Origin of the sequence: Wolbachia endosymbiont (group B) of Chorthippus parallelus, assembly GCF_947251815.1 — a bacterium.
In the GTDB taxonomy this organism is placed as follows: Bacteria; Pseudomonadota; Alphaproteobacteria; order Rickettsiales; family Anaplasmataceae; genus Wolbachia.
In genome coordinates this window covers 1,672,474-1,730,144 of record NZ_OX366390.1, presented here as the reverse complement: position 1 = coordinate 1,730,144, position 57,671 = coordinate 1,672,474, and the positions used below count along the sequence as shown (strand labels likewise).

General features: G+C 34.3%; 55 protein-coding genes, 3 tRNA genes, 1 other RNA gene and 2 pseudogenes (1 of these 61 running past the window's edge). 27 read left to right on the top strand and 34 right to left on the bottom strand.

Annotated features, from left to right (window positions below):
• The first annotated feature begins 68 nt into the window (after positions 1–68).
• On the top strand, positions 69–1,091 hold the full coding sequence (locus OPS21_RS07850; protein ID WP_010403780.1) for a UDP-N-acetylglucosamine--N-acetylmuramyl-(pentapeptide) pyrophosphoryl-undecaprenol N-acetylglucosamine transferase: 1,023 nt from the start codon (positions 69–71) through the stop codon (positions 1,089–1,091).
• Here OPS21_RS07850 and gshB read toward each other — a convergent pair.
• Positions 1,076–2,002, bottom strand: a complete 927-nt coding sequence (gshB, locus tag OPS21_RS07845) for a glutathione synthase (RefSeq protein WP_006013315.1) — start codon at positions 2,000–2,002, stop codon at positions 1,076–1,078. The genes OPS21_RS07850 and gshB overlap by 16 nt on opposite strands.
• A 63-nt stretch (positions 2,003–2,065) precedes the next feature.
• Between gshB and bcp the strand changes: the two genes are divergently transcribed.
• Both bcp and recF read left to right on the top strand, forming a co-directional pair.
• Positions 2,066–2,533: a thioredoxin-dependent thiol peroxidase gene (bcp, locus tag OPS21_RS07840; RefSeq protein WP_264336462.1), complete on the top strand. Its 468-nt coding sequence runs from the start codon at positions 2,066–2,068 to the stop codon at positions 2,531–2,533.
• A gap of 8 nt (positions 2,534–2,541) precedes the next feature.
• Positions 2,542–3,621, top strand: coding sequence for a DNA replication/repair protein RecF (recF, locus tag OPS21_RS07835; protein ID WP_264336463.1), 1,080 nt, complete (start codon positions 2,542–2,544; stop codon positions 3,619–3,621).
• A gap of 15 nt (positions 3,622–3,636) precedes the next feature.
• On the opposite strand, the gene OPS21_RS07830 is transcribed toward recF, so the two are convergent.
• The 3 genes from OPS21_RS07830 to OPS21_RS07820 form a co-directional block, all read right to left on the bottom strand.
• Positions 3,637–4,797, bottom strand: a complete 1,161-nt coding sequence (locus tag OPS21_RS07830; protein ID WP_264336464.1) for an aspartate kinase — start codon at positions 4,795–4,797, stop codon at positions 3,637–3,639.
• 92 nt (positions 4,798–4,889) lie between these two features.
• Complete coding sequence (locus tag OPS21_RS07825) at positions 4,890–6,608, bottom strand: monovalent cation:proton antiporter-2 (CPA2) family protein (protein WP_264336465.1); 1,719 nt, start codon at positions 6,606–6,608, stop codon at positions 4,890–4,892.
• Between the two features lie 5 nt (positions 6,609–6,613).
• Positions 6,614–7,186, bottom strand: coding sequence for a thioredoxin family protein (locus OPS21_RS07820; RefSeq protein WP_064085908.1), 573 nt, complete (start codon positions 7,184–7,186; stop codon positions 6,614–6,616).
• 102 nt (positions 7,187–7,288) lie between these two features.
• Between OPS21_RS07820 and tmk the strand changes: the two genes are divergently transcribed.
• Positions 7,289–7,882: a dTMP kinase gene (tmk, locus tag OPS21_RS07815; protein WP_010403811.1), complete on the top strand. Its 594-nt coding sequence runs from the start codon at positions 7,289–7,291 to the stop codon at positions 7,880–7,882.
• Between the two features lie 25 nt (positions 7,883–7,907).
• Here tmk and OPS21_RS07810 read toward each other — a convergent pair whose 3' ends face one another.
• The 4 genes from OPS21_RS07810 to mnmE all read right to left on the bottom strand — a co-directional run bounded on the left by OPS21_RS07810 (position 7,908) and on the right by mnmE (position 11,635).
• A complete protein-coding gene (locus tag OPS21_RS07810) occupies positions 7,908–8,588 on the bottom strand; it encodes a hypothetical protein (protein ID WP_264336467.1) in 681 nt (226 codons plus the stop codon).
• Positions 8,589–9,006: 418 nt separating this feature from the next.
• On the bottom strand, positions 9,007–10,011 hold the full coding sequence (locus tag OPS21_RS07805; RefSeq protein ID WP_264336468.1) for an NAD(P)/FAD-dependent oxidoreductase: 1,005 nt from the start codon (positions 10,009–10,011) through the stop codon (positions 9,007–9,009).
• 160 nt (positions 10,012–10,171) lie between these two features.
• Positions 10,172–10,259 (bottom strand) — tRNA-Ser (locus OPS21_RS07800).
• 47 nt (positions 10,260–10,306) lie between these two features.
• Positions 10,307–11,635 carry a tRNA uridine-5-carboxymethylaminomethyl(34) synthesis GTPase MnmE gene (mnmE, locus tag OPS21_RS07795; RefSeq protein ID WP_264336789.1) on the bottom strand — a complete coding sequence of 443 codons (1,329 nt, stop codon included), beginning with the start codon at positions 11,633–11,635 and terminating at the stop codon, positions 10,307–10,309.
• A 197-nt stretch (positions 11,636–11,832) separates the two neighbouring features.
• On the opposite strand from mnmE, the gene nuoI reads away from it, so the two are divergent.
• The 3 genes from nuoI (at position 11,833) to infC (ending at position 14,932) form a co-directional block, all read left to right on the top strand.
• Positions 11,833–12,315, top strand: a complete 483-nt coding sequence (gene nuoI, locus OPS21_RS07790; protein WP_264336469.1) for an NADH-quinone oxidoreductase subunit NuoI — start codon at positions 11,833–11,835, stop codon at positions 12,313–12,315.
• Between the two features lie 185 nt (positions 12,316–12,500).
• Positions 12,501–14,402 (top strand): threonine--tRNA ligase, encoded by a 1,902-nt coding sequence (gene thrS / locus OPS21_RS07785; protein WP_264336470.1) that lies wholly within the window; start codon positions 12,501–12,503, stop codon positions 14,400–14,402.
• Between the two features lie 11 nt (positions 14,403–14,413).
• The gene (infC, locus tag OPS21_RS07780) at positions 14,414–14,932 is read left to right on the top strand and encodes a translation initiation factor IF-3 (RefSeq protein WP_264336471.1); all 519 of its coding nucleotides are present in this window, start codon (positions 14,414–14,416) and stop codon (positions 14,930–14,932) included.
• A gap of 22 nt (positions 14,933–14,954) precedes the next feature.
• Here infC and nuoF read toward each other — a convergent pair whose 3' ends face one another.
• Together nuoF and OPS21_RS07770 are read right to left on the bottom strand one after the other, a co-directional pair.
• A complete protein-coding gene (nuoF, locus tag OPS21_RS07775; RefSeq protein ID WP_265027641.1) occupies positions 14,955–16,208 on the bottom strand; it encodes an NADH-quinone oxidoreductase subunit NuoF in 1,254 nt (417 codons plus the stop codon).
• Between the two features lie 17 nt (positions 16,209–16,225).
• Positions 16,226–16,298, bottom strand: a tRNA-Lys gene (locus OPS21_RS07770).
• A 295-nt stretch (positions 16,299–16,593) separates the two neighbouring features.
• Between OPS21_RS07770 and OPS21_RS07765 the strand changes: the two genes are divergently transcribed.
• The 4 genes from OPS21_RS07765 to OPS21_RS07750 all read left to right on the top strand — a co-directional run bounded on the left by OPS21_RS07765 (position 16,594) and on the right by OPS21_RS07750 (position 19,431).
• Positions 16,594–16,669 (top strand) — tRNA-Ala (locus tag OPS21_RS07765).
• Positions 16,670–16,886: 217 nt separating this feature from the next.
• The gene (locus OPS21_RS07760; protein WP_264336473.1) at positions 16,887–18,395 is read left to right on the top strand and encodes a magnesium transporter MgtE N-terminal domain-containing protein; all 1,509 of its coding nucleotides are present in this window, start codon (positions 16,887–16,889) and stop codon (positions 18,393–18,395) included.
• A 116-nt stretch (positions 18,396–18,511) separates the two neighbouring features.
• Positions 18,512–18,874 (top strand): hypothetical protein, encoded by a 363-nt coding sequence (locus tag OPS21_RS07755; protein ID WP_264336474.1) that lies wholly within the window; start codon positions 18,512–18,514, stop codon positions 18,872–18,874.
• A 92-nt stretch (positions 18,875–18,966) separates the two neighbouring features.
• Positions 18,967–19,431, top strand: coding sequence for a hypothetical protein (locus tag OPS21_RS07750; RefSeq protein ID WP_264336475.1), 465 nt, complete (start codon positions 18,967–18,969; stop codon positions 19,429–19,431).
• A gap of 77 nt (positions 19,432–19,508) precedes the next feature.
• On the opposite strand, the gene ccmE is transcribed toward OPS21_RS07750, so the two are convergent.
• Genes ccmE through OPS21_RS07715 form a run of 8 tightly spaced genes read right to left on the bottom strand, consistent with a single transcriptional unit; the run spans position 19,509 to position 26,312 of the window.
• Positions 19,509–19,901, bottom strand: a complete 393-nt coding sequence (ccmE, locus tag OPS21_RS07745) for a cytochrome c maturation protein CcmE (RefSeq protein WP_264336476.1) — start codon at positions 19,899–19,901, stop codon at positions 19,509–19,511.
• Positions 19,885–20,022, bottom strand: a complete 138-nt coding sequence (locus tag OPS21_RS08170) for a CcmD-like small membrane protein (RefSeq protein WP_456201129.1) — start codon at positions 20,020–20,022, stop codon at positions 19,885–19,887. The genes ccmE and OPS21_RS08170 overlap by 17 nt, the downstream gene beginning before the upstream one ends.
• Positions 20,019–20,741: a biotin--[acetyl-CoA-carboxylase] ligase gene (locus tag OPS21_RS07740; RefSeq protein WP_264336477.1), complete on the bottom strand. Its 723-nt coding sequence runs from the start codon at positions 20,739–20,741 to the stop codon at positions 20,019–20,021. The genes OPS21_RS08170 and OPS21_RS07740 overlap by 4 nt, the downstream gene beginning before the upstream one ends.
• A 4-nt stretch (positions 20,742–20,745) precedes the next feature.
• A complete protein-coding gene (locus tag OPS21_RS07735) occupies positions 20,746–22,131 on the bottom strand; it encodes an NADH-quinone oxidoreductase subunit N (protein WP_264336478.1) in 1,386 nt (461 codons plus the stop codon).
• The gene (locus OPS21_RS07730) at positions 22,128–23,570 is read right to left on the bottom strand and encodes a complex I subunit 4 family protein (RefSeq protein ID WP_264336479.1); all 1,443 of its coding nucleotides are present in this window, start codon (positions 23,568–23,570) and stop codon (positions 22,128–22,130) included. The genes OPS21_RS07735 and OPS21_RS07730 overlap by 4 nt, the downstream gene beginning before the upstream one ends.
• 3 nt (positions 23,571–23,573) lie before the next feature.
• A complete protein-coding gene (gene nuoL / locus OPS21_RS07725; protein WP_264336480.1) occupies positions 23,574–25,421 on the bottom strand; it encodes an NADH-quinone oxidoreductase subunit L in 1,848 nt (615 codons plus the stop codon).
• A gap of 4 nt (positions 25,422–25,425) precedes the next feature.
• Positions 25,426–25,734 carry an NADH-quinone oxidoreductase subunit NuoK gene (gene nuoK / locus OPS21_RS07720; protein WP_019236815.1) on the bottom strand — a complete coding sequence of 103 codons (309 nt, stop codon included), beginning with the start codon at positions 25,732–25,734 and terminating at the stop codon, positions 25,426–25,428.
• A complete protein-coding gene (locus tag OPS21_RS07715; RefSeq protein ID WP_264330614.1) occupies positions 25,725–26,312 on the bottom strand; it encodes an NADH-quinone oxidoreductase subunit J in 588 nt (195 codons plus the stop codon). The genes nuoK and OPS21_RS07715 overlap by 10 nt, the downstream gene beginning before the upstream one ends.
• 206 nt (positions 26,313–26,518) lie before the next feature.
• On the opposite strand from OPS21_RS07715, the gene OPS21_RS07710 reads away from it, so the two are divergent.
• Together OPS21_RS07710 and OPS21_RS07705 are read left to right on the top strand one after the other, a co-directional pair.
• Positions 26,519–26,929, top strand: a complete 411-nt coding sequence (locus OPS21_RS07710; RefSeq protein WP_264336481.1) for a WD_0964 family protein — start codon at positions 26,519–26,521, stop codon at positions 26,927–26,929.
• 121 nt (positions 26,930–27,050) lie between these two features.
• The gene (locus tag OPS21_RS07705; RefSeq protein ID WP_264336482.1) at positions 27,051–28,964 is read left to right on the top strand and encodes an ATP-dependent helicase; all 1,914 of its coding nucleotides are present in this window, start codon (positions 27,051–27,053) and stop codon (positions 28,962–28,964) included.
• Positions 28,965–29,006: 42 nt separating this feature from the next.
• Here OPS21_RS07705 and OPS21_RS07700 read toward each other — a convergent pair whose 3' ends face one another.
• From OPS21_RS07700 to OPS21_RS07690, 3 genes are all read right to left on the bottom strand, one after another.
• Positions 29,007–29,762: an alpha/beta hydrolase gene (locus tag OPS21_RS07700; protein ID WP_264336483.1), complete on the bottom strand. Its 756-nt coding sequence runs from the start codon at positions 29,760–29,762 to the stop codon at positions 29,007–29,009.
• A gap of 1 nt (position 29,763) precedes the next feature.
• Entirely contained in the window at positions 29,764–30,288 is a 525-nt protein-coding gene (locus OPS21_RS07695) for a c-type cytochrome (RefSeq protein ID WP_264336484.1), read from the bottom strand.
• 95 nt (positions 30,289–30,383) lie between these two features.
• Entirely contained in the window at positions 30,384–30,518 is a 135-nt protein-coding gene (locus OPS21_RS07690) for a hypothetical protein (RefSeq protein ID WP_264336485.1), read from the bottom strand.
• 69 nt (positions 30,519–30,587) lie between these two features.
• Between OPS21_RS07690 and ruvA the strand changes: the two genes are divergently transcribed.
• The 6 genes from ruvA to OPS21_RS07660 all read left to right on the top strand — a co-directional run bounded on the left by ruvA (position 30,588) and on the right by OPS21_RS07660 (position 38,027).
• Positions 30,588–31,160, top strand: a complete 573-nt coding sequence (gene ruvA, locus OPS21_RS07685; protein ID WP_264336486.1) for a Holliday junction branch migration protein RuvA — start codon at positions 30,588–30,590, stop codon at positions 31,158–31,160.
• A complete protein-coding gene (gene ruvB / locus OPS21_RS07680) occupies positions 31,157–32,146 on the top strand; it encodes a Holliday junction branch migration DNA helicase RuvB (protein ID WP_143689279.1) in 990 nt (329 codons plus the stop codon). The genes ruvA and ruvB overlap by 4 nt, the downstream gene beginning before the upstream one ends.
• 493 nt (positions 32,147–32,639) lie before the next feature.
• Entirely contained in the window at positions 32,640–34,694 is a 2,055-nt protein-coding gene (locus tag OPS21_RS07675) for a recombinase family protein (protein ID WP_264336378.1), read from the top strand.
• Between the two features lie 163 nt (positions 34,695–34,857).
• Complete coding sequence (locus OPS21_RS07670; RefSeq protein ID WP_265027640.1) at positions 34,858–36,072, top strand: hypothetical protein; 1,215 nt, start codon at positions 34,858–34,860, stop codon at positions 36,070–36,072.
• Positions 36,073–36,323: 251 nt separating this feature from the next.
• On the top strand, positions 36,324–36,503 hold the full coding sequence (locus OPS21_RS07665) for a hypothetical protein (RefSeq protein WP_264336488.1): 180 nt from the start codon (positions 36,324–36,326) through the stop codon (positions 36,501–36,503).
• 30 nt (positions 36,504–36,533) lie between these two features.
• The gene (locus OPS21_RS07660) at positions 36,534–38,027 is read left to right on the top strand and encodes a hypothetical protein (RefSeq protein ID WP_264336489.1); all 1,494 of its coding nucleotides are present in this window, start codon (positions 36,534–36,536) and stop codon (positions 38,025–38,027) included.
• 270 nt (positions 38,028–38,297) lie between these two features.
• Here OPS21_RS07660 and OPS21_RS07655 read toward each other — a convergent pair whose 3' ends face one another.
• Positions 38,298–38,600, bottom strand: a complete 303-nt coding sequence (locus OPS21_RS07655) for a TrbC/VirB2 family protein (RefSeq protein WP_264336490.1) — start codon at positions 38,598–38,600, stop codon at positions 38,298–38,300.
• A gap of 129 nt (positions 38,601–38,729) precedes the next feature.
• Between OPS21_RS07655 and OPS21_RS07650 the strand changes: the two genes are divergently transcribed.
• From OPS21_RS07650 to carB, 3 genes are all read left to right on the top strand, one after another.
• Complete coding sequence (locus OPS21_RS07650) at positions 38,730–39,545, top strand: YihY/virulence factor BrkB family protein (RefSeq protein WP_264336491.1); 816 nt, start codon at positions 38,730–38,732, stop codon at positions 39,543–39,545.
• Positions 39,532–40,296: an SDR family NAD(P)-dependent oxidoreductase gene (locus tag OPS21_RS07645; RefSeq protein WP_264336492.1), complete on the top strand. Its 765-nt coding sequence runs from the start codon at positions 39,532–39,534 to the stop codon at positions 40,294–40,296. Before OPS21_RS07650 ends, OPS21_RS07645 begins: the two co-directional genes overlap by 14 nt.
• Positions 40,297–40,412: 116 nt before the next feature.
• Positions 40,413–43,640 (top strand): carbamoyl-phosphate synthase large subunit, encoded by a 3,228-nt coding sequence (carB, locus tag OPS21_RS07640; RefSeq protein WP_264336493.1) that lies wholly within the window; start codon positions 40,413–40,415, stop codon positions 43,638–43,640.
• A gap of 92 nt (positions 43,641–43,732) precedes the next feature.
• Here the strand turns inward: carB and OPS21_RS07635 are convergent.
• Positions 43,733–44,694 (bottom strand): annotated as a pseudogene (locus OPS21_RS07635) (IS256 family transposase).
• 170 nt (positions 44,695–44,864) lie between these two features.
• Between OPS21_RS07635 and OPS21_RS07630 the strand changes: the two are divergent.
• Positions 44,865–46,184: an IS4-like element ISWosp7 family transposase gene (locus OPS21_RS07630; RefSeq protein ID WP_264336202.1), complete on the top strand. Its 1,320-nt coding sequence runs from the start codon at positions 44,865–44,867 to the stop codon at positions 46,182–46,184.
• Between the two features lie 226 nt (positions 46,185–46,410).
• Here the strand turns inward: OPS21_RS07630 and recA are convergent, their stop codons facing one another.
• Entirely contained in the window at positions 46,411–47,478 is a 1,068-nt protein-coding gene (recA, locus tag OPS21_RS07625; protein WP_010407051.1) for a recombinase RecA, read from the bottom strand.
• A gap of 114 nt (positions 47,479–47,592) precedes the next feature.
• On the opposite strand from recA, the gene truA reads away from it, so the two are divergent.
• Entirely contained in the window at positions 47,593–48,330 is a 738-nt protein-coding gene (gene truA, locus OPS21_RS07620; RefSeq protein ID WP_264336495.1) for a tRNA pseudouridine(38-40) synthase TruA, read from the top strand.
• Between the two features lies 1 nt (position 48,331).
• Here the strand turns inward: truA and dnaN are convergent, their stop codons facing one another.
• The 7 genes from dnaN to ffs form a co-directional block, all read right to left on the bottom strand.
• Complete coding sequence (gene dnaN / locus OPS21_RS07615; RefSeq protein WP_264336496.1) at positions 48,332–49,483, bottom strand: DNA polymerase III subunit beta; 1,152 nt, start codon at positions 49,481–49,483, stop codon at positions 48,332–48,334.
• 111 nt (positions 49,484–49,594) lie between these two features.
• A complete protein-coding gene (locus OPS21_RS07610; RefSeq protein ID WP_010407056.1) occupies positions 49,595–50,092 on the bottom strand; it encodes an invasion associated locus B family protein in 498 nt (165 codons plus the stop codon).
• The gene (locus tag OPS21_RS07605; RefSeq protein WP_264336497.1) at positions 50,085–50,978 is read right to left on the bottom strand and encodes an RNA polymerase factor sigma-32; all 894 of its coding nucleotides are present in this window, start codon (positions 50,976–50,978) and stop codon (positions 50,085–50,087) included. Before OPS21_RS07605 ends, OPS21_RS07610 begins: the two co-directional genes overlap by 8 nt.
• A gap of 303 nt (positions 50,979–51,281) precedes the next feature.
• A complete protein-coding gene (locus tag OPS21_RS07600; protein WP_265027639.1) occupies positions 51,282–51,959 on the bottom strand; it encodes a P44/Msp2 family outer membrane protein in 678 nt (225 codons plus the stop codon).
• Positions 51,960–52,295: 336 nt separating this feature from the next.
• Positions 52,296–52,610, bottom strand: coding sequence for a YbaB/EbfC family nucleoid-associated protein (locus tag OPS21_RS07595; RefSeq protein ID WP_006013488.1), 315 nt, complete (start codon positions 52,608–52,610; stop codon positions 52,296–52,298).
• 21 nt (positions 52,611–52,631) lie between these two features.
• The gene (gene dnaX / locus OPS21_RS07590; RefSeq protein ID WP_264336499.1) at positions 52,632–54,215 is read right to left on the bottom strand and encodes a DNA polymerase III subunit gamma/tau; all 1,584 of its coding nucleotides are present in this window, start codon (positions 54,213–54,215) and stop codon (positions 52,632–52,634) included.
• 16 nt (positions 54,216–54,231) lie between these two features.
• Positions 54,232–54,330: signal recognition particle sRNA small type (gene ffs / locus OPS21_RS07585), an RNA gene on the bottom strand.
• Between the two features lie 109 nt (positions 54,331–54,439).
• Here ffs and OPS21_RS08125 point away from each other — a divergent pair.
• Together OPS21_RS08125 and OPS21_RS07575 are read left to right on the top strand one after the other, a co-directional pair.
• Positions 54,440–54,562 (top strand): annotated as a pseudogene (locus OPS21_RS08125) (WPE palindromic element domain-containing protein); the annotation flags it as partial.
• Positions 54,563–54,765: 203 nt separating this feature from the next.
• The gene (locus OPS21_RS07575; RefSeq protein WP_006013494.1) at positions 54,766–55,419 is read left to right on the top strand and encodes a glutathione S-transferase family protein; all 654 of its coding nucleotides are present in this window, start codon (positions 54,766–54,768) and stop codon (positions 55,417–55,419) included.
• Here OPS21_RS07575 and OPS21_RS07570 read toward each other — a convergent pair.
• The gene (locus tag OPS21_RS07570; protein ID WP_264336500.1) at positions 55,391–56,068 is read right to left on the bottom strand and encodes an O-methyltransferase; all 678 of its coding nucleotides are present in this window, start codon (positions 56,066–56,068) and stop codon (positions 55,391–55,393) included. The genes OPS21_RS07575 and OPS21_RS07570 overlap by 29 nt on opposite strands.
• A gap of 252 nt (positions 56,069–56,320) precedes the next feature.
• Here OPS21_RS07570 and OPS21_RS07565 point away from each other — a divergent pair, with 252 nt between their 5' ends.
• On the top strand, positions 56,321–56,599 hold the full coding sequence (locus OPS21_RS07565) for a DUF2671 domain-containing protein (protein WP_007302334.1): 279 nt from the start codon (positions 56,321–56,323) through the stop codon (positions 56,597–56,599).
• Positions 56,600–56,627: 28 nt separating this feature from the next.
• Here the strand turns inward: OPS21_RS07565 and OPS21_RS07560 are convergent, their stop codons facing one another.
• Positions 56,628–57,320, bottom strand: coding sequence for a thioredoxin domain-containing protein (locus tag OPS21_RS07560; protein WP_010403910.1), 693 nt, complete (start codon positions 57,318–57,320; stop codon positions 56,628–56,630).
• A 53-nt stretch (positions 57,321–57,373) separates the two neighbouring features.
• Positions 57,374–57,671, bottom strand: the 3' portion of a protein-coding gene (locus OPS21_RS07555; RefSeq protein WP_006013504.1) for a type II toxin-antitoxin system RatA family toxin. Its footprint extends 164 nt past the window's final position; the window shows 298 of its 462 coding nt (coding positions 165–462); its start codon lies beyond the right edge, outside the window; it ends in the stop codon at positions 57,374–57,376.

Genomic DNA, 57,671 nt, shown 5'->3' with positions numbered 1-57,671 from the left:
TTAATAAAATTTTACATGCAAATTATTAAAAAATAATTAACAATCTATTATCAAATTACTACTTACAGATGACTATTATTCTAGCAACAGGCGGTACAGGTGGGCATGTTTTTCCAGCTATAACATTAGCAAAAGCACTAAAGGTACAAGGGCACAATTGTATATTATTCAATGATCAAAAAACCATCAATATAGAAAGTTATATTTTACCATTGTGCAAGCCAAGTGGCAACAAATTGAAGTTTCTCTTTTTGTTAATGTATAGTTGTGTATTAGCACTGTATCAAACGAGAAAATTAAAACCAAAGCTAATCATTGGTTTTGGTAGCTACGCTTCTTTTCCAACTCTTCTTGCAGCAAAGATTCTTTCTATACCTATAGTTTTACATGAACAAAACACAGTTTTAGGGAGGGTAAATAGATTCTTTTTCAAGAGTGCAAAATTAATTGCAACTAGCTTTCCAGAGACTAAGTATGCAGAAGGTAGTAAATGCGTTTTTACAGGAAATTTTGTCGATATAGAAGCACAAGGCTATTCTAGAGCTGAAACAGTTTTAAACGTGTTAATAATAGCAGGCAGTCAGGGTGCAAATTTTTTTGATGATGTAGTGAGCAGTGTAATTTGTGATCTACCTGTTGAAGTAAAAGAGAGGATTAGAGTAACGCAGCAATGTACAAAGAAAAATATAAACAAGGTCAAGAGTCTATACAAAAGTGAAGGAATTGATTGTGAGTTAAGTGAGTTTTTCGATGATATGGAAAATAAACTGGCCAATGCTCATTTGGTAATTAGCAGAGCGGGGGCAACTTCAATAGCAGAGATTACTCTTGCTGAGCGTCCTGCTGTATATATTCCTTATCCTCACTCAAAAGATAACCATCAATTTTATAATGCAAAACATATTGAAGATTCGGGAGCAGCTGTAATGGTTGAGCAAAATAGTAACGCGAAAAAGAATCTAGGAGAGTTGCTAGTTGATTTATTGCAAAATTGTCAAAAATTGCGTGATATGGCTAATAATACTAAGAAAACAAGAATAAGGAATGGAGTTACTGAATTTATTAAGGCAATAGCTCAAGAACTTAGTTGACGAATTGCTTTTTCTTCAAATGCATTCCATAGTTCTTTTTCTAGTGATTTACTATACAACTTATTGATATAAACTACTCCCGTAGGTGAGGTAGTATTAATTTCGAGCAGGAAGTCATCTATAATATCAATACCAACAAATATTAGCCCTCTTTTCTTTAGCTCAGGACCAATTTTATTACATATTTCAGTGTCTCTATCATTCATTTCAATAGATTCAAAACTTGCTCCAAGCCTCATATTTGTTCTGATTTCTCCGCTAGACTTTGGAACTCGCTTCATTACTCCTATTGGCTTTCCATCCAGTAGCAGTATTCTTTTATCTGTATTTATCTTTTTACAAAATGCTTGTGCAATTACAGGACATTCATATTTTGCAATCATGAGATCGACTACCACTTGAATGCTATTTTGGTCTTGTATTCTTATTACGTCATTTCCTCCATAGCTATATAGTGGTTTCAAGATGATATCCTGATAGTCGTGACAAAAATTTCTAATCATCGATATATTTTCAGTGATCAAAGTTGGAGGAATTAGCTCTGGAAATAGTGAAGTAATTAATTTTTCAGGACAGTTTCTTATTTCTGTTGGATTATTTATTACTAACGCAGTAGTCTTTTCTAAGATATAGGTTGTTGTAATGTACCGCATATCAAATGGTGGATTCTGTCTGATAAATATGATATCCATTTCATTTAGGTTGATTACTACATCCTCTTTTGAAATGAAGCTACAATCATCAACGCTGACTTTCTGAGCAAGGGCAATTGGCTGATTTAACTTGAGTGCTAAATTATTAGGTACATAAACAAAAATTTCGTACCTTCTTCTTTGCGCTTCTTTTATTAATGAAAATGTAGTATCAGCTTCAAAATTTATACTTTCATCCATCTGAAAAGCTACTTTCATTTATCCTCCCTTCCTATTACAATATAATATAGTACCATAAAAGTGTTAATAATGGAGCAAAGTATGGAATTAACAATAGGAAATAATGCACCTGATTTTAGTTTGCCAACAGATTCTGGCGAAATTTTATCGCTGAGTGAATTTTTTGATAAAAAAAATGTAGTCCTTTATTTTTATCCTAAAGACGATACTCCGGGCTGTACAATGGAGGCAAAAGGCTTTAGAGACAAAATAGAAAATTTCTCTTCTCTTGACACAGTGATAATTGGTGTATCAAAAGATAGCGTTAAGTGCCACGCTAACTTCAAAGCAAAATATTCTTTGCCATTTTCTTTAGTTTCTGATGAAAATGCTGAAATGTTGGAAAAATATGGTGTTTGGGTAGAAAAAAGCATGTTTGGCAAAAAGTATATGGGAATAGAGCGCACTACTTTTTTAATAGATAAAAAAGGTAAAGTAGTGAAGATCTGGAAAAACGTAAAAGTTAGTGGACATGTTGATGAGGTTCTAGAAGAAGTAAGGAGAATATAAATTAAAGAATGACTACCCATTGCTATATAAAAAAACTGAAATTATATAACTTTCGTAGTCATTCAAACTTTGAACTGGATTTAGATGATAGACCAGTTGTAGTAACTGGCAAAAATGGTATTGGAAAAACTAATATACTTGAAGCAATCTCATTGCTTGCTAAAAGCAACGGAATGAAAAAAGCAAAAATCAATGAGATGCAAAATAGGCGCAGTAATGAAAGTTGGGTAGTGTATTATGATTTTTTCAATGGAGCAGAGCTTAACTCAATTGGTATAGGAAAGAATCTTAATAAGAAATTAATACAAATTGATGGGAAAACGCAGTCAAGCTACTCATCTTTGTATAGAATATCTAATGTAATATGGCTAATTCCACAAATGGACTATATTCTTCTTAATTCTCCAAGTGACAGGTTAAAATTTTTAGACCGTATAGTTTCACTATTTGAAGAAAATTACACCTATTGCTACATGAAATATAGAAAAGCTAAGCATGAGCGAAGTAAATTGCTTAGAGAGAATATTTTGGACGAAAGTTGGCTCTCTAGTCTTGAAAACGTCATGGCTACCAATGCAATTGATATTTTACGTATGCGATCATCTGTTTTAAAGATATTACAAGACACAATTGATAACCATTCCTGTAAGCTTTTTCCGAAGGCAAGTTTGAAATTCAGCAGCCAGCTAACTTTGGACGATACTGCAGAATATTTTCAGAATCGTCTAAAGGAAAACAGAGAAAAAGACTCATTAACTGGTAGAGTAACCTTTTCTGTACATAATGATAATTTTTGGGTTTTTTGCCAAAAAGGGGACATGCCAATAAATCTTTGTTCTACTGGAGAGCAAAAGCTATTACTGCTTTCTATCATCTTATCTAGTGTAAAAGCAAGGTGTATTCATTACAATAAAGCACCTCTTCTTCTGCTTGACGATATAATGTCGCATCTGGATAAAGATTACAGAAAGGTGTTAATGGAAGAGGTGTTAAGCATTCAATGTCAAACTTGGATAACCGATGTAAATCAAGATAATTTCAATAACTATCTTTGCTCTTTCAAGTTTTTTGAATTATCAAGTAAATAAATTTCAAGCGTGCTGTCATACATCAAGCTCATATTCGGTATGTAAATCTCTAATTAAAGCCTCAGCGTGTTTTTTTTGAACAACTATACTGATCTTGATTTCGGACATTGTGACAGCAAGTATTTCTATCTTTTTTTCGCTTAAAACCTTGAGTGTGCGGTACATCACTTCAGTGTTAGACATAACACCAATACCAATTATTGAAATTTTAGCTATATTATTGTTTACGACATAATTTTCATTTTTGTTCAATAACTTTGTCATTAAATCAACATCAAATTTAGAAATCAAAAAGCTTGACCCATGTATCATGTCAATTTTAACGTTTGCTCCTGCTATATCTCTTAAAGTATCCAGAGTATTTGCAAAGTTAGTAAAAGTTACAAGAGCTTCGTGAGTGCTATAAGTTATTCCAGTAATTAAGTATCTTTCCAGTACATCTTTTTCGTGTAGTACTGTAGTGCCTTCTACTTCCTCAAAAGTGGATAACACCTGCACCTTAATATTATGCTTCATTGCAAGTTGTACTGAACGATTATGCAATATTTTAGCACCAGATGACGACATCTCCAATATTTCATTGTAAGAGATAGATTTAAGCTTGCGTGCCCTTGGAACAATTTTTGGGTCTGCTGTATATATTCCGTCAATATCAGTAAAAATTTCACAAGTCCTAATACCAAAGACTACAGCAAAGGCAATTGCTGAGATATCAGATCCTCCTCTACCAAAAGTAGTGATTCTATCATCGTGTATACCCTGAAAACCAGCAATGATTGCAGCAGTATAACCCTCAGCAAAAGATCTTTTTACATGGTCAATTTTTATCTTTTTTATTTTAGACTCAGAATAAAAATTATCCGTTACAATTGGTAACTGCCAGGCGAGCCATGATTTAGCATTAACTCCGATAGATTGAAGAGTGATAGCTAATAATGCGCAAGAGATCTGTTCTCCTGCTGAAAGGAGAACATCATACTCTGATAACTCTTGTCTACAATTTAAATTTGAAATTTGCCTAGCTTGAAAAGCCATTTGGTCAGTGAATCCTGCAGCAGCAGATACAACAGCGATTACATTACAACCTTTCTCAATATCATTTTTTATCAGGTTTGCAACTCGATTTAAGTCAGTTAGTGAAGTCCCACCAAATTTTTTTATGATTATTTTGTTCATAGTTACAATAAGGTCAATTTTTCACCTTTCTAGAGAGTACAGTTGTTTAATTAAATGTGTTTTTTCTGGTCACTAATTAAAGTGATATAGGGCTATTCATCTTTATCATTACCAAGTTCTTTTAACATACTGTAGTTGCCTTTTCTAAATTTACCTTTTAAAGATGTAACTCCACTTTCGCTAATTCCACTTAAACTTAATGCTGCTCCACCTAGCTGCAATCCAATTTCAGATGTTTCGGGAATAATTTTACTAGCCCCTAGATCTTTATAAACCTCCACATTATTCAAATCTGGCAAACGTATTATAATATTTACATGCGGAAAATTTGCTGCAACTAGAGAAACTATTTTCTTTATAGTAACTTCGTTCTTTATCGAAACCACAAGAGCTTGAGCTCTTTCTATTCCTACTGATTTTAAAATTTCATATCTTGTAGCATCTCCAAGATATATAGGAAAACTGTCATTTTTTCCTTCTTTTACTATTTTTGATTGAATATCTACAATAACATAACTTAAATGCTCTGCAGTAAGCATTTTTGTTACCATATATCCCACTCTACCAAACCCAGCAACTATTACGTGATTATAAAGGTCTTGTGTGTCTGTTTCGATTGCTTCATCGTCTAGTATTATTTTTTCAGTGCTAAATGAATTTGCTATCCAGTCTCCAATTCCCGATAAAAGAGGAGTAAAAGCCATAGTTACTGTAGTTACCATCATAAGCACTTGAGCGATTTCACTTGATAGTACATCTAATTCATCTGCTAAACGGAATAAAATAAATGCAAATTCACCGCCTTGTGCAAGCAGTAATCCAGCTTGTATTGCAGGTGCACTTCTAAATCCAAAAAATCTACACAATGTATATATAATGGACGTCTTTAAAACGATAAGGATAATTGATAATAAAGTAACGAGTGGTAACTTATTGAGTAAAAGGTCAATATCAATAGACATGCCAACAGTCATAAAGAATAAACCAAGAAATAAGTCTTTAAATGGCAATACTGCATGTTCTACCGAATTCCTGTGTTCTGTTTCTGCAACTAGTAACCCAGCAACAAATGCGCCTAATGCCATTGATAAATGAAATTGTTCAGTAATAAATGCTGATCCTAATATTATCAGAAGTGTTGTTGATATAAAGATTTCATTACTCTCCATTTTGGCAATAACCGAAAACAATGGCCTCAGTAATAACCTACCAGTTACAAATATCAACACCAATGCAATAGCTGCTTGCACTAATGAGCCTGCCAACGAGCTTATTAAGCTGTGTTCAGAATTGCCAGTAAGCAGGGGCACTAGTACTATTAGAGGTACCACTGCAAAGTCCTGCATTAGTAGCACTGCTATTGACAATCTACCAACTTGGCTTGCTTGAGAACCCTTTTCTTGCAGAACCTGCAACACTATTGCTGTTGAGGATAGTGCAAGTCCACCACCAATAACTGCTGCCATGTTTGTATTTACTCCAAAGGCAAGAGCAATGCACCATATTGCTATCATGGTAACTATAACTTGAAGGGAACCAAACCCAAACACATGCCTACGCATAGCGATAAGGCGTTCAAATGTCAATTCAAGACCTATAATGAACAATAGGAAAACTACGCCAAACTCTGCAAAGTTATCCATTACTTCAACTGAATGTATCAGATTAAATCCATGAGAACCAATCAATGCACCTGCAACAAAGTAACCAAGTACTGGGCTAATATTCATTTTCCAAAACGCTATGACTATAAACACAGCAGCAGAGAGTAAAATTATAATATCAAACAAATGCTGAGAGCCGCTGTGCATAATATTTAACCTGTAGAATTAGACCATTTTATTGAACAACCAATGCTTGATTTTTGGTCAACTGGAGGATTGCTAGTTTCTGCAATAAATTTCATGGCTTGAAATAAATCACTACTTCCTACTTCGTAATTTTGAACTTTCTCTTTTTTTGTGTTGTTAAAACGCCCGCGATAGCAGAGGGCTAGTTTGGAATTAAAGCCAAAAAAATCAGGGGTACAAACAGCACCATACTCTTTAGCTACTTCTTGGTTATTGTCAATCAAATATGGAAATGTAAACTGATTTTCCTTGGCAAAATTAATCATGTTTTCAAAGGAGTCTTCTGGGTACTCATTTACATCATTTGGCATGATTGCAACGGTGTTTACCTGATAATCTTTTTTCAACAAATTAACATCGCTTACTAGATTGCTAATAATTGATTGAACGTAAGGACAGTGATTGCATATAAACATTACAATGAGACCATTTTCCCCATAGCAGTCACTTAATGTATAATATTTGTTATCCACTCCCAGGAGATTGAAATTCTTTGCAGTAAAGTCTAAATCTATCTTAGGAGTGTCTAGCGTAACCATAGCTCATAGAGAATTGTATACCATAATTTATGATCTTATTGCTTAAATGTCAAATGGTTTCTATGTACACTGTTTGCATTTAGCATTGTAATTATAAAATTTATGTTCATAACCTTCGAAGGAATAGATGGTTCTGGTAAAACAACACAGTCTGAGTTACTTGCAAATTATTTCAAGCAAATTCACGGTGAAAATAATGTCGTATTGACTAGAGAACCAGGTGGTACTGATTTTGCAGAAAAAATAAGAGGATTACTACTTAAGGATAATATTGATCCTATTTCTGAACTCTTGCTGCTTATCTCGATGAGGCACGAACATATGAAAAAATTAATATTGCCAGCTCTTAAAGAGGGAAAGACAGTTATTTGTGATCGATTTATCGATTCAACTATTGCGTATCAAGGGTATGGACTAGGTGTTGACTTGAGTCTAATAAGAGACTTACACAAATTAGTGGAAATTAAATATCCAGATATCACATTTATTTTAGATATTGATGTTCAAGTTGGACTCAGCAGAGCAAAGGATAAAAATAAGTATGAAGAAATGAGCATTGATTTCTATCATAAAATTCGAAAAGGATTTCAAGAAATAGCTATAAAAGAATCTAATAGATGTAATGTTATTACTGGAATTGAAAAAAAAAGTGATAATCATGTACACAATGAAATTATTGATATTGCAAAGACTTAGCTATACGTATTGAACTTTTGCTAACCTAAACAGTTACTGCATTAACCTGTGGTAAAAAATTATCAATTTTAGGTGACGTTATTTCATACGAAAGACTCTCTTTTTGATTATCTAAAAAACTTTGTATTTCATTTTTAGGTTTTTCACTTATTGTTCTATATATTCTTGCGCGATTAATTAGCTCATTTCTAATATTCTTATTGCTTGCTTCAGTTATGGTAAAAAATTGATCAAAGTGATTTAACAGATCCTCGTCTTTTATCGAGGATGCAACGCTATCAATGTCTCTTACATATAAAGCAAGTTTGTGCGCTTTGCTACGATCCTCAAAACAAAGATTAATCAGTACGTTACAAAACTTACTTTTTGTAATATCTCTTGTTTCTGCTAGCAAAGATTCGATCTCGTCTTGGCAACGCACCCTCTTAACTGATTCAGCAGGTTCAACCATACCAAGAACATTCTCTACTACAGACTTTTTCTCACAACCAAAAAGAAACGTATAATATCCCATAGATAGGGTCAAAAGAAGGAATATAGCTGGAAGCAAGAAAGGAGCAAGTACATTTTGCGATCCAGGAAAGATAAACCAAACAGCAGTTGCTGCTGATACAGCTAAAAATAACCCTGACATAACGAGTTTTATTTTTCTTCTGTATCCGTTATCAATAACTGTATTTACACTAATAAAAGCTACATCAACCATTGCTCACACCTCACTAAAAGTAATATTAGCTTAATAATAGCATTGTTGTGATAAGAAATCAATATTATGAATATTTTAATTAATTTATAAAATCATCCAACCAAATAGAAAAAAGGCAAAAGAAGTCCCGAATAGCGAGTTTTAATAATTTAAATTGATAATGTACTAATAAGCGTGATTTGGCTAAATGTAGAAAAAATAAAAAAGACATGCAGCCGCTATAATTTTATGTAATCTGCCAATATATACCTGAGTTTTTTACTGAATTTTGTTGTTAAATCTGCAGAGATTAAAAACAAGGATAAATACTCTTATTGATATGATAAGGGAGTTGGGAAAATTTGTAAAGTAATCTTTTTCGTTTGTATTCCCTTATGCTTGAGATAACTGCATGCAGGTTCATGGATCTCTTTACTCTTTAATTTCGATGAATTCCCTTTGAAGTTGAATATTGAAAATTAACTGGAGAATTGTGAATTACTTTGTATATGTGATAACAAGCCATGGCGCTCTCAGCAAAACCATTTAGTATCAATTTTAGTTTGCCTGGATAAGTAGCTATATCTCCGATTGCATATATTCTATCTCTACTGGTTCTAAGTGTAGCTGGGTCGACAATTATGCGGCCATGTTCTAACTCTATACCCCAATTGTTTATTGGACCAAGATTCATTGATAATCCAAAAAATGGCAGCAAAAAATCAGCGGATATTTCTCTTTCTTCCTTAGAGGCAATGTTTTTTACTATCACTGCTCTCAACTGCCCATTACCTCCTGCTAGTTCGTGTAATTGATATGGCACTACCAGTTCTATCTTTCCGTCATTTTCAAGTGATTCTAATTTATTTCTAGTTTCAGGAGTGCAGCGAAATTCCTTTCTCCTATGTATCACATAAATTTTCTTCGCAACTTTAGAAAGTTCTACAGTCCAATCAGCCGCAGAATCACCCCCCCCTGCAATGACTATAGTTTTGTCCTGAAAATCAGAAATTTTATTTACACTATAAAATACAGATTTATTTTCATATTCTAATATACCACTTAAGGGTGGACGGTTAGGTTCAAACATTCCGTTACCTGCAGCAATGATAACGGCTTTGCATTTTACCTCTGTACCTATGTTCGTTATGATAGTAAAGTTTTCACCTTCGTTATTTGAAATCTTTTCCACTTTTTGACTTAAATGGTAAACAGGCTCAAATGGTGAAGCTTGCTCCATTAGTCGCTCAATTAATTTTTGGGCAGTAATTACAGGATAACCAGGTATATCATATATTGGCTTTTTTGGGTAAAGAGCTGTGCATTGTCCTCCTGCTTGATCAAAAACATCTATTATATGACATCTCATATCAAGCATTCCCGCTTGAAAAGCAGTGAATATTCCAATAGGCCCTGCACCTATTATTACTATATCGGTTTCCATATTCAGATGGTGATCTATTTATAGATATTAGCTTTCTTTGCTAACAAGGTCAATTTACAAAGGGATGTATTTTTAAAAGATGTGGCTAGATTAGACAAGATTTCCAGCGTTATGAACCACATAAAGCTCTAAAAATCAGCTAACATCGCGGGATGCTATGCGGACGGAATGGGATTCGAACCCATGGTACGCTCATCACGTACGTCAGTTTTCAAGACTGGTGCCTTAAACCGCTCGGCCATCCGTCCATTTCTTTTCTATCACAACATTTGATTCTAAGCAATCTATAAAAACTTTACTTGCCCACACAAAAGTTGCTAAACACACTATCTAATATTTCCTCAACATTAATAACCCCAATCACTGCACCAAGTTCAAATGCAGCAAGCCTCAAATCTTCAGATATCAACTCAATTGGATTATCGATATTAAAACGTTGTAAATGTTCCAGTGCTTTCTGCATGCGATTCCTATGCCTTTGCCGAGTAATCATAGGAGTGTCTCTATCATGCCCAAATTTTTCCTTTGCCTTCTCTTTTATGAGAGAGATCAATTTGTTTGTACCTATTCCCTTTAGAATAGAAATGGGTAAAAGATCTATGCCATTAATTTTTATATTGTGATTATTGATAACATCGTCAGCTTTGCTCAATACATAAATAGTATCGCTATTTACAACGTTGCAATTGATATTATAACGTTGTTCAAAAGTAAATAGCTCTATTCTTAAATCAGCTTCAAAAGACCTCTTTTTTGCTCGACTTATACCTTCTGATTCTATTGGATCTGAACTTTCACGAATTCCAGCAGTATCAGAGAGAATGATTGGGTATCCGCCAATGTCAATATGAGCTTCAAGTATATCTCTTGTTGTGCCTGCATATTCAGAAATAATAGCAATATCACGCTTGGCTAAGAAATTAAACAGAGTTGATTTACCGACATTTGGTTCACCAGTTATTACAATATGTAAACCCTCACGCAACCTTTCGCCCCGTCTATTATCATTTAAATGCTCTTGTATCAACTGCACGAGAGATTGCACTTCATTATTAATTTTTTCCAATTCACTTTTTTCTGCCCAAATGTCCTCTGGAAAGTCTATATATGCTTCGATTTTAGATTGTATCGTTATTAATCTTTGCCTCCAATTGCTGTATAGTCTCTCCAATTCTCCTGACATCTGCTTAATCGCTTGTTTAGCTTGCATTTTCGTTTCAGCATCAATTAAGTCTGCAATTCCTTCTATTTGCGTTAAGTCAAATTTACCATTTAGAAAAGCCCTAAGTGAGAATTCTCCAGGCCTGGCCATAACGAAAATTTTTGATAATTTCTCCAAGATGATTTTTATGACGGCCTTGCTTCCATGCACTTGTAACTCTATAACATCCTCGCCAGTGAAACTGTTTGGAGCAGGGAAATAGATGATTATTCCATTATCTATCAATTGATTGGAATCATCATATAGATCAACTAAAGTAGCAAATCTTGGTTTAATTTTTTTCTTAATATGAAAATGATTTAAAGCTTTAAGGGCGTAGTTGCCTGAAATTCTGATTACTGCAACTCCTGACTTACCAAATACGGTCGACAAAGCAAAAATAGTTTCATTTGTGTTTGTCATCATTTATATAAACTACTTAGCAATTTAAGAAATCGAAATACCTAATCTAAAAAATTTTTGCTTATATTACTTATTCATATTAATGCAGTATTAGTAAATATATTGTATAGAAAAACTACAAAAGTCATCCAGATGAAAATATTTATTTTGAAAACTGATAATATGATTTATAATGACTGACACAAGTTTTAAATATTATGCTCAAGAAATTAGCTTGGTATTGGTCTTCTGTAGAGTTAATTAAAGGGTTTGTTATTACATTAAAATATATGTTTAAACCAAAGGTTACTTTGAGGTATCCTATGGAGAAGGGCCCTTTAAGTCCAAGGTTTCGTGGTGAGCATGCGCTGCGTAGTTATCCAAATGGTGAAGAACGATGCATAGCTTGTAAGTTATGCGAAGTTATCTGCCCTGCTCAAGCAATAGTTATTGAAGCAGAGGAAAGAGAAGACGGCAGTCGCCGCACTACGCGCTATGATATTGATATGACAAAATGCATATACTGCGGACTTTGCCAAGAGGCATGTCCAGTTGATGCAATTGTGGAGGGTCCTAACTTTGAATTTGCTACTGAAACAAGAGAGGAGCTAATGTACAATAAAGAAAAGCTATTGCGTAATGGTGAAGTTTGGGAAGAAGCAATTGCACTCAGGTTAAAAAAGAATAGGCCGTATTATTAACTAGGTATGTCAACAATTAAAATTTCTTACAGCAAGTATGTAATAGATCTCTTGTACAACTGTTATTTAACTGAAAGATCAGTAGCTCATCTTTTGGTGTCATTCCAGCGCGTGACGCTGGAATCTAGAAAAGAAAGAAACATGGATCCCAGTGTCAAGCACTGGGATGATAAAAGGTCTAATGAATGATAAAAGTTACCTTTTTAGCCGAACAAAAAGTAAAAGAATACAGTGGTAGAGTCACTGGCTTTGATATATTACAACCGGATGCTTTGAGAGAAGCAATTGCCTTTAAGGTAAATGGTGAGTTGTATGATCTCTCACGTGAAATTGAATCTGATACAGAGATAGAGGTAATACAACTGAGTGACGAAGCGGGTTTAGATATAATAAGGCATGATGCTGCTCATATAATGGCGCAGGCAGTAAAAGAGCTCTTTCCTAATACTCAGATTACTATCGGGCCAACAATTCAAGATGGTTTCTACTATGATTTTGCTACAGATCGTGCCTTTACCACGGACGATCTTACTGCAATAGAAAAAAAAATGAAGGAAATTATAAAAAGTAACCACAGATTCGTCCGAGAAGTTTGGACTCGTAAGCAGGCAATTGATTTCTTTAGTGATATAGGTGAAAGATACAAGGTTGATATTGTCTCATCAATACCAGAAAACGAAAACCTAACTGTTTATAAACAAGGCAACTTTGTAGACCTATGTCGTGGTCCGCACTCACCATCAACTGGCAGGGTTAAAGCGTTTAAACTTATGAAAGTAGCAGGTGCATACTGGCGTGGCGATTCTAAGGGCCCAATGTTGCAAAGAATATATGGCACCGCGTGGAGAAATAAGGATGAATTAAATACTTATCTTAAACGTCTGGAGGAAGCAGAAAAACGCGACCACCGCAAAATTGCTAAGGATATGGACTTATTTCACATTCAAGAGGAAGCTGTTGGGCAGATTTTTTGGCATGAACAGGGATATACTTTATATAATGTTCTTGAGTCTTACATCAGAAAAAAGTTAATGAACAATGGCTACTTTGAGGTAAAAACACCTATTTTAGTAAGCAAAGAGCTGTGGGAAAAATCGGGACATTGGGATAAGTTTCGTGAAAATATGTTCATTATTGATGAATCTGAAAGTAAAAAGCTAGCAATAAAACCCATGAATTGCCCTTGTCATGTGCAGATTTTTAATTCTCACACCAGAAGCTATCGTGATTTACCGATACGTATGGCAGAGTTTGGCACATGCCATAGAAATGAAAGCTCAGGCTCATTGCATGGAATGATGCGAGTGCGTGGTTTTACGCAAGACGATGCACATATTTTTTGTATGGAAAAACAAGTGAATTCTGAAACTGTAAAGTTTTGTGACCTTTTAAAAGAAGTATATTCAGAACTTGGGTTCAATGAAATTTCTGTGAAATTTTCAGACCGTCCAGATACTAGATCAGGTAATGATGAAGTGTGGGATAGAGCTGAAAGAGCACTGCTTGAAGCAGTTAAAGAAGCAGGGCTTAGTTATGAACTTAATCCTGGTGAAGGTGCATTTTATGGTCCAAAGTTAGAGTTTGTTTTGAAAGATGCAATAGGTAGAAATTGGCAATGTGGAACGTTGCAAGTTGATTTTATTTTACCGGAGCGGCTTGGAGCTTTTTATATAGGAGCAGACGGACAAAAGCACCACCCTGTTATGCTACATAGAGCAATTCTTGGAACTTTTGAACGTTTTATTGGGATTTTGATAGAAAATTATGCAGGAAAATTTCCAATTTGGCTTGCTCCAACGCAACTTGCTATTCTGACCATTATAAATGAAGCTGATGGTTATGCTACTGAAATCAGCAATATTTTAAAAGAACAAGGTGTTAGAATTAAGACCGATTTGACCAATGAAAAAATTAGTTATAAGATACGCTTGCATAGTTCAAATAAGGTACCTATATTATGGGTTATAGGTAAAAATGAGATCATCAATAGAACTGTGTCAGTGAGAAATTTAGGGTCAGAAGAACAAGAGTCTTTTCCTTTGGAAAAGGCTACTGAATTGCTTTTAAAAAGTATTAATTTGAGTTAAGGGAGAAAAATTTGCAAGTTCAAAAGAATAATAAAAACAAAATTAATGAATTCATCACAGCTAAGGAAGTACGCTTAGTTGATCATAATGGTGAAATGGTTGGAATTGTTCCAATAGGACAAGCTTTGGAAGTTGCACAAAGTGTTAATTTAGACTTGGTAGAAATTGCACCTGATTCAACTCCTCCAGTATGTAAGATTCTGGACTATAGCAAACAAAAGTATGATATAAAAAAGAAGGCAAGTGAAGCAAAAAAGAAACAAAAAACATTAACTATAAAAGAAATTAAACTCGGTCCTAATATTGGTGATCACGACTACGAAACAAAATTGCGTCAAGCAAGGGATTTTCTTGTGCATGGACATAGAATTAAAGTCACAATGAAATTTAGAGGGAGAGAGCTTATGAACATTGAAATTGGACTGGAAAAATTAGAACGGCTAATTAGAGACGCTGAAGATATTGCAAAAGTAGAATTAGCACCTAAAAGGGAAGGAAATCAATATTCTTTAACTTTAGCTGCTAAGTAGTAAAATCATTTAAAAATATAAGTTAAGTTACTATCCTCTCTTCAATTATATGACGAAAATGTCTGATTAATCCTTGAACTGGCCAAGCTGCAGCATCGCCAAGTGCACAAATTGTATGCCCTTCTATTTGAGTTGTAAGGTCAAGTAGCTTATCTACTTCACCAGGTTTAATATTTCCTGCTACCATTCTTCTCATAATTCTCCACATCCATCCAGTGCCTTCACGGCATGGTGTACATTGTCCGCAGGACTCATGCATATAGAAATGTGATAATCTTTCTATTGCAGCTATTATGTCAGTTGATTTATCCATCACTATTACAGCAGCAGTACCAAGCCCTGATTTTGCAGCCCTTAATGAATCAAAATCCATTTCAATAGTATCACATATAGATTTTGGAATTAATGGGACTGAAGACCCACCAGGTATTACAGCAAGTAAATTATCCCAACCTCCTCTCACTCCACCTGCGTATTTTTCAATTAATTCACGCAGTGAAATTCCGAGCTCTTCTTCAACATTACATGGATTATTTACATGCCCTGAAATGCAAAAGACCTTAGTGCCAGTATTATTTGGTTTACCCAGAGATGCAAACCACTCTCCTCCGCGATTTAGAATATCTGGAACTATGGCTATAGTTTCAACGTTGTTTATTGTGGTTGGGCAGCCAAAAAGTCCAACACCCGCAGGGAATGGAGGTTTCATGCGAGGAAAGCCCTTTTTTCCTTCAATGGATTCGAGTTGAGCTGTTTCTTCCCCACATATGTAAGCTCCTGCACCCCTATGGATAAACACATCAAGATCATAACCTGACTTGCAGGCATTTTTTCCAATTAAGTTTTCTTTATAGGCTTCCTCAAGTGCTTTTTTTAGAACTAAATGTTCATTATAAAATTCACCCCTGATATAAATATACGCAGCTGATGCGCTGATCGCTCTGCCAGCCAGAAGAATTCCCTCAAGTAGCTTGTGTGGCTCATATCGTAATATGTTTCTGTCTTTACATGTACCAGGTTCTGACTCATCTGCATTGACTACTAAATATGCTTTTGGAGGATTTTTAGGCATAAAGCTCCACTTAAGGCCAGTAGAAAATCCTGCACCCCCTCGACCTCTCAAGCCAGATTTCTTTACTTCATCAATGATTTTTTCTGATCCTAAATCCAGTAATTCCTTTGTTTTTTGCCAACTACCACGTTTTTTTGCACCCTCAAGTAGTGGTGTTTCTTTACCATTTAAGTTTGTGAATATTTTGTCCTGTTCTTTTAGCATGCTTTTAAGATTCTAAGTGATCCCGACGCGATTCGAACGCGTGACCCACTGATTAAAAGTCAGTTGCTCTACCGGCTGAGCTACGGGATCATTTTATTTTTCAGCTACACTAAACAGTAATATAGTTTTTATCCGTTTTAATCAAACTAAAATTTTTATGCGTGATTAAATAAATTATATAATGTACTGCGTTAGTGATAATTTAGTTAAAAATTTTTGAAGACTTCTTATTAATTTTCAATTCACAGATTCATTTGGCAAAGCTGACGTACAACTCTAAAAAGATAGAGAATTTTACATAACTGCAGAATTTGTGAACTATTTAGCAATAGATAAATATTTCTTGCATTTCAGCCTGAGTGATTTATGCTTTAAGAGAATATTTGGGGGCATAGCTCAGCTGGTAGAGCATCTGTTTTGCACGCAGAAGGTCAGCGGTTCGATCCCGCTTGCCTCCACCAGTGTATATTAGCTTTAGTACGCTACAAAACCTGTCAAAATAGCTTATTTTAATCTATGAGGGTTTTATACTAGTTCTCTAAAAAATACCTATTTCTTTTCGTAACTTCTCTCTACACAAGTAATGTTTGTTATTATAGTTCTAGTATATACCAACTTAACAATAAATTAATCAATAAATGTTAGAATAGCTATAATTAAATTGATTGGGTAATACTTATGAGTGGAAAAAAGCATGTTTTTAAGATGGTACCTGGACAAAGGGTATTTAACGAGACTAGAATGAGGATATTTCAAGGTTCCGTAGATGGTGAAGAGTTAACTTGGAATAGTTTTGATAAAATTGGATTTATTCCACTAGATGATGAAGATAGTAGAGTACTAGATTTACCTATAAAATTTTGCAACGCTTCAAGCGATGGTCCCTTTACAATTGTTGCATGCATAAAGGAGAATTTCAAAGATTTGAAACAAACATCTTACCGTTGTAATAAAGAAGAAGGTCTAATCACAAATTGTAAATTTCCAGTTGTGCCATTTAGAAACGCTAAACTTGGTTATGAAAATAACTTGCATTCTTTTGTGTATCTTAATGAAAAATTAATGAAGATATCAATTGACTACGAAGTATCAAAACTTTCTGATTATAGCACAAGGTATATTTACGTTCTTAAGGCACAACCAGTGGAATATAAATATGTAACATGGGAAGAGTCAGGTAATACCTACAAATATTATTTCTCGGATGATCAAGGGAATATTATTGATTCACCTGACAATCAGGCACTCCAATATATTGAACGGCATGTCAAGGAAGAAGTAATACAAGATATAATATCATCTAAAATACCAGAGGATATAATATTATCAAAAACATTTGCAAAAATTTTTGTTGAGAAAATAACACACAATCAGTTAGTAACTTTTACCCATACTCTTAATAATGAGCAAATACAGGTCTTGGCAGAGAGTTTTACAGATAACCAATTTCGAGCTTTAGTGGATCATTTGACCAACCACCAATTGCACACTCTTGCTCAGGAATTAGATCCAGAAAAATTACAAATAATTATTCCTATTTTAAATGATGATCAGCTTGGAGCCCTAGTGAGAGACTTACATCCAGAGCAAGTAAGAGAAATTTTACCTCATTTAAAAGTCGATCAGTTCAAGGCACTTATCAATAATATAGACGATTATCAGCTTGTAGAATTAGCAAAAGATTTAGATGAGCACCATTTAACTATTCTTTCCAAGGAATTGTGGCATGAGCGACTTCCAATCCTAGTACACAATTTAGAAGAAGATACATTACATAATTTAGTTAAGAAACTAGACCACGAGAAACTTGCAATAGTAGCTCGAGATTTAACTGATCCTAATAAGATTCAGATGATTATTAAGTCTTTAGCTGACAACCCAGAAAAACTTCAAGCTTTTGCTCATAACATGCCTGACCAACAATTTGCAAAACTTTTGAATGAGCTAAATGCAGAAAGTCTAAAAGATATTATTCACAAACTGCCTTATGAGAAAGTGACAGCTGTGATTGGTGATCTTGATAGTAAAGATCATTCTAAAGATATTATTGATGCATTGAAGGAGGAGTTTTATAAACAAAAAGAATCGATAAATGAGTTACACAAAAAGCTCGACGAATTTACCACACCGCCACCAATGGATTCTCCATATGATGTTATGGAAGAAGGATATTATGAGTTAATATAGATAAATAGCTCTAGATTTGGAGCTATAGCAAAGTATTCCAATGATAAGCAACTTATACGTTGTTTATTATAGTTAAGGATTAGTTAAATTTTTTTACATGACTATGGAGGTAAGATATGACAATCGACAACAGTGTACAAAATAGCACACAGAATCTTGCAGGGATTAATAGTGAAGGAAGTAAGCCAATTATGAGTAAAATTGATCCCATCAAATTCACAGCTAGTGGAACACCTTACACAGCAGATCAATTAAAGCGGCCTGCACCATTCTCCCATGTTCAAAATATTATTGGGAAAGTAACTGACAATATGAATAATATGATTGATATATTAAATACAACATTAAAAGCTGAGCAAACTAAAGTTATAACATTGATAGGTACAGTTGGTGATGAAAATAGTGGACTAATAAAGACAATTAACGATTTAAAGTCCGAATTAGAACCACCGCCAATGGATGCCCCTGAGTTCATTTAAGAAAAAAAGTAACAGCTTGCCAGCAGGCTGTTACTCTTTTTACATGCTATTTCAGTGTAACTGAGTTGATTTTAAAATTTTATGGAGCTAACATGAGTAACAACAGTAAACAAGAAAGCGAAAATAACTTTGAAGTAATAAACCAAATGAGCGATTTCAACTTTAAAGAAATAGACAATATAGAAGTTGAAGTTAAGCCCACAAACTTTGAGGACATTGCAGATAAAATTGCAACAATTCATTACGTCTATCAAGTTATGGATAAGTTAATCTACGATTTAAATGAGAAGTTTGTCTCTAATTTGAATGTCTCACTTATGAAAAACATAGTACAACTTCGAGAAGAGTCTCTTGATACAAACCAACTCTTGGCCAAAGGTTTATCTCATTTGAATGAGTTAATTCAACAGGATGGATTTATTGATAATAATCAAAACTATAGAACATGGACAGAAGAACTTGATCACCTAAAGGAAGAAGTTGAAGGATTAAAAGCAGCAATAATTGACCATAATAACGTAAAATGGGAAGCGCCAGCCAGCTCTGATATATTGTAGTAGTTAAGAAAGTAGCAGTTTGCTAGCAGGCTGTTACTCTCTCTACATATCGTTTCAATACAGCTGCATTAGGGAATCTATTTTAAAACTTTCGGCTTGTAGTTCTCATCATGTTTTGCAAACACCGTATCTGCAAGAAGGGTGCTGTTATCAGACATTTTACCTTGCACAACAACACCACTTTTTTCTGAAAACATCGGTGGAAGTATTCCCTGGTATTTCACCGTGACGCTTTTATTAAAATCTGTCATTTGAAAAACTACTTCGCTTTCGCTCCGTATCACGCTATTTTCAACAACCATTCCACCAACACGGATTGGCTTTTGACTATTTGGTAAAACTATTGCCTCACTTACTGTATAGAAAAATGAGATATTTTCTTTGAGCGTTGTTAAAATAAAAAAAACTGCACAACTTAAAAAGCAGAAAATTCCTGAAGTTATAAGTAATCGCTTATGTTTCTTCTTCATTTTTGCTTTTAAGACTTTCTAAGTTTTTTTTACTTTTAATATAGCAAGAAACAGTAAAAATCAAATTTCCACCAATCAGTATGAAACTGATAAGGTAAGCAAAAATTACATATGTATTCATAATGCATTGCCAATAAATAACTCACCTGCATTAAAATAAATTAAGCTTCCATTCTTTTGCTGCAACACCAATTTACCACTTTTGTCTACATCAGCAAAAATTCCTTCATACAATTTATCAGCTAACTTTATAGTAATTTGCTCATTCACTTTGAATGCTCTTGTGAGCCACATTTCTCTTATAGCATGAAACCCATCAAATAGCCATTGCTTTCTTAGCTTATTAAAATTTATTATTAATTTTTTTAGTAGATCTATGTTAGACACAGACTCACCGTAATTGCTAATGCACGTTGTTCCTGGAAGTGGTGCATGATTGACATTAATTCCAATTCCTATAACAAGCCAATGCGAATTGGACTTTCTTTCAAGCAATATTCCACTGATTTTTTTATCATCAATCAAAACATCATTTGGCCATTTATATTGAACATTACTATCAGCTATAAATGACAGTAATGTATTGCCAACAGCAACAGCAGTCACAAAAGTCAATTCTGTCAATTTGCTGACATCCGTTTCTTGGTTAATTATCAAACTCGCATAGAAATTACCTTCTGGAGAAACCCAACTTTTTCTAGTGCGTCCCCTACCTTCTGTTTGTTTATCAGCAATAATAACGGTTTCATTTGATATTCCTTTATTAATTAAATCCAATGCTTCCGTATTAGTGCTTGAAACTTCTTTGTAATGATGAATATGAAAGCCTTCAAGGATCACCTTGTCAGCCCTTTAGTTTAATGAGTGAGTAAAGATCTTCTGCGTACAAGAAAAGAACGAGGTTGATCAGTGAAGCCACTGAAGTGATAATGAATAGACTCTTAGAATAAGCAACCTTATTACCACTAGCTTTATCAAAATACATAACTTTCATGATATTTAAATAATAGTAGCATGATATCACACTCGCTATTACAAGGATCAAAGACAGGCTGATAAAGCCAGAATTTATTAAACTTTTGAATATAAAAAATTTAGCGATAAAACCTGCAAGTGGAGGTATTCCCGACATCGAGAGTAACAGTACAGAAAGATGAAATGCTACAATTGGGTGTTTCTTCCCTATACCAGATAAATTTGCAATATCACAATCGTCATCGTCAATTTGTACGAGATATGAGAATAGCCCTATGCTTGTGATGATATATATCACCAAATACATTAAGGCACTATCTGTTCCTGCTTGTGTAAAAATAGAAAGTGAAGCAAATATAAAACCAATGTGACCAATTGAACTGTAAGCAAGCAGCCTTTTTAAGTTTTGCTGACGTAAGGCCCCAAAAGCTGAGATAAGCACAGACAATGCTGAAACGTATAAGAAAATAGGCTGAACATAACTTTTTACATTTACTAACTCTTCATTCATCAATCGAATTAAAAATGTTACAAGTGCAGCTTTTGGGGCCGTAGAAAAAAACGCAGTTACTATGGTAGGTGCACCTTGATAGACATCTGGAGCCCACATATGAAAAGGAGCAATAGCAAGCTTGAAACACAAACCAATAAGGATAAAAACTAACCCAAAAACTATTCCATAAGTTATCTGATGGTTTTGCAAGAATGAACCGAGCTCAGAGAAATTGACTTGTCCTGTATATCCATAAAGCAGCGACATTCCATATAGCATAATGCAGGAAGATAGTGCACTAAGTGTAAAATATTTCACTCCTGCTTCACATGAATAAGCTGAATCTTTATTAAAGCTCGCAAGAACATACAAAGATATACTCATCAACTCAAAAGCTAAATAAAAAGAAATCAGACTATTTGCTGAAACCAAAGTTATCATGCCAAATAGCGCAAAAAGAATCAGTATTGAAAATTCATATTTATAGTCATATTTTGATAAATTCAGCATCAAAAGTATTAAAATTCCTGTGCTGAGAATTAACCCTTGGGCTGACCTGATGTATAAATTGAGTTTTAACAACGAATTTAAGAGAAAAATTTCATTGTTTTCTGCCGAAATAATTAAAATAATCAAAGTTACCACTGTGCAGCCAAGTGCTAATAAGTTGATAGTTCGGCGGTTAAATATAATTCCAAGCAGTAGCAACACTAACGAGGAGATAATAGAGAACGTTTCCGGCAATATCTGTATATAATTCATAGCGCATTATATTTGACTAACAAATTTGCCATACATGGCTTCAAATAATTCAGTGCAAGGGTTGGGTAAAATCCAAGCAAAATAACAAACACTGCAAGCAGAATTAAGACAGAAAATTCTATGCTATCCAAACGGTTATTTAATAATTTAGAATAGCTAACCCCCCATATTATTTGCTTACATAAATTCAGCATATAAACTGCGCTTAAAATAGTGCCAAGTGCGATAAATCCTGTAAAAAACCCTATGCTCTTAAACATTCCAACCATAGCCAAAAACTCACCTATGAATCCAGATGTTCCAGGTAGCCCTATTGAAGCCATTGAAAATAAAATGAACATAAAACCAAATTTTGGCATTGTATTTACTATGCCAAAATACTTTGCAATCTCCAAAGTTCCAGTTCGAGTATATAGCATTCCAACACACAAAAATAAAGCAGCAGAAATAAGGCCATGACTAATCATTTGAAATATGCTACCCAGTACTCCTTCCTCACAAAATGAAAAGAGGCCAGCAGTAACGATCCCCATATGTGCTATTGAAGAATAAGCTATTAACTTCTTTATATCATCTTGAGCAAACGCAACTAGCGAAGCATATATCACCGCAATAATGCTCAGCACAACAACAAAATTTGAAAAATACAAACTTGCCTGAGGAAGCATTGGAATAGAAAATCTTAAAAATCCATATCCCCCCATTTTAATAAGCAAGCCAGCTAAAACCACAGATCCAGAAGTTGGTGATTGCACATGCGCATCAGGAAGCCAAGTGTGAAATGGAAACATTGGAACTTTTATTGCAAAGGAAATAAAAAATGCAATCCACAGCAATGACTGCACTTCAAGATCAAGGCTTGGCACTAATGTGGCTAATTTTTGTATATTAAACGTCCCAAAAATGCTATAGATGTACACTAATCCAAGTAGAAATAATAATGAGCCAGTTAATGTATAAAGAAATAACTTAAACGTTGCATATACCCTGTGTTTTCCTCCCCAAATGCCAATAATAAAGAACATTGGTATTAAAACAGCTTCAAAAAACACATAAAAGCTTATAGCATTCAGTGAAACGAAAAACCCGACTACAAAACTCTCAAGCAGTAGAAATAATGCCATATAGGCTTTTAGGTTCGTATAACTCATTTTGCAGTTATAGAGTATACAAATTACAAACAAGAAAGTTGTAAGCAGAAGGAAAGGCAACGATATACCATCTATCCCTATTCCTACATTCTTGATTGGATAGCTGACAAACTGAAAGTCCGCATTGTTATAATCAAATTCTATACAAGTTACAATGCTAAGCAAAAATGGAAGTATAGTAAAAAATAGGGCAAGGAATCTTAGGTGTATAGATTGATGATTAATCCTGATCGAGGATAAAATCAACGCTCCTATCAGTGGAAGCAAGAATATACTAAGTAACAACACCTTCTATTTAATTCCAATAATATATAAAGCACCGATTATTAAAGTAACAAACATAATAAATGCATAATCAAATATATAACCAGTTTGTAACTTTATAGAACTTTTTGAACATTCATTAACCAACCTTACAACACCATTTGGTCCAAATGAATCAATAGCCTTAACATCAAACTTCCATAGAAGCCTAGATATAAACCTTATCGGTGCAATTATAACAAACTCATACACCTCATCAAAGTACCATTTATTCTGCAAAAACTTAAGTAAAAATTTACTTTTAATTTTCCTAATTACTTGATATTGGTAAATTAGGTACGCAAGTGCTATTCCACTTAGGCTCGCTAAGGTTGGCAGCAGTTTTATAAAGAAATTATGAACTCCATGCTCATCAATCACCATTAAACTTGATTTCCAAAACGCATTACTAGTTATGTTCAAAATATTTGCTCCCCACACTCCAGAAAATACCGATCCAAAAGCAAGTATCAGTAATGGTATAAGCATAATCTTCGGTGCTTCATGTATATTAATTTTACTTTGTTTTTGGCTATGGAACACAAGAAGCAATAACCTCCAAGAGTAAAACGCTGTGAAGAATGCAACAACTAAGCTTATTACAAAAGCAAAGCTATCCGTGCTATAAGCATGTTCAATTATCAAATCCTTTGAGTAAAAACCTGCAAATGGAAATATTCCAGAAAGCGCAAGAGACCCAATCCACATGAGAGCGTAAGTGCAAGGTATTTTCTTCCAGCAATTTCCCATTTTCTGAATGTTTTGCTCATGATGCGTTGCATGAATTACATTGCCAGCACCAAGAAATAGTAGAGCTTTAAAAAAAGCGTGTGTCATTAAGTGAAAAATAGCAAAATTGTAAGCAGAAAGCCCACATGCCATGAACATATAACCAAGTTGACTGCAGGTTGAATAAGCAATTATTTTTTTTATATCATTCTGAGTAATCGCAACGTTGGCTGCAAAAAAAGCAGTAAGTGCACCAACGATAACTATTAATTCTCGTGCCACATTTGATAACTCAAACAATGGAGAACATTTTGCTACTAAAAATATACCTGCTGTTACCATCGTTGCTGCGTGAATGAGTGCAGAAACAGGGGTTGGCCCTTCCATTGCATCTGGCAACCAAACATGTAAACCAAGCTGTGCAGATTTACCCATACAGCCAATAAAAAGTAATATGCATATTATATGAGTTACTTTGAATTCACAGCAGAATGCCCTAATGTTCTGCGTGCCAAGAAGATCAGTTGTATCAAAAACTTCAGTAAAATTCAAAGAGTGAAATGTATAATAAATAAGAAAGATTCCAATCAATAGTGCAAAGTCTCCTACCCTATTCACAACAAATGCTTTAATTGCTGCATTATTTGCAGAATATTTTTGGAACCAAAATCCTATGAGTAAATAAGAACACAGGCCAACCCCTTCCCAGCCAAAAAAAAGCTGCACGAAATTATCGCTTACAACCAGCACAATCATGCAAAACGTAAATAGCGATAGGTAAGAAAAAAACCTCGACTTCCCTTTGTCATGCTCCATATAACCGATAGAATAGAGGTGGACTACTAGTGAAACGGTGGTAATAACAATAAGCATTAAGGATGAGAGAGCATCCACACTAATTGCCCAATTTACTTTTAATACACTTAATGAAAATAGAGGAAACAAACTCAAGTGATAATTTTCAGAGAAGGTGAGAAAAACATACCAAGATAAAACTGCAGATATTCCAATCCCCGCCGTTGTAACTAACTGACTTTTTCTAAAAAGTGCTGCAAATAGCGAACCAAAGAGTGGCAAAAATACTATTAATTTCAGTATATCCATCATACTTTCATTCTTTCATTAAGTTCGCTTGTTCAACATCTATATTGCCACGACTTCTATAATATACAACCAATATTGCAAGCCCAACTCCTGACTCTGCTGCCGCAACAGTCAACACAAACATCACAAAAATTTGCCCAACTATATCATTCATAAAGGCAGAAAAAGCAACTAAATTGATGTTAATCGCCAGCAATAATATTTCTATTGATAACAGTATATTGATTATGCTCTTACGGTTGATGAAAATACCACACACTCCAATAGTGAACAAAATAGCAGCAACTATCAAAAAATGATTTAATCCTATTTCCATTCTACTCCTTTTCCAAATTTAGCCTTAACCAATTTTACAGATGAAGATTGTGTCAATTGCTTTAATACATTCTGTTTTTTAACTCCTTTTTTCTTGTCCTGCAAAGTAAGAGCAATTGCACCAACAATTGCAACAAGCAGCAGAATACCAGAAAGATGAAAAGCGTACATGTAGTCAGTGTAGAGCAAATTACCGATAGCTTTCACGTTATTGGCATTATAGTTTATAACATTACTTATATTCAGCGTTGAGCTGCGGATTACAAAACTGATAATCAGAAAAAACACAACACATAATATAGCACCAGGAGTGAAATGCTTCGCAAAACCCTGGCGCAACCTTATGTAGTCAATATCGAGCATCATAACTACAAAGAGGAACAACACTGCAACCGCACCGATGTATACTATCAGCACCATCATAGCGATGAATTCAGCTCCAAGGAGAATAAAAAGAACTGCAGAGTTAACGAAAGTGAAAATTAAAAATAACACTGCATGCACAGGATTCCTTACGCTAATTACACAAACAGCAGATAAGATGCTTAGAATTGCAAAAGAATAAAAGAAAAAAGGCATTGATACTTTAACTGCAACAATAGCTACTAACTTAAAGTAATTATTGCTGTAAAGTCAATATTATATTAAACGTTTGAAAACATTCTACTACAAGCTTCAGCTCCATTTTAAATAGAGCATTTTCTCAGTAATGCAATAAACACTCTTGACGGTTTTAATTTATTAACTTATAGTATATGTATATTAATAGTTAGTGATGGCTCAAAATGTATAACATATTTGGTTACTTCAAAACTTGTGACAAGCAAAGTGAAAAATTAAATAGAGAGAGTTATCAATATACCACAAGAGATTATGTGACAATTTACTTCAATAATACACTAGCCAGTTTAGGCAGATCATGGAGAGAATTTAAAGAAAAAGCATATGGTTTTATATATGATATTGGAGCTTGGTTGAAAGAAATATATGAAAATTTCACTGAACGACCTGAAATGCATAACTTCTATATTTCAGAAAAACTTCCTATTAAAGCTGAGGAAATGATGAAGGAACTGAATCATAAGTCTAAGCCATTTCAAACTCTACCTATTCATCCAACAAGCAGAAGTTTTGATGCCAATATCTCAAATCAAGTTATTGTTACTCAGCATACACTAATTACTCAAATAAGATAGATACAAATCCCTACACTTAAATATGTAGTACTTGAATGAGTTGACTGTTATGTTCAATAAGACCTTTACAATATTTCGATCATAGGTTTAACTTTACGAAGTTATAATCTATAGTGCTGCAATGAACGATTATCTCTCGCTGCTAAATCCAGAACAACAATCAGCTGTAACTAACATAGATGGACCAATTTTAATACTGGCAGGAGCCGGAACGGGAAAAACAAGAACGATCACTTCAAGAATAGCGCACATAATTCGAAATGGCTACGCTTACTCCGATGAGATCTTAGCAGTTACATTCACGAACAAAGCAGCAAATGAAATGATATCAAGAGTGCTTGAACTTACGGGCACAAATATACCATGGCTTGGCACCTTCCACGCAATTGCAGCAAAAATTTTACGTCATCATGCTGAAATTGTGGGCTTAAATTCCAATTTCACAATCATTGGTGTGGATGATCAATTACAGGTAATAAAAAATATTATTAATGAAATAAGCCCTGATTACCTATCAGAAAAATGTAAGACCATTATGAATATCATCCAGCAGTGGAAAGAGAAGTGTTTATTGCCGTCTGAAGTGGAAGACGTTCAATCATTTAGGCCAGTTTACGTAACTGCACTCAAAGTCTATTACCAGTATCAGGAAAGGTTAAAATTCCTTAACTCTGTCGATTTTGGTGACTTATTGTTATATAACATACAACTTTTTAATAAAAAGACCGAGGTTCTGTCCTACTACCAAAACAAGTTTAAATATATCATGGTAGATGAATATCAAGATACAAATGCAATACAATATCTTTGGCTAAAATACCTTGCAAAAGAGCATTCAAATATTTGCTGTGTAGGAGATGATGACCAGTCGATATACAGTTGGCGTGGTGCAGAAGTTGAAAATATTTTGAAATTTTCCGATGATTTTAAAAATGCAAAAACCGTTAAACTGGAGTGTAACTACAGGTCAACATCCCACATAATTGCAACTGCATCATATGTGATCAATCACAATAAGACTCGCTTAGAAAAAAAATTGTGGACAACAAACATTGAAGGGGAAAAGGTAAATCTAATAAAATTATGGGACGGGAAAGCTGAAGCAAGGTTCATAAGCGAACAGATATTAAAGCTCAATAAATACATATTTAGTGACATTGCAGTGCTCGTAAGAGCGACTTTTCAAACTAGAGTGCTCGAAGAGTATTTTATAAAATATTCAATTCCCTATAGGATTATAAGTGGCGTAAAATTCTACGAACGTCAAGAAATAAGGGATATAATTGCATATTTGAGGCTTGTTACAAATAATAATGATGATCTCGCTTTTGAAAGGATCGTAAATCGTCCCAAAAGAAGCATAGGAGCTACAACTCTAAAGAAAATATACACGACTGCTCAGGATAACAAAATTTCTTTTTTTCAGGCAGCAAAAATATTGGTTAATAGTGATCAAGTAACCGAAAGAATTAAACTCTCACTAAATGATTTTTTAAATAAAATTAAAGCTTGGGAAGAAATAGTAAGCGTAAAACCGCTGCATGAATTCGTTAAAATCGTAGCAAATCAATCAGGATATATGGAAATGCTTGAGAATGAAGGAGTGACGGGTTTAGCGCGAATAGAAAATGTTAAAGAGCTCATTTCATCTTTGAAGAATTTTGACAGCACTATAACCTTCTTGGAGCATATTAGTTTGGTGATGGAAGTGGATAATATGAATAGCGATGACACTGTATATGTTATGACTCTTCATGCGGCTAAAGGGCTTGAATTCCCGTGCGTGTTTTTACCTGGTTGGGAAGAAGGATTATTTCCTCATCAAAGATCTTTTGAAGATAAAAGTGGTAAAGCTTTGGAAGAAGAGAGAAGACTTGCATATGTTGGCATAACTAGAGCAAAAGAAAGGTTGATCATTTCATGTGCAGATAGGAGGGAAATTAATAATCAGTGGCAACCAATGCGCACTTCTCGATTTATTAAAGAATTGCCAAGAGAAAATGTTGAGGTGATCAAGAATAGTGCCTACTGTTGAAGCTATAACTGCAGCTCTTACGACAAACACATCTGAATTACTTCAATTATATATTTCTCCTGGCAAAAATTCTCTGATGGTCTTAAATAAAATTTTCAGTGAATGATTATCAGACATGTTGTGTTCTGCTGATTTTATTAAGTGTACTTCAACGTCTGTTGACTTAATTTTTTCAGCTAAATTCAATGAAGTTTGATAAGGAACATCTTTATCATTAATGCTATGCAATAAGCGCACAGGACAGTTTATATCTATTGCTTCTCTGTTTAAAAGAAGGTTCTTTCTACCGTCTTCGATCAGATTTTTAGTTATTTTGTATGCACAATGCTCCGAAGTAAAATCTATTACACCTTTAGAACCTAGTTCTTCTTTTTGCTTGCCTGACAATTGCTTGAATATCAAATCTTCAGTAAAATCAGGAGCAGACGATATACCAATTAGCGCTGCAGTTTTTTCTGGAAATTGAAGGGCAGTGAGCAGCATCAGCCATCCACCCATACTTGAGCCTATAATTATTTGTTTTCTGCTAGTTAATTCGCTTATCACTTTAGCACAATTTTTTTGCCAATCACTTATTGTATAATCAGCGAAGTCACCGCTTGAATTACCGTGACCAAAATAATCAAAGAGCACAAGTGCTACGTCATTTTCTTGGCAAAATTTGTAAATAGCAGTTGCTTTAGTTCCATCCATATTGGATGCAAAACCACTAAAAAAAACTATAGAAGCCTTCTTTCCTTGTAGCTTTCGATATGCTATATGGCCATTACTTCCATCGAGTAATTTACAATAATTCATACTACTTTGGCAAGGCAACCGGACTATCGCTCATCGAACGCAAATAGCTGACTAGATCTGCAATCTCTTGTGGATTGGAAATGCCTGCAAATGCCATACGTGTACCTTTTATGTAGGCTTTTGGATTTTTTAAAAAAGCAAATAACTCCTCATACTCCCATTTCCCACCTTTTTCAAGTAGTGCTTTTGAGTAATTGAATGAGCTGCCAAGATGGGCCTTTTTATTTCCAACCACGTTCCATAAGTTTGGCCCCACTTTATTCATTCCACCTTTCTCAAAACTATGACAAGCTATACATTTTTTTGCTGCTGACTTGCCTTTTTCAAAGCTAGCATTTTGCATGAGCTCCCCAATATCAAGTGCCACTTGTTCAATCTTTTGCTGAGGCTCATTGCTGGCTGCTACTATTGTTTGGTGTTCAATTTTATAATCCTCTGGGTTATAGAGCGTATCAACTACATTACTAACTATCATAATTATTAATCCAGAAAGTAAAATCGATGCTGCAATCTTATTAAGCTCCATAGTTAATTCTTATCAAGTAGTGTTACTTAAATTATGCAAATATTTTTGCAAACAGCAAACAATTACCTTAATGTCGCCAAAGATGGAAATTTCTACTACTTAGCTAAGTTAGGAGACTGCAATTCTACTTCTATCGGAGTAACTTGTGGTTCAATTACATAATGATCTGGAATAACATATTCAAATAGATTTCCTGCAAACTTGTCTGCAATGATTGAAACTGAAACCACTGCTATAATGTTCGTTTGCTTGACCTAAGATTCAGGAGCATTTAAACTGAACTTTATACAGTACTAAAAATGATAGGAAATCTAAGCGGAATAGTTGATGAAGTGTGCAGCGATCACATAATCCTGAATGTGAATGATGTTGGCTATATAGTGTATCTTTCAGCCAAAATTTTAAGTGCTTGTTCAATCGGAAGTAGAGTAAAATTACTTATCGACACTTATGCAAATAGCAGAGAAAACGTTGCTCAGCTATATGGCTTTATAAGTAAAGAAGAACAGCAGTGTCTGCGTTTATTAGTTAAAGTGAGCGGTGTCAGCTATAGAACCGCAATGTCAATTTTGAGCAAATTAACTCCAGAGCAACTATTTTTGGCAATTATAAATGAGGATAAACTAGCACTTAAGGTGAGTGGACTTGGCCTAAAACTCATAAATCGAATTATTACTGAGCTGAATGGCAAAGTAAGTAAATTAGAGATAAATAACAATCATTTTCACTCAATTAGTGAAGATGCTCTTTCAGCCTTGATCAATCTTGGATATGAAAGAACAAAAGCTTATGATACAATAAAAAAAATAGAAGATGAATCACCAAACTTGGACACTAAAGATATTATTCGTATGGCGCTTAAAACAATATGAAGTCAATATCATGTAGTAAGGAATACTCTGAAGATGTACGTAATTTAAATATCAGGCCTGAGCAACTTGATGATTTTGTCGGGCAAAAAGATTTAATACAAAATTTAAAAGTGTTTATAAATGCTGCACAGACGAGAGCTGAAGCTTTGGATCACGTATTACTCTATGGTCCTCCAGGGCTTGGTAAAACAACTTTAGCACAAATTGTCTCTAAGGAGTTAAGGGTTAGCTTTCGTGCAACTTCTGGTCCATTGCTTAGTAAAGCTGGGGACTTAGCTGCAGTGCTCACTACTTTAAATGCAAAAGATGTTCTATTTATCGATGAGATCCATAGATTAAATCGTAGCATTGAGGAAGTTTTATATACTGCTATGGAAGATTTTTGCCTAGATATACTAGTAGGTGAGGGCCCATCTACCAGAACTTTAAGAATAGATTTACCACCATTTACACTGATTGGGGCAACAACACGGCTTGGACTGCTTTCTGCACCGCTGAGGGATCGTTTTGGTATTCCCCTGCATCTTGAGTTTTATTCTTTTGAGGAACTGATTGATATTATCAAAAGAGGTGCAAGAGTTCTTTGTGCTGAAATCGAAAAGGATGCTGTGCAGGAAATTGCCTGCCGAGCCCGTGGTACTCCAAGAATTGCTTTGAGATTACTCAGAAGAATAAGAGATTTTGTTGAAGTAAAAGATGATAAAAAAATTACCTGTAAAATTGCCAGTTCTGCACTATCAAAATTGGGTATAGATAAAATGGGACTAAATAAATTAGATATGGATTATCTGAGATTTTTGTTTAACACCTCAGGACCTATTGGAATTGACACCATATCTATTGCACTATCTGAAGATGTTGGCAATATTGAAGAAACAGTAGAACCTTATTTAATCAAGGTCAGTTTCGTAAAGCGCACACCAAGAGGACGTGTTTTAACTGATCAAGCAAAGGAATATCTCAGCATCAATTCAGTGGTATGCTAGCATTATAACATATTTTAGTACATTGTATAATATTACACTAACACTATAATATTCTCTTAGTTATATGCTTTGCGGGTGTTTTAGAGGCAAATAAGAAAGTCTTCTATTATAGTGAATATGTTCTTGAACGATCAATCACCTTAATACCCTCTTCAATAATCAAGTAACTAAGGAAATTACAGTTACAGATTCAACACATCCACTATTTGGCAGAACATTTCCAATATCTTCTGTCAGCTCAAAAGTCCACAATGTATTTGTTACTTATCGCAATTACATCATTCTACGTATTCCGTTTTCTGCTACCAACTTAGCTAGTAAGCAAAACTTTCTCACCAGCAAGTTAACGTGGTCTTCATTATACGAATTTGTTTCTCTAGCAAAGGAGTATAAATTATGCCATGTAAACCATGTCAAGTGTGGCAGAAAATGTCGCAACGTTTCAAGTCAGAAGTTTTAGAAAATATATTATTAGTGTCCAAAGAGGTTATCTATGAGTACATCAGAGCTAATTACAGCACAGCATTTAGCACGCGAAGCAATAATTTATATCAGACAATCAACACCTCATCAAGCATTGAGCAACCAAGAAAGTTTGGAGTTACAGTATGCACTAAAACAAAGAGCAATTGACCTTGGATGGAAAGCTGATAATGTTGTAATCATTGATAGTGATCTTGGTTTAACTGGTGCTAGTGCTGAAAAGCGTGAAGGGTTTAAAGAGATTGTCACTAAAGTCACTTTATCAAAGGTAGGAATTATTCTCTCCTACGATGTGACTCGCTTATCACGTAATTGTTCTGACTGGTATCCTTTACTGGATATATGTGGCTATAAACAGTGTTTAATAGCTGACCGGGATGGTGTTTATGATCCTGGTACTATTAATGGTCGGCTGTTACTTGGTCTGAAAGGGCAACTTGCTGAAATGGAGTTATCTACTATAAGAGCTAGACTAAATGCTGGACTATTAAATAAAGCAACCAGAGGTGATTTAGCCTTATCTCTCCCAGTTGGTCTTGTTCGTAACATTGATGGTTCTGTGAACAAGGATCCTAACCTTGAAGTTCAGTCTCGTATCAATCTTATTTTTGAAACTTTTCTAGAAAAACGAACAGCATCAAAGGTTTTAAGACATTTTAATGATCATCAACTAACTCTTCCTAGATATAATAATTTCAAAGAACTACAGTGGAAAAAGCCAACTGTTGCAGCAATTACCTCAATACTAAAAAACCCAGCCTATGCTGGAGCATTTGTTTATGGGCGTTCCCGTACTACATACCATAAGCCATCTTCTGCTGACAAAACAACAAAAAAATTACCAATGGAGGAATGGAAAGTTCTGATCAAAGGTAAATACTCAGCTTACATAGATTGGGAAACTTTTACAAAGATTGAGATGATGCTAAAAGATAATTATGCAGAATACGATCGCAATAAAACACGTGGTATAGCAAGACCAGGTGCAGCATTATTACATGGAATAATTTATTGTGGAGAATGTGGACATAAAATGTTGGTACAGTATAAAGGAGGAAATCGTTATTTATGCAACTATCTACGTCAGCAGTATCGTGTACCTGTATGTCAGCTTTTACCAGCTGATATTATTGATAATGAAGTAGTTCCCAAATTTTTTGCTGCACTTGGTCAAATTGAGCTTGATGCTTATACTCAGGCGATTAACTCACAATTGCAATCTGAGCAAGCAATTAATAAAGCACATTTACAACAATTAGAGCGCCTAAAGTACCAAGTTAGATTGGCAGAAAGACAATTTAATCAAGTAGACCCTGACAATCGTCTTGTAGCTGCAGAACTTGAAAGACGCTGGGAGAAAGCATTGAAAGAACTCCAACAAGCAGAAATTATGTTCGAACGTCAGCGTCCAAGTGATCCAACACCTCAATTACCTGAAGAACTGAAAACAGTATTTTTAGATGTAGGCAAAAGATTACCTGAAATTTGGTATAAATCAATTCTATCACGTCAACAACAAAAGTCCTTTCTTCGTTGTCTCATTGATAAAGTGGTAGCACACAGAATCAGACGCGATTGTCTTCAGGTACGCATTATATGGCATGGTGGCGAAACTACTACTTCTCATGTTCCCATTCCAGTAAACTCTTTTCGCGAGTTGACTAAAGCAAAAGAAATGGAACAGTCTATAATAAAGTTAAGTAAAGAAGGTAAAACAGATGCAGAAATTGCTAAGTACTTAGAAAAACAGGGACATCGCTCCCCCACAAAAAACATCGTTTTAGAAAATACAGTAAAAACTATTCGGTTAAAAAATAACATTATGCGAGCAAGGAATCAGTCACATCCGCTTAAAGTATCTGGATATCTTACCGTTCCACAAATTGCAAAAATCCTCAATGTTACTACACATTGGATTTATGATAGAATTAATAATGGTCAAATCAAAGTACGAAAAGATGACAGTAAAACCAGAGGAAAATATTTATTTGAGAATACGCCAGAGACTGTTAGAATCCTTATGGATTTTAAACATGGTAAACTCAACAATCCAAATTTTTTATAGGAGTATCAATATGCATAATCAAAAGATTATGTAATATATGATAGGCTGTATGTAGTATAAATGTAAAAATATCAATAAATTATTGATATTTTTTAAGATTAATACTTATTAAATACTTCATATTGTAAGATTGAGTTATTGTGTTTTATAGACTTAAGATAAAATGGTAAAAAGCTTTCTAAACAATTATAGAAACAGTAATTCAATTAATGGAGAAAAACCAATGGAAAATTTTTTAATCAATAACAACGAAGAGGACGGTAGCTCAATCTTCATTAATCGAATCAGGGAGCAAGATCTCTCTGCAGAGCAGAAGCTCAATGAATTAAAAGGATTCATGGAGGAGCTTGCTAGGAAAGCTGAGCTCAAGAGAATAGAGCTTGAGCGTCAGGCTGCGAGTTGCATTGATGAAACATTATCTCAAGTAGAGCTACAGATAAAAGACGATGAGGATTACTTTACTGATAATAATCAAGGGGTATTCGCAAATTTCTTTGAATCCCTCTTTAATCTTTTTGAAGTAAATGTAGATCCGAAAGTCTACAAAATGCTCAAGGAGAAGAAAGAGAAAAATCTGCTTCTTTCGATAATTAAGTTTTTGTGTGATAAGCTTAAGGAATTAGTTAAAAAGATCTTCAAAAAAGATTTAAGTTGGGATAAAAGGCTAGACAAAGAGATAAAAGAATTGCAGGAGAAATTACTCAGTGGTGGGTTATCTCCGGAAGAGGAAATAGCAATACTCGAACGTTTGCAAGAGTTGCAAAATTTAAAATTGAAGCTGCAAACTTTTCTCGTGGGCTCAGTCATTGCAATGTTTGCAGAAATTTTTGCAGTTGATTTAGCAGCAGTAGTAGAGCAAGATGTCACTGAAGAAAAAAGAGATAAAAAAGCAGAAAAAACAGAATTAAAAGAAGTTCGTCAAGAAATAGAAACAAAAGTGAATGAAGTTGCGCCAGTTCACCTCTTTAATTTTTCATCTCAAGTTCCAATGCCAATCACTCTGAATAAGCAAGAACGTGCTATTTTACCAAAGCCTATAGAAAAATTAGTAGACACTCTACCTAAACCTGTTATAAGTGACAAAGATAGTGAAGTACAAAAACTGGAGAAAATGAATAAAGAAAAGAAAGAAGCAAAAGAAGAGAAAACTGAAAAACCAAAATTAGCTGTCTGTCCACCTGCTCCACAGCAAAAGCAACACAGGAGAGTTAGGCGCTTTAAATGCAATGCAAGTAGATCAAGTAAAGAAGGCTATAACTGCAATAGTGATCAGCGAAAAGCTACTAAGTCTAATGCTACTGTGGAATTACCAAGAGGATTAACTGATGATGTGAGAGTTGAAAATCATGCTTCTTCAGTCAAAGAGAGAGGTGTGTAAAGGTTCTCTCTCTTTTTGTCATTCCAGACTGGTTTTTATCTGGATTCCAGCATCAAGTGCTGGAATGACACCGTCTTGGATGGAAGCCAGTACCAACGATGCGCCATATTACAATGTTCGTATAGTTGTATGCTTGACACTGGGGTCCAGGAGTATAAAAATGGTGAATAAAATTTATGTAAAAAAACTACTTGTGCTAATAATTGATTCTTAATATAATCATTACATAATATTTTAATTCGGAGGTTGATATGCATAGTAACAATGGTTCAGGCAAAAGAGTATCTGATAATACTGCTCCAGGAGGAGGAAAGATTAATCTGAGAAATTTGAGGGGTGAAAATGTTACAATAGATGATTTTAGAGACAGGATTAAACGTGAAGAGGAAAAAAAGAAAAATCAATCTAGTGGTCAAGGTAGTAGCAAGTAATTATGTTAATTTAATTTAGGGGGTGGCGTTATGCCTAATAAAAGTGAAATAAATCGAGAATTAGTAAGAGCGTTTAATGTTATTCTTAATTGTCATGAGATTATTGCTACTAATCTGGTCGTAGAAGAAGGTTCTTACAAGGATCATATAGTTATCTCATTTGATGAAAACATGGATAAAGAGCAATGCATGGACTATATGAGTAAGTTGAAAGAAAGTATAGTAAATATGTATTATGGAGAATATGAAATAGATGAGAGATATGATGTGGCTGGATTGTCTTTTGATATGAATTCTTTTCCTTTTAAATGTGATAAAAAGCTTCTAAAAAAAGATAAAGAAAAATATAAATTTTCAATACCAATAGATAATAAGGTGGTTTTTAATTTAAAATGTTTGCTAGCTAATGATTGTGTATATAGTAGAAAGAACTATTTAATAGAAAAAGATCCAGATTCTATGGACAAGCATTGGGGGGAGGAATTAGAAGTTAAGGATAGAACAAATTACCTATATGCTATAAGTTTTGATTCCAATAGTAGAGAATTACAAGACTATTTTAAAGATTTATTGTTATCAAAGATAGGAGAGTATAGGGAGTCTCCTGAGGAAGCTTTAGAAATCAAGGGTAATGAGATATATATAAAGTCAAACGTTTTTGATGAGATTGAGTTCATTAACAATATTGTAAGAAACACCTCAATGAGTGAGTATCGTGCTTTTGAAGTTTCAAATAGTGATGATCCACTTTCTGTAGACAGAAAATTTTCGCTAGTTGATTTATTTTACAAAGCAGGCACGTCAATTAATACTATAATGCGTGTCCCTTGCTCTGATAAAAGACGCCCTGACTATCTGAGCAAAGGAGAAAAGTCGATTTTAATCCCTGTTTTTAAGTATAGTAATGATTATCTTATACTTTTAAAAAGAGAAGAGGCTGATCATCTTAATAAGATATTTGGCATGGATGTATTAAGTAATATGGAAGATTATATTGACGAGAGTGTGCTATCAAAGCTAGAGCTTAGTGGTGAAGGAATATATGCAATAGATTGTGCTAATCCAGACATTGCTTACTGTGTGATGGATAAGATCATAGAGAGCTCTTTAATCAGCGAATATAAAGTTAAAGATAAAGATACAGGTAAAGATAAAGTTAAATATAAGCTATCCATTGATCCTGCGCGTGTGCCAGCTATGAAACCACAAACTCTTGAAGAAAAAGTAGGGACGGATGGACCAACTGTAGATAGTGGTTTTGGTGGTTCACCTAAGAATTCAGTTATAGGTAAATCACATACTCGAAACTCAAGCAAATTCCTTAGTCCCGACTACTGTGGTGAAGATAAAGGTGGGGATGATGCTTCGAATAAAGATAGTGGCCTTGGCACTTCTTCAGCACGATCTTCTTTTAATGATAAGCCCAAACCAATACTTGACCAACCGTCTGTATTACAATCTGAACAGTGTTCTACAAAAAAGCGTACATCAGTTGGTAAAAACACAAGTTGCTGTATTTTATAGATAAAGAAAATTAGACTATTTGAGGACTAATTGTGAATGAAAGTTTATGTATCCGTTTAGATGTATGTGAGACCAGTGCTTTCTTTCTTGTCATTAAAGTAGCTTCGTCATTCCAGTGCGTGACACTGGGATGACAACATCATAAAGGAATCAATGTCAGTTACTGAAATGACAGAAAAGGAGCTACTCAAATAACACCCCTAATGGCAAAAATTGCTCTTAAATCACAAATTCGTGCAATGATGGTGCTCCTTAAAGAAGCACCATTTGCTAATGTTTTTCTGAAATTTTAGTGCCTATAGTTGGACATGCATCGTTTCCTGTTATTGCTTTCACAACTGCAGGAGCACCAAAAAACACAGCAGTAAATGCACCAAGTGCAAAAAGTGCTGGCCACGGCATTCTGCCAAATATTGCAAGCAATGCTGCACCTATTATCACTATCGTGATCATTGGTCCACCCAAACTGTGAGTATAGCTCACTATTTTACATATCACTTCTGATGTTTCATCAGCATGTACATCAAACGCAAAGGAAAGAATTAAAGCTACAAGTAGAAGAAAGTTTTTCATTATGCCTCCGTATTTAACGCTGGATTATCTATCATTTTGATTAAATTTAAGTAAATGGTGAGGATTTTTTTGCTTAAAGGTATGCTTTATTTCATTTAGAATACTTTTCTTAGTTTATTTATATTACAAGTGCTACAGAAATTTTATAGTATCGTTTATTGCCTTTATCGTGCTTTAATTGACACAATTTATAATGATGGAGTGGAGCACGCAGGGTATCTATCATTTTTAATCCTGTTATCAATATTTCCTTTTCTTATTGTTTTAATAGCCATGGCATCAACGTTCGCAAATTTCTTAGATCAATACAATGTCGGCTGGGCATTTATTATTGATAACATGCCACAGGATATTTTATCATCTTTGATGCCACGTATTAGGGAGATAATATCAGGCCCTCCGCAAAGTTTATTAACCTTGGCAATTGTAGGCGCTGTTTGGACTGCCTCATCGACAATTGAAGGATTTAGAACAATACTCAATAAGGCCTATAAAGTTCCAGTTTCATCGCCTTATATATGGAGAAGGGTGCTCAGTATATTACAATTTTTAGTAATTACGCTTGTTACAACTCTGACTATAGTGTTTTTTACATTAGTGCCAATATTAATTGATTTTTCTTACCAGGGGCTAAGTTATACTAGATATTTACTTATTGAGTTTGTGCTTTTTACTATAGTATCTTGGCTATATTTTACATTGCCAGACATAAAACAAAACTTATCAGACGTATTTCCCGGATCTTGTGTGGCTGTTATTCTTTGGACGATCTCTGCTTCAGTTTTCAAGCAATACTTAAAAACTTCCTTTGACCAACTGAATTTGATATATGGAAGTTTAGGTGGTGTGGTAGTATCGTTACTATTTTTTTATGTGCTAAGTTTGATTTTTATATATGGAGCAAAATTTAATTTTCAGCTAAAATATTTCAATGGATCTTGCTAAGGAGAAAGAAATGGGTGACTTAGAAGGTAAAATAGCTTTAATTACCGGAGCTTCAGGTGGAATAGGCTCTGCTGTTGCAAAAAGATTTGTAAAAGAAGGTGCATGTGTGATTCTGATTTCCAGATCTCTTGATAATCTCAAGCCATTGTATAACGAAATTGAAGAGCTGAAAGAAGGCTCTGTGAAACTAATTCAGCTTGATCTTTTGGATTTTGAGAGCGTAAAAGTACTGCCAAACATGATAGAAAGCCTGAAATTATCAGAATCTGGAACACTTGATATACTGATTGCATGCACTGAAATTTTAGGTAAGTTGAGCTCTGTTCATGATTGTGAGCTTGAAGATCTACAGAACGTAATGAATACAAATTTTACTGCCAGTTGGTACTTGCTAAAAAATTTGGGTCCAATACTAAAAAAGTCTAATGCTGGAAGAGCGATATTCATGACCTCAGAGATAACACTTTCTCCTTCCTCTTATCCATATTGGGTACCATATGCTGCAAGTAAGGCTGCACTAGAAGCAATGGTGAAGATATATGCATCTGAGACAAAACATACGAACTTATGCATAAATGCCGTGTATTCGGAAGGGCCTATCGATAGTGAAATGTATAAGCAAGCATTTTCGGGAAAAGATATATCTGAATTGGTGCCACCTGATAAACTGACAGACAAATTTGTAGAACTTGCTTCTGAAGATTGTAGCATATCAGGACAAATCTTACCACTTAGCAAATCTCCCGAGTAAATTACCATAGTATCTGCAAAGATACCGTTAAGCCTAAAGGTAGTTAGGTTTAATAAAAATTCACATATACAGGAAAGATTGGTAACATTATTTGAGTCGAGACTATTATTGTAATTATGCCAAAACGCACAGATATAGAATCTATATTAGTAATAGGAGCAGGCCCAATAGTTATAGGTCAGGCATGCGAGTTTGATTATTCTGGAACGCAAAGCTGTAAAGTATTAAAAAGTGAAGGTTATAAAGTCATTTTAGTTAACTCCAACCCCGCAACTATAATGACAGATCCTGAATTCTCTGATGCAACTTATATTGAGCCGGTGCTACCTGAAATCATAGAGAAAATTATAATTAAGGAGAGGCCAGACGCAATATTACCAACAATGGGAGGGCAAACAGCACTTAATTGTGCAATAAAACTTGCAGATGATGGAGTGTTAGACAAATACAACGTAGAATTAATAGGAGTAAATAGAGAAGCAATAAAAAAAGCGGAAGATAGAGAATTATTTCGCCAATCCATGGATAAAATAGGTCTAAAATACCCCAAAAGTATCATTATAAAAAATCAAGAACAAATAAAAAAGGCTTTGGATTACATTGGATTACCAGCAATCATCCGTTCATCATTCACTCTTGGTGGCGCAGGTAGCGGCATAGCATACAATAAAGAGGAGTTTTTCAATATTGCAGAAAGTGCTCTCAAAATTTCACCAATAAATGAAGTTCAGATAGATGAATCAATTATGGGCTGGAAGGAATATGAAATGGAAGTTATCCGTGACTGCAAGGATAACTGTATAATAGTGTGTTCAATAGAAAATGTTGATCCAATGGGAGTGCACACCGGAGATAGTATCACAGTTGCTCCTGCTTTGACTCTGCGTGATGCTGAATATCAACAAATGAGAAATGCATCTATAGCAGTGCTGAGGGAAATTGATGTTAGCGCCGGTGGTGCAAATGTGCAGTTTGCAGTGAATCCTAAAGAAGATGGAAGCCTCGTTGTGATTGAAATGAATCCAAGGGTTTCTCGCTCTTCTGCACTTGCTTCAAAAGCAACAGGTTATCCTATTGCAAAAGTTGTAACTAAACTTGCTATCGGCTATTCACTCGATGAGATACGTAATGATTGCGCTCCAGTTATACCTGCTGCATTTGAACCAGCGATTGATTACATCGTCACTAAAATTCCTCGATTTGAGTTTGAGAAATTTAAGGGGACGAATTGTGAACTATCAACTTCCATGAAATCAGTGGGGGAAGTAATGTCGATCGGCCGCACTTTTAATGAGTCACTGCAGAAAGCTTTTCGTTCACTTGAAACTGATCTTACAGGACTTGATGAAGTATTTCCTGAAAATACTGATATTGATCACATCAGATCTCAATTAGCAAAATTGCTGCCAAACAGATTACTGATTGCTGCTGACGCAATGCGCCACGGAATTAGCATAGAAGAAATAAATTCGATTACAGGATATGACTTATGGTTTTTGCAGAATATACAGCAAATTATATTAGCTGAACAAAAAATCAAGGAAAATGGCCTTCCTGGAACTGCATATGAAATGTTAGAGCTGAAAAAAATGGGATTTTCAGATGCAAGGTTGGCAAAGTTAAGCAATAAGAAAGTAGAGCAAATTGAAGCAATAAGGAAAAGGTTTGGTACTAAACAAGTTTATAAACGTGTAGACACCTGTGCAGCTGAATTTGAATCGAGCACTGCTTATATGTATGGCTGCTATGAGGGTGATGTTGAAAATAAAACGGAATGTGAGGCGAATATTTCGGATCGAAAAAAAGTTGTCATTTTAGGAAGTGGTCCAAACCGCATTGGTCAGGGTATTGAGTTTGATTATGCATGCGTACATGCAGCTTCTGCCGCCAAAGAAATGGGATATGAAACAATAATGATTAACTGTAATCCAGAAACCGTCTCAACTGACTACGATACCGCTGATCGTTTATATTTCGCCCCACTGATTGCAGAGGATGTGCTTGAAATACTAAGCAAAGAGCAAGAAAATGGCACACTGGTTGGTGTAATAGTTCAAATCGGCGGGCAAACGCCTTTAAAGTTAGCCAAAGTGCTTAACGAGAAAGGTTTCAAAATTCTGGGAACTTCGTTTGATTCTATTGACCTTGCAGAAGATCGCATGAGATTTAAAAATCTTGCTTTGCAACTTAATTTAAAACAACCTGAAAATTCTATCTGCCATTCAGTAGAAGAAGCGTTAACCAACGCAGAAAAGGTGGGGTTTCCACTAGTAGTCAGGCCATCATATGTCCTCGGCGGTCAGTCTATGTCGATTAGACACGATACTCAGAGCTTTAAAGAGTATGTCTTGAATCAAACCAAAATTTTTGAACACGGATCGCTGCTTCTTGATAAATTTTTAGTCAATGCAGTTGAGGTTGACGTTGATGCTGTATGTGATGGGAAAAAAGTTTTCATTGCAGCGGTCATGGAGCACATTGAAGAAGCTGGTATCCACTCTGGCGATTCAACATGCTCAATACCGACAAATACATTGAGTGACGAAGTAATAAAAGAGATCGAGCTCCAAACTGAAAGAATAGCATTAGCATTAAAAGTGAAAGGTCTGATAAACATTCAGTTTGCTGTTCAAGAGAGTGATGTATACATACTTGAAGTGAATTTAAGGGCTAGCCGTACAGTTCCTTTCATTTCCAAGGTAATCAACATTCCTGTTGCAAAGCTTGCCACTCAGGTTATTTTGGGTAAAAATTTGAATCAGGAAAACAAGCCTTTCAATCATTTTGCAGTTAAAGCTGCTGTTTTTCCATTTACCCGCTTTGCAGGAGTTGATACTTTACTTGGTCCTGAAATGAAATCAACAGGAGAAGTGATGGGAATTGACTTATCTTTCGAAGCTGCACTTGCAAAAGTGCACATGGCTGCAGGATACAAGTTACCAACAGAAGGAGCAGCTCTGGTTTCAGTAAAAGATGATGATAAAGAGTGTATATTGCCTGTTGCACGAATGTTGAAAGAACTGAGTTTTGAAATATATGCCACCAAAGGCACAGCTTCGTATCTGAACAATAACGGCATTGCTGCAAAAGCTGTAAATAAAGTGAGAGAAGGCAGACCCCACATAGTTGATATGCTCAAAGATGGAAAAATAAATCTAGTGATCAATACCTCAAAAGGTGTAAAGTCAGTCTCAGACAGCAAAGATATTCGCAGAACTGCTATTTTGCAAAATATAGCTTATAGCACCACAGCTTCTGGAAGTAAAGCGTTAGCGCTTGCAATTCAATATGTAAAGAATAGCAAATTGGAAGTGAAATCATTACAGCAGATACAAAACGTTTAAATATCAAGACTATAATAAATTATTACTTATTTCAAAATGAGGATCTTGTAAGCTAAGGGATAATGTTCAAAAAACTGCGTCAAAGCGAATTTTTAGTTCAACTCAATTTTCAATCTGTGGAGAAAGAAAATGTTGAGCTGAGATATAGTTAATATGTACAGCACTTTTCCTCCACCTTCCTTATAGCACAATATACCAACTTGTACAAGCTGGTAAATGAACCTTTGGTTTTAGTAAATGTCTCCTCGATAGGATTAGTGGAGCCGCCTAACTGGCCCGAAATACTTAAAATAAATTTTCCCAATTGTTTTGCCACGATTTTATGACCAAAGGATATTTTTCGCTCCATCAGCTCGAGTAAATAATTTTCAGCAATTTCTCTGCTTGAAGCCTGATATACTTTCTTCAGATCACTTATGAAAGTTTTTGCTGCTTCAGTAAATTTCTTATCTGATGTACTATACATTTCTGCTTTAGCTATTTATAGCAGCAGGAAAACTTTTTAATACAAGCTATTAGAATATCCTCTACTCCTCTTTCTTTTAGCTCATTTAATACCCCCAACCAGAACTTCTCTTTCAGCCAAATAAAAACCCAATACATCCTTTTTGCCTTCTTGATCTATACCCAATATGTTATACATGCACTTACTTACACAACAACCGTCTTCTTTCACCTTAAAAAATCATGAATACTATCGGATATATTGATTGTAGTGGACGACTACACCATTCATTGATTATAGGTAGTAATTTATCTGTAATTCCAGATATCTCTGCTGCAGATATTTTTTGCCTCAAGTTCAGTTGTTTACCTTTTTTTTCACTATCTGTGGTTCGCTCTCTATCTCTTGGTGTCAAAAGTTCAAATATTTGTCCTCAAAGTTTTTTCCGTTTCTTCTCTTCTCTTTCAGTGGGTAAATGGTACCTTCCAGACTCGCTTCCAGTAGCCTTGTTACCATCTCTCCCCATCAATGGTCCCGTATAGATGATAGAATATTTGTTTCTAATTCTTTATAGTCTACCAATCCAGTAGTTCCATTTACTTGACTCATGTCAAATCTCCATTTTTTGTTTCTATTTTATTTTTACTTCTCGCTTTGACACACTTTTTTAAACCATACGCGTCAAGTTAAGGAACTGTGGTAATAAACTTAGTGTAAGGAAGAGAAAAAGAAGATATAAGTTCTCTTAAATTTAACAAAGAAAACGGAGAACTTATACAATGAAAAGAATAGTTTGCATCTCAAAAAAGCTCAAAGAATTTTTTAATGAAAAAGCAGATAAAATCTCAGCTACAACAGGGTTCATAAAAAGAAAGAGGAAGCTAAAAGGCTCGTCGTTCATAAAAGCCATCGTTTTGGGTAATATAGGGGTTGATAATTGTAGTATAGAGACAGTGTGTCAATTATTGAATGAAGACTCGATAAATATAACAAAACAAGGTCTGGACTTTAGATTTACCAAGGAAGCAGTGGAATTCATGAAAAGAATGTATAATGAATCTTTAACGTTACTTAAAAATACCTTACAAGTTGATTGCAGAATCTTGAAGCACTTTGGAGGTGTTAAATTATTAGACAGCAGCTATATTAGCTTACCTAACAGTATGGAAGACATGTATAAAGGTTATGGTACCAGCTACAGTGGTTATGAAAGCAATACTAAGTCTGGAATAAAGTTACAATTAGTTTTTGACTACCTAAATCAGACATTAGACCAGCTTAATATAACTGAAGGAATAAGGTCAGATCAGGGTTATAGAAGCCATTTAAGCAATATATCGAACAACGATTTACTAATATCTGATTTGGGTTATTTTGTGCCAAGTTCTTTTAAACAAATCAATGAAATAGGAGCTTATTTCATAAGTCGTTATAAATCCGATACTAACATATATGATATAGAGACAGGTCAAAAAATAGATTTACTAGAACATTTGGGAGATCGATCTTTTCTAGAACAGGAGGTATTGTTAGGAAAAGAGACAAGGGTTAAAGTAAGAATTATATTTAAAAAACTAACTGAAGAACAAGCTATGGCTAGAAGAAGAAAGGCTAATAGGTTAGCAAGATCACATGGATACACATCTTCTCAAAGGAACCAAAAGTTACTAAATTGGTCGATATTTATAACTAATGTTCCAAAAAGTAAGATTAATGCTGAGCAAATACTAGTAGTTTACCGAATAAGATGGCAAATTGAATTATTGTTCAAATTATATAAGAGTAATATAAGGCTTGATAAGCTGAGAGGAAAGCCATACAGAGTATTATGTGAGCTATATGCCAAATTGTGTGCAATTCTTATATTTCATGGAATAGTGGGTTGCACAGAACTGAAAAAAAATACGGAGCTTAGCTTAACAAAGGCATTTATTGAGCTAAAAAGACGGGTTAGAGAGTTATTTTTAGCACTAAATAATAAAATTAAAGGCTTAAATATTTTTCTCAAAAAGCTTACCATAACTTGGTCGCAATTTTCATTAAAAGACAAGTACAGAAAAACTAGGGTATCCACCTTAACTTCTCTAAATTTGCTTTAACTTGACGCGTATGCTTTTTTAAACGTTCCCCATCATTTGTTTAAATGGTATGATAAAAAACAATAATTTTTATCTTAATGTTTAAGACGGTAGATGCCAGTGTCTAGGCACTGGCATGACACCCATTTCTTTCTATTCAAATAGCCTCTTTAGTATCATCTACTTTCATGACACCATTTGTTCCTATGTTTTTGTCTATCTTATTTTGCTATTCTGCTGCTCTAGATTAGAATACTGATTCTTCTAGAAGTTGTTCACGCTCCTCTTCTATTGCAATAGAGTTATCGTGATTTTTAAATAAATCTCTGATTTTTGTTTCTATTTCATTTGCAATTTCTTTGTTTGCCTTGAGGTAACTTTTTACATTTTCTCTTCCTTGGCCAAGACGCGTATTGTTATATGAATAATAAGCACCTGCCTTTTCAAGCACACCAAGCTTTGCTCCTATATCTATTATTTCTCCAAATTTTGATATGCCTTCATTGTACATTATATCGAATTTTGCTTCTCTAAATGGAGGAGCAACTTTATTTTTTACAACTTTAACTCTCGTTTCATTACCCGTAATATTCTCCTTATCCTTTATCGCACCAACTTTTCTTATATCAAGTCTTATAGAAGTATAGAATTTTAACGCATTCCCACCAGTGGTAGTTTCAGGATTTCCATATACTACTCCTATTTTCATACGAATTTGGTTAATAAATATCAATATACAGTTTGCTTTTGAAACTGCAGAGGTGAGCTTTCGTAGCCCATGACTTAGAAGTCTTGCTTGTAGTCCCATGTGCTGGTCGCCCATATCTCCTTCAATTTCAGCTCTTGGAGTTAGTGCTGCAACAGAGTCAATAACTATTACATCAACTGCACCAGAACATACTAAATACTCAACAATATGCAACGCTTGTTCTCCAGTGTCTGGTTGTGAAATCACTAAATCATCGGTGTTTACTCCAAGTTTACGAGCATATATAACATCCAGTGCGTGCTCCGCATCGATAAATGCACATAAACCTCCTTTTTTCTGTGCTTCAGCAATTACATGCAAAGCAAGGGTAGTTTTACCAGAACTCTCAGGGCCAAATATCTCAATTATACGTCCTTTTGGCAATCCCCCAACACCCAGAGCTGAATCAAGTGCAATCGACCCTGTAGATATCGTGTCTATTTTTTCTACAGGGTTTTGCTTTAGCTTCATTATTGCACCTTTACCGAATGCTTTTTCAATTTGACTTATTGCATTATCTAGTGCTTTTTGCTTATCATTATTTCTTTCTTCTGGATTATGTGCCATGGATCATTTATTAACTTGTATAGTCTCCATGGTAATTGAACGCAACCAATCTGCCAAGGGTTTTTTAATAACGAAGAACGTTAGTTACCTAAAATTAGATAGATAGACTTTGTAGTGCGATACAAAATAACGATAGAATACAATGGTAGTGGTTTCTCTGGCTGGCAAAAGCAACAACACTCTGCTAACTCAATTCAGGAAACCATAGAAAACGCTATATTTAATTTCAGTGGCGAGAGAGTCTCTTTGCATTGTGGTGGCAGAACTGACACAGGGGTTCATGCTTTAGGGCAAGTTGCTCATTTCAATATGGAAAGGCAATTTGAGCTTTACAGAATAAGAAATGGAATAAACTATCACTTAAAAGCGATTCCTATAGTTGTGCTTAGTGCAGAAGCCGTAGATGATGCATTTCATGCGCGATTTTCAGCAAAAAAAAGATATTATGAATATAGAATAATTAATCGCTACGCTCCTGCAGCTCTGGAAATCGGTTATGTGTGGCAAGTATTTAACCCACTTGACGTAAACATCATGCGTGAAGCTGCTAGACACCTGCTTGGAAAACATAATCTTTCAAGCTTCCGCTCAAAAGATTGTCAAGCTACAAATCCGGTCAGAACAATCGATGATATTGATATAGTACAAAATGGAAGTCACATATACATCAAAATATCTGCGATTTCCTTTTTGCATAACCAAGTGAGGATTATTGTTGGCACTTTAGTTGAATTTGGAAAAAATAGAACTAATCCACAAGAAATGTTAAATATATTAAGTCAATGCAAAAGAAACGCCGCTGGGGTCACTGCGCCGCCTCACGGCTTATACTTAGTAAAGATAGATTACTAGCTTAAGTCCTCATTGGCATCACTATGTATAGTGCACTTGGATCATCTTCATCAGTGATAATTGTAGCGCTATTACCATCTGATAGGCTGACCTTACATTTGTTTTTTATACAAGATAAAGCATCAAGCAAATAACGAGAATTAAATCCTACTTCCATAAGAGCTCCATCGTAATCCACCTCTATAGACTCAGTCGCATCACTGCACTCTTGGGAATTTGAATGTAGAGTTAATAAATTCTCTTGCAATGAAAATTTAATTGATTTTATTTTATCGGACACAACAACGGAAACTCGGTCTATAACACTAGCAAGTTTGCTACTCTCAACAATCATTTGTTTATCTTGAGACGTTGGAATGACAGCTTTGTAATCTGGAAAAGTCCCATCTATCAATTTTGATATTAGAATATACTCACCACATGTAAATTTGATTTTTCTATCTGAAAGTTTTATATTTATCTCATTACAATCACCCAATACTTTCAACAGTTCCATGATAGTTTTACGTGGAATGATCACCCCAAATTCTCCGTTGATATCTTCAGGTTTAGGCCTTTTTATACATGATAAACGGTGGCCATCAGTTGCAACGCAGTACAGAAATTGCTCATCTGTATGCAGATATATCCCGTTTAAATTATACCTTGTATCATCCAGCGACACAGCAAACTTCGTTTTAGTCAACAAGTCTACCAAATCTGCACTTAGTAGAGTGAAATCGTATTGATGATCACCTTCTTCAAGAACAGGGAAGTTATTTGAAACTACGTTCGGTAAAGAAAAATTTGCATTTCCACAGGATATCAATAATTTTCCTTGATTATTCATTTCGAAATTGACATCAAAATTAGTTGGCAATTTTTTCACTATGTCATGTAAAGTATGTGCTGAGATTTTCACTTCTCCTTCTGCTGATACATTTGCAGTAAGTGAGGCAAATATTGAAATGTCAAGATCAGTAGCCTTCAATTTTATGCTACCATATTGTGCTTTGATATTTATACACGCTAAAACATCTATCGCGTTGCGCCTTTCAACCACTCCACTTACCCTGGATAGCGTATTTAAAAGGCTTGCACGACTTACACTAAAACGCATTTGTTCACACACAGAACTTTGTTCTTTGATTCCTATATCTACAATTTTTGACATATTAATTCTCAAAAATATATTTTAAATGATATTCATATTCTATGTAAAGTGATATCCATATTTTTGTCTGAGAGACAAAACAGCCTATCTTATACTTTAGTGATCAATAATTTACTTTGTATGGCATAAGTCATGCATTTTTTGGTACGCTTTTTGAAAGCCAAGCAAGGAATAAGTATCATCAACATTTGCTGTTTTTACTTTTCCATTAACTACCATTGATAATCCCTGCTTCATTTTTAGAATCAAATCTTGGTCCATTTTTGTATCATCTGTCCACGCAAGACTTCCCTGTATTATTGGCAATTGATATTTAATTTTTTTATCGATATTGAGAACTACAGGCTCATTATTATACTGAAAGCCAGAAGTGACGCTCACCTCATCTGCTTTTTTATCAACGTAACTGACCATTACATACGGCTTGCGGTCAGCTGTATAATGTTCACTTTTTTTCTTAGGATGAGATACAATGTAACACACTTTTTCACCATCTTCCAATGCAGTGTACACAAGCCAATCTTTATATTTTTCCTTCAGTTGTACGTTACTAACCGATGCAAGAGTACCTATTGAAAAAAGTATTAGAAATACAAAAAGACTACGCATGTAAACCAAGTTTCAAACTCTCTGATTTTACATGTTGTTTTACCTTACTCATTGCTTGCTTAGCCAATTGTCTTATTCTTTCTCTTGAAACACAATATTTTTTGCTAAGCTCATCCAAAGTCTGAGTACTTTCAGATAAATATCTGCTAATGAAAATGTCTCTTGATCTTTCATTAAGACTTGCCAGCGCATTGCTTAAAATTGTTTCTTTTAATGCCTTTTCTTCATGATTCTGGTAAGCTACTTCTTGACTAACTAAATTACACGGAATCATATCTTGTAACTCCTTTTTAGAGTCATCACCTATTTTTATACAATTATTTAACGACTGATCCTTACAAGCCAGACGATAGCTCATCTGTACAACATCTTCTTCAGATACAGAAAGCTCATTTGATATTGCTTTTATTTCTTCTTTACTCAAAGTTTCTCTGTTTGTGTATTGTAAAATTCTTTTTTTTATTTTACGTAAACTAAAAAACAATCTCTTTTGTGCTTGCGTTGTACCTATTTTTACAAGTGACCAAGATTTTAATATAAAGTCTTTCATTGAAGCTTCAATCCACCATACTGCATAAGTTGAAAAACGAAACCCTAAATCGGGATTAAACTTTTTCACTGCATGCATTAAACCCATATTTCCTTCCATGACTAGGTCCATCAACAATAGCCCGTAATTCTTAAATTTCATTGCAATTTTTACTACCAAATTCAAATGGCTAGTAATCAACCTGTGAGCAGAAGAAATATCCTGGTATTCTTGCCAATTTTTTGCTAATCGCACTTCCTCTTCTTGGGAAAGCATAGGAAATTTTCGCACTTCAGCAATATATTGCATGAGATTAGTGCTACTATTAACAGATAAATTCGCTACTGGGGTCAACATAATAACTTAAATTAAAACTCCATGTATATAATATATTGATTTTTAGTGAAAAATTCAAGCTTTAATTAAAAAAAGCATAACTTTATATCTAATTAAGATCTTAGCAACATTAAACTTCAACAAGAACTACCTGAATGTAGAATTAAAATTACTAATGTGTAATGATAGGCTATATAATTTAAAATAAACAGTGTGTTATTCCAGTGTTTAAACACTGGAATTCACATTTCTTTTTTCTAGATCCCAGTGTCATGCTACTTGAATGACAAGAAAAACCCACTGGGATAATAAGACAAAGATAGATTAGAAATTAAACGCTACTCCAGCTTCTGCACCAACAGTGCTGTAAAGAACATTTTTGATACCAGTATCACCCTTAGCTGCCTTATCAAAACCAGCACCATAAGAACCGAAGTAACGAGCTCCAGCAAAGAGTTTGATTTCTGGGGTTACATCATAACTAACACCAGCTTTTGCTTGATAAGCAAAACCAAATCCTTTTTGATCTTTAACTGCATCAGCTTTTGAAGGATTGCTGATATATGCTGCACCAACACCAACACCAACGTATGGAGTGATAGGCATATCTTCAATCGCTATATCGTAATAAACGTTAACCAATCCTGAAAATGCTGTTACACTATCTGCAGCCTTGTCATCAGATACTACATCTGCATCTTTACTCAATTGTGAGTAAAGTCCTTCAACATCAACCCTGATATCATCCATTTTATAACCAAATGCACCACCTCCAGCTAGAAAAGATGCTTTTAAGGGACTATTGTTGTCCTTACCTGATTTATATGTAACACCATCAATCTTTGTTTTAAAAGGTAAAACTTCACCGTTGTATTGTAAACGAACGTAGTAGCTAGTTTCTTCATCACTTATTGGACCAATAGGATCTGATGAAAAAGCAGAGTTTGATAGGCTTAGCAACGTCACTAAAGCAGCTGCCGAAAAAAACTTTTTATAATGCATAATTGCCCTCGTTAAAAAAATTAAAATTCCACTTTAGCAGTCTAAATAATAACTAAAGTTAAGTCAAGTGCTAACTTAATAACACAAAACCTTCTGTATCTTAACTAACTTTTAGGAAAATACAAAGATTTTATTAATTAATAAATAGAGTTACTCTACTTTTTTTACTCTTGATCTTCTGACACCTATTTCACTAATGTCTTTTTATCTTCTGATCTGCATTCATCATTGTGAATTGCTGCATATTCATGCAGTAATATGAATGTACTTCATGGAAGTACTAGTATAAAAGGAAAACACTTAGTTACTGCATTAAGGCAAACTTCAGTAGTAAATTTAAAAAGGAAGTTTAAATCCAGGTGGTAACCCCATCATACCTGCAAGATCAGAGGTTGCATTTGCCATATCTTCTTCTGCTTTTTTAATGGCATCATTAAACGCTGCTGTCACTAAATCTTCTACTATGTCTTTTTCTTCATTTCTCATAAGCTCTAAGTCTATGTTTACCTTTTTAGCTTTATAGCCACCTATTTTTATAACTTCCACTAATACAGAAACTTTGCCACCACCAGAAATACCTTGAAACTCTTTTCCAATATATTTTTCTTGGGCTTCCGCAAGCTTTTTTTGCATTTCTTGTGCTTGCTTCATTATTTGACTGAAATCCACAACCTACTCCTTATTTTCTATATTAACTACCTTTGCACCTTTAAACGTATTTAATATATCCTTAACTACAGGTGCATAATTTAAATTACTCACTTCCCTATTCATATAACTCGTATCAACTATAATAACCCACTCCTGATTAGTGGCTTGATTTAAGTAACTTTTCAAGTCATTACAAAAATTACTGTTCAAGTTAGATACAGCTTTTAATTTTAAATACCCAAATTTACAATCTATTAATTTTAGATTACTACACAGTTGTTTGTAAAGATAAATTTGGTTACTCCGCCTTAATAGTTGCAAAATCTTATCAAAATCGTAATTTTGTTGTTTATTTTTCACATGGATCCCAGTGTCACGCACTGGGATGACAGAGTGGGGTTTTTCCACATATTTTTTTGGATCCGAGTAGTCAGCTACTTGGATGACAGGGGGGGAAGGTGCAACAGGTCTGCCCTGTCTATTTCCTTGCTCTACATTCTGTGAAAGAATTTTTTTGATCACCTGTTCCGGAGAAGGCAAATCAGAAAGATAACAAAGGCTAATTAATATCATTTCAGCGGCAATTTCATTGCATGTTGAAACCTTTATATCTTGAATACCCTTAAGCAGCACCTTCCACAATCTCGAAAAAAATATTAAAGACTTTTTTGTACTCAAATCTTTTACTCTGCTCTTCTCATATTCTGTATCAATCTCTTTTGTAATTAAAAAACGGCATATTAACTGGATTGTTTGCAGTAGATCTTCAAAAATATTGAGCGGATTTGCTGTTTTTACCACATTGTCGAATACTAACAAAGCCTTCTGTAAATCACTATCTAATACTGCTTCCAGTAGATCAAATATAACGTTTCTATCTACTAGACCAAGTATGTCTTTAACACTTTGAGTGGATATTGTACCATCTTTGCTATATAGCACTGCTTGATTCATCAAAAATAAAGCGTTACGCATTGAATGATTGCAGTGGTGAGCAATTAATTCCGACGCTTCTTTTTCAATAAAATAATTTTCTTTTTGTGCAATATCATTTAAACGCTCCATTATCTTAGCTGAAGGAATGTTATGTAAGTCAAACCTTTGACAACGTGCAATAATAGTTATTGGTATCTTTTTTATTTCTGTAGTTGCCAGAATAAACTTTACGCTAGATGGTGGTTCTTCTAGAGTTTTAAGTAATGCATTAAATGCATTACTGGATAACATGTGTACTTCATCTATAATGTAAACTTTAAATTTAGAACTTATTGGTAAATAGCAAATATCTCCCAAGATCGCTCTAACATCCTCAACACTAGTGTGACTTGCCGCATCGATTTCAACTACATCTGGATGGCTTGAATTTTTTATTGCCAGACAACTTGTACATGATCCACAAGGTTCAAAAGTTGGCCCCAATGAGCAGTTCAAACATAAAGCTATTATTCTTGCAGTGGTGGTTTTACCAATTCCACTGCTACCAGAAAGCAGTATAGATTGTGGAATTTTGTTGAGAGTAAAAGCATTTTCTAGTATACGCACCAATATATCTTGACCTACTAAATCTTTAAAGCTACTAGGACGATATTTTAATGCTATGTTCATAGCCTAGAATAAAACAAATAGTACAAATAGGTATGCAACCCAAAAAGATTCTGATATGGTTGCTTCATTTCTAACCTGACCAAGTTACAGAATTTTTGCCTGCATACCTTATAAAAGGTTATACTTTTTTTTTTTTTTAGCAAGGTATATTCTATATTAGTCTTATAATTTATATGTTAGACCTTTTGCAACATTACTTTGGAGTAAACAGCTGTTACCTAAAATACTCTTCTTCTGTCATCCCAGTGCCCAGACACTGGGATCCAGAAAACTTAATTTTAAATGAATACATTAGGCTGTTGTATAATAAGAACTGGATTCCAGTGTCAATCACTGAAATGACACCCTTCCGGTGGGGATTGCTCTCAAACTACAATGTTCGTACAGTTGTACTGGGATCCAAGTATAAAAATATTTGGAAATTACACAATGGACAATGGATTCTAGGAATATATGTTAAAAGTAATGTCCATAATGAAATAAGCTGGATTCCAATGTCACGTACTGGAATGACAACATATAGGTATTGGAATAACAAAAGAGGAATATTATGATTTTATATCATTTTCCTCTTTGTCCGTTTTCACGAAAAGTTAGAGCTCTTCTCAAGGAAAAAAAGCTGAGTTGTGATTTGGTATATGAAAATCCATGGGAAAAGCGGAATGAATTCATGGAGATCAATCCAATCGGACAAGTACCAGTATTAATAGATAATAACTTTGTAATAGCGGATAGTAATGCCATTTGTGAATATATAGAAGAGACTTACAATAGTGACGTCAAATTACTTGGTTCATCAACTATTATTAAGTCTAAAATACGCGCTTTAATCAATTGGTTCGATAGCAAATTTTACAATGAAGTTACTAAGTATATTATGAATGAAAAAGTAATTACTAACCGCAGCCCTGACTCTAGATTTCTTCATGCAGCTCAGCATAACCTGCCTTGCCATATGGAATACATCGAACACTTAATTAACAAGAACGTTTGGCTTGCAACCGATAAGTTCACTTTAGCCGATATTACTTTAGCATCACATATTTCTATAATAGACTACGTAAATAGTTTCCCATGGGAAAAAAGTAAGATTTTAAAAGAATGGTACTCCATTGTTAAATCAAGGCCTTGTTTTCGCGAAATATTATTAGAGAGAGTTTTTGGCTTAACTCCCCCTAGACATTACGCTGACCTTGATTTTTAACTTGCGTTAGTTTTAAAGCTACAGTCATTCCTTCGTCAGTAGGAATCAATATGGAGAAATATTTTTTTTCATCTGACAATCTATCATTAAACTCTCTCATAGCATGCCATGACTTTTCTGATACTTCTTTTGGAGGAGATTCTAAAAATACTGTATCAAATAATAGAGTGTTATCTGCAACGATTAGCCCATCTTGTTTAATGTATGACTCTGCCCAATCTAAATACTTAGGATAACTACTTTTATCAGCATCGATGAATATCATGTCAAATGGTGCCTTTGCTGATAATTCATTAATTTTTTCCAGTGCATCACCTTCTATTAGAGTAATTTTATCACTTAGATTAAAAGCACTAAAATTTTTTTTTGCTATTCTTGAGTGTTGAAGATTATTTTCTATTGTATATATATGACCATCTTTCGGTAAAGCTTTTACCATACAAATTGACGAATAACCATATAACGTGCCAATTTCAACTATGCTTTTAACTTTATGGATTTTGATAAATAAATTTAATAATTTTCCTTCTTCAGGAGTGATTTGAATACGTTGTTTCTTATCAAGAGTACAATGTTCTTCTATTTTTTTATACTTTTTTGCAAATAAGCTTCTTATGTACAACGATTTTCTGCTAAAGTTATGACGCATTAAGTTTTATAATATAAACTAAGGAGGTTTAATCTATATAAGATTTATAAATATAACAATAGGGTTAAGAATAATAAAATTTTTTATTTTAAGTTGTTATTTTATAAAGTAAAATTTTAAGTGACAAAGATTATTATATATTTTACTATAGTTAACTAGTATAATAACCAATTGTTATACTAGAATTAAGGGATCGTTTATTTACATCTCTCTTATAAAATGTAATTTTTATAATCAATTAGAGGGGGTTATATGTCTTATAACATTGCTAACGAAGTTGAAACGTTAAGCAAGAAGTCTAATAATAATGAAGGAGTGAAATTACTGCACAATCCAGCTTATCGCGAGAAGTACAAAGAACGCTTTAACGAAGCTCAGAAAAAAGTTATGGATATGGTCCAATTTTATGATGGAACGATAGTATTAATAGAGAATAAAATTGCTATGTATTATTATGCTTGGCACAGTAAAAAAAGAGAGTTTGAGCGTAAAAAGCAACAAACAGTATCAAAAAATAATGATTCAGCATAGGGTTTTTATATGGTAAGCTACAGTGTTATTACTTCACTATAGCTTTTCCATATAACTCATCTATTACATTAGTGAAGTATTCCAGCTCTCTATACCCTTCATGTTTGATTTTACCATTCTCTACATATGATTTGTCATCGTTAAGCTTGATGATGAATACAGGAGTAGCTGTGATATCAAGTTTATTAATTGCAAGTGATTTATCATTTATAATTTTGTCCATCATCTTTTTATCATTAATGCATTGGTTAAATACATCTTGCTTCAAATTGCTTAGTGCAGCAATTTTTTGTAGTATAGTTAAATCACTAAAATTAGAGTAGTTCCACGAGTCTATTGCATTAAACACAGCTTTGTTAAAATTAAAATAGTCTTCTTCTTTTTCATAGCAATAACTTAGCATTGCAGCTTTTAATCCTCTGTAATCTAGAGGAAAATGACGGAATATGTATAACATCTTACCTGTATCTATGTACTTTTCTTTGATTTTAGGAAAAACTTTCTTATGAAAAAGAGAACAGTGATAACAAGTGAGCGAAGCATATTCTATCATTAAAATTGGTGCTTTTGGATCACCTAATAATTTATCATCAGGCAGTAGTGACAGTAGTTCTTTTGATGTTATTTCATCAGTTTTTTGAGTGTTGGGTAAGTTTTGTTCAATAGCTGCATAAGAACTAACACTTATAAAAATAAGTAAGAACAATAATCTAAAAATCATTACAATGGAAACACTTAACTTATTAAAGAATTTATGCATTTATATAAATAATGTCAAGATAACTTTTTCTCGGCAACACTTTCTACTCTGTCTTTAAATGCAGCAATTATTTTACTTTGTGTGTATTTATAAACTGAGTTTAATAAGGCGGAAAACAAATTGGATTTAAATTCAAACTTTATATAGAACTCTACCATAGTTTTACTTTCATCTATAGGAGTGAATTTCCATTCGTTGTATAAATGTTTAAATATTCCATTTGACGACACAGCTTTTATCCAACTTTTATTTGCTCCATTTGGAGAAAGAAAGGTCACTTCTGATGTGTAACTTCCTTTAATGCCATGAAAA

What these genes read in the sequence shown, in the direction of transcription:
- OPS21_RS07850 (WP_010403780.1), top strand. Translation starts at nt 69, where the DNA reads ATGACTATTATTCTAGCAACAGGCGGTACAGGTGGGCATGTTTTTCCA.
- gshB (WP_006013315.1), bottom strand. Translation starts at nt 2,002, where the DNA reads ATGAAAGTAGCTTTTCAGATGGATGAAAGTATAAATTTTGAAGCTGAT.
- bcp (WP_264336462.1), top strand. Translation starts at nt 2,066, where the DNA reads ATGGAATTAACAATAGGAAATAATGCACCTGATTTTAGTTTGCCAACA.
- recF (WP_264336463.1), top strand. Translation starts at nt 2,542, where the DNA reads ATGACTACCCATTGCTATATAAAAAAACTGAAATTATATAACTTTCGT.
- OPS21_RS07830 (WP_264336464.1), bottom strand. Translation starts at nt 4,797, where the DNA reads ATGAACAAAATAATCATAAAAAAATTTGGTGGGACTTCACTAACTGAC.
- OPS21_RS07825 (WP_264336465.1), bottom strand. Translation starts at nt 6,608, where the DNA reads ATGCACAGCGGCTCTCAGCATTTGTTTGATATTATAATTTTACTCTCT.
- OPS21_RS07820 (WP_064085908.1), bottom strand. Translation starts at nt 7,186, where the DNA reads ATGGTTACGCTAGACACTCCTAAGATAGATTTAGACTTTACTGCAAAG.
- tmk (WP_010403811.1), top strand. Translation starts at nt 7,289, where the DNA reads ATGTTCATAACCTTCGAAGGAATAGATGGTTCTGGTAAAACAACACAG.
- OPS21_RS07810 (WP_264336467.1), bottom strand. Translation starts at nt 8,588, where the DNA reads ATGGTTGATGTAGCTTTTATTAGTGTAAATACAGTTATTGATAACGGA.
- OPS21_RS07805 (WP_264336468.1), bottom strand. Translation starts at nt 10,011, where the DNA reads ATGGAAACCGATATAGTAATAATAGGTGCAGGGCCTATTGGAATATTC.
- mnmE (WP_264336789.1), bottom strand. Translation starts at nt 11,635, where the DNA reads ATGACAAACACAAATGAAACTATTTTTGCTTTGTCGACCGTATTTGGT.
- nuoI (WP_264336469.1), top strand. Translation starts at nt 11,833, where the DNA reads ATGCTCAAGAAATTAGCTTGGTATTGGTCTTCTGTAGAGTTAATTAAA.
- thrS (WP_264336470.1), top strand. Translation starts at nt 12,501, where the DNA reads ATGATAAAAGTTACCTTTTTAGCCGAACAAAAAGTAAAAGAATACAGT.
- nuoF (WP_265027641.1), bottom strand. Translation starts at nt 16,208, where the DNA reads ATGCTAAAAGAACAGGACAAAATATTCACAAACTTAAATGGTAAAGAA.
- OPS21_RS07760 (WP_264336473.1), top strand. Translation starts at nt 16,887, where the DNA reads ATGAGTGGAAAAAAGCATGTTTTTAAGATGGTACCTGGACAAAGGGTA.
- OPS21_RS07755 (WP_264336474.1), top strand. Translation starts at nt 18,512, where the DNA reads ATGACAATCGACAACAGTGTACAAAATAGCACACAGAATCTTGCAGGG.
- OPS21_RS07750 (WP_264336475.1), top strand. Translation starts at nt 18,967, where the DNA reads ATGAGTAACAACAGTAAACAAGAAAGCGAAAATAACTTTGAAGTAATA.
- ccmE (WP_264336476.1), bottom strand. Translation starts at nt 19,901, where the DNA reads ATGAAGAAGAAACATAAGCGATTACTTATAACTTCAGGAATTTTCTGC.
- OPS21_RS08170 (WP_456201129.1), bottom strand. Translation starts at nt 20,022, where the DNA reads ATGAATACATATGTAATTTTTGCTTACCTTATCAGTTTCATACTGATT.
- OPS21_RS07735 (WP_264336478.1), bottom strand. Translation starts at nt 22,131, where the DNA reads ATGAATTATATACAGATATTGCCGGAAACGTTCTCTATTATCTCCTCG.
- nuoL (WP_264336480.1), bottom strand. Translation starts at nt 25,421, where the DNA reads ATGATGGATATACTGAAATTAATAGTATTTTTGCCACTCTTTGGTTCG.
- nuoK (WP_019236815.1), bottom strand. Translation starts at nt 25,734, where the DNA reads ATGGAAATAGGATTAAATCATTTTTTGATAGTTGCTGCTATTTTGTTC.
- OPS21_RS07715 (WP_264330614.1), bottom strand. Translation starts at nt 26,312, where the DNA reads ATGCCTTTTTTCTTTTATTCTTTTGCAATTCTAAGCATCTTATCTGCT.
- OPS21_RS07710 (WP_264336481.1), top strand. Translation starts at nt 26,519, where the DNA reads ATGTATAACATATTTGGTTACTTCAAAACTTGTGACAAGCAAAGTGAA.
- OPS21_RS07705 (WP_264336482.1), top strand. Translation starts at nt 27,051, where the DNA reads ATGAACGATTATCTCTCGCTGCTAAATCCAGAACAACAATCAGCTGTA.
- OPS21_RS07700 (WP_264336483.1), bottom strand. Translation starts at nt 29,762, where the DNA reads ATGAATTATTGTAAATTACTCGATGGAAGTAATGGCCATATAGCATAT.
- OPS21_RS07695 (WP_264336484.1), bottom strand. Translation starts at nt 30,288, where the DNA reads ATGGAGCTTAATAAGATTGCAGCATCGATTTTACTTTCTGGATTAATA.
- ruvA (WP_264336486.1), top strand. Translation starts at nt 30,588, where the DNA reads ATGATAGGAAATCTAAGCGGAATAGTTGATGAAGTGTGCAGCGATCAC.
- ruvB (WP_143689279.1), top strand. Translation starts at nt 31,157, where the DNA reads ATGAAGTCAATATCATGTAGTAAGGAATACTCTGAAGATGTACGTAAT.
- OPS21_RS07675 (WP_264336378.1), top strand. Translation starts at nt 32,640, where the DNA reads ATGAGTACATCAGAGCTAATTACAGCACAGCATTTAGCACGCGAAGCA.
- OPS21_RS07670 (WP_265027640.1), top strand. Translation starts at nt 34,858, where the DNA reads ATGGTAAAAAGCTTTCTAAACAATTATAGAAACAGTAATTCAATTAAT.
- OPS21_RS07665 (WP_264336488.1), top strand. Translation starts at nt 36,324, where the DNA reads ATGCATAGTAACAATGGTTCAGGCAAAAGAGTATCTGATAATACTGCT.
- OPS21_RS07660 (WP_264336489.1), top strand. Translation starts at nt 36,534, where the DNA reads ATGCCTAATAAAAGTGAAATAAATCGAGAATTAGTAAGAGCGTTTAAT.
- OPS21_RS07655 (WP_264336490.1), bottom strand. Translation starts at nt 38,600, where the DNA reads ATGAAAAACTTTCTTCTACTTGTAGCTTTAATTCTTTCCTTTGCGTTT.
- OPS21_RS07645 (WP_264336492.1), top strand. Translation starts at nt 39,532, where the DNA reads ATGGATCTTGCTAAGGAGAAAGAAATGGGTGACTTAGAAGGTAAAATA.
- carB (WP_264336493.1), top strand. Translation starts at nt 40,413, where the DNA reads ATGCCAAAACGCACAGATATAGAATCTATATTAGTAATAGGAGCAGGC.
- OPS21_RS07630 (WP_264336202.1), top strand. Translation starts at nt 44,865, where the DNA reads ATGAAAAGAATAGTTTGCATCTCAAAAAAGCTCAAAGAATTTTTTAAT.
- recA (WP_010407051.1), bottom strand. Translation starts at nt 47,478, where the DNA reads ATGGCACATAATCCAGAAGAAAGAAATAATGATAAGCAAAAAGCACTA.
- dnaN (WP_264336496.1), bottom strand. Translation starts at nt 49,483, where the DNA reads ATGTCAAAAATTGTAGATATAGGAATCAAAGAACAAAGTTCTGTGTGT.
- OPS21_RS07610 (WP_010407056.1), bottom strand. Translation starts at nt 50,092, where the DNA reads ATGCGTAGTCTTTTTGTATTTCTAATACTTTTTTCAATAGGTACTCTT.
- OPS21_RS07605 (WP_264336497.1), bottom strand. Translation starts at nt 50,978, where the DNA reads ATGTTGACCCCAGTAGCGAATTTATCTGTTAATAGTAGCACTAATCTC.
- OPS21_RS07600 (WP_265027639.1), bottom strand. Translation starts at nt 51,959, where the DNA reads ATGCATTATAAAAAGTTTTTTTCGGCAGCTGCTTTAGTGACGTTGCTA.
- OPS21_RS07595 (WP_006013488.1), bottom strand. Translation starts at nt 52,610, where the DNA reads ATGAAGCAAGCACAAGAAATGCAAAAAAAGCTTGCGGAAGCCCAAGAA.
- dnaX (WP_264336499.1), bottom strand. Translation starts at nt 54,215, where the DNA reads ATGAACATAGCATTAAAATATCGTCCTAGTAGCTTTAAAGATTTAGTA.
- OPS21_RS07575 (WP_006013494.1), top strand. Translation starts at nt 54,766, where the DNA reads ATGATTTTATATCATTTTCCTCTTTGTCCGTTTTCACGAAAAGTTAGA.
- OPS21_RS07570 (WP_264336500.1), bottom strand. Translation starts at nt 56,068, where the DNA reads ATGCGTCATAACTTTAGCAGAAAATCGTTGTACATAAGAAGCTTATTT.
- OPS21_RS07565 (WP_007302334.1), top strand. Translation starts at nt 56,321, where the DNA reads ATGTCTTATAACATTGCTAACGAAGTTGAAACGTTAAGCAAGAAGTCT.
- OPS21_RS07560 (WP_010403910.1), bottom strand. Translation starts at nt 57,320, where the DNA reads ATGATTTTTAGATTATTGTTCTTACTTATTTTTATAAGTGTTAGTTCT.